Source organism: Nocardia jinanensis, from assembly GCF_014645735.1.
In the GTDB taxonomy this organism is placed as follows: Bacteria; Actinomycetota; Actinomycetes; order Mycobacteriales; family Mycobacteriaceae; genus Nocardia; species Nocardia jinanensis.
In genome coordinates this window covers 884,305-941,975 of record NZ_BMMH01000001.1, presented here as the reverse complement: position 1 = coordinate 941,975, position 57,671 = coordinate 884,305, and the positions used below count along the sequence as shown (strand labels likewise).

The 57,671-nt window shown below is 68.9% G+C and carries 49 protein-coding genes and 1 riboswitch (1 of these 50 running past the window's edge); of the genes, 42 read left to right on the top strand and 7 right to left on the bottom strand.

Annotation, left to right across the window (positions count from 1 at the left end; translation table 11 throughout):
- Positions 1-1,088 carry the 3' portion of a DAK2 domain-containing protein gene (fakA, locus tag IEY68_RS04365; RefSeq protein ID WP_062995639.1) on the top strand. It extends 628 nt beyond the left edge of the window, so the window shows 1,088 of its 1,716 coding nt (coding positions 629-1,716); its start codon lies beyond the left edge, outside the window; the stop codon is at positions 1,086-1,088.
- A gap of 48 nt (positions 1,089-1,136) precedes the next feature.
- Positions 1,137-3,404, top strand: coding sequence for an ATP-dependent DNA helicase RecG (recG, locus tag IEY68_RS04360; protein WP_062995546.1), 2,268 nt, complete (start codon positions 1,137-1,139; stop codon positions 3,402-3,404).
- A gap of 367 nt (positions 3,405-3,771) precedes the next feature.
- On the opposite strand, the gene metE is transcribed toward recG, so the two are convergent.
- Entirely contained in the window at positions 3,772-6,039 is a 2,268-nt protein-coding gene (gene metE / locus IEY68_RS04355; protein ID WP_062995637.1) for a 5-methyltetrahydropteroyltriglutamate--homocysteine S-methyltransferase, read from the bottom strand.
- Positions 6,040-6,213: 174 nt separating this feature from the next.
- Positions 6,214-6,352: riboswitch (cobalamin riboswitch) on the bottom strand.
- Between the two features lie 352 nt (positions 6,353-6,704).
- On the opposite strand from metE, the gene IEY68_RS04350 reads away from it, so the two are divergent.
- The 3 genes from IEY68_RS04350 to coaD are packed head-to-tail and all read left to right on the top strand — an operon-like array spanning position 6,705 to position 11,182.
- Complete coding sequence (locus tag IEY68_RS04350; RefSeq protein ID WP_062995544.1) at positions 6,705-10,103, top strand: pyruvate carboxylase; 3,399 nt, start codon at positions 6,705-6,707, stop codon at positions 10,101-10,103.
- Positions 10,100-10,693, top strand: coding sequence for a 16S rRNA (guanine(966)-N(2))-methyltransferase RsmD (rsmD, locus tag IEY68_RS04345; RefSeq protein WP_062995542.1), 594 nt, complete (start codon positions 10,100-10,102; stop codon positions 10,691-10,693). Before IEY68_RS04350 ends, rsmD begins: the two co-directional genes overlap by 4 nt.
- Positions 10,694-10,696: 3 nt before the next feature.
- The gene (coaD, locus tag IEY68_RS04340) at positions 10,697-11,182 is read left to right on the top strand and encodes a pantetheine-phosphate adenylyltransferase (RefSeq protein WP_062995540.1); all 486 of its coding nucleotides are present in this window, start codon (positions 10,697-10,699) and stop codon (positions 11,180-11,182) included.
- Here coaD and IEY68_RS04335 read toward each other — a convergent pair.
- On the bottom strand, positions 11,150-11,725 hold the full coding sequence (locus IEY68_RS04335; RefSeq protein WP_189094023.1) for a GtrA family protein: 576 nt from the start codon (positions 11,723-11,725) through the stop codon (positions 11,150-11,152). The two genes, coaD and IEY68_RS04335, sit on opposite strands and share 33 nt — an antisense overlap.
- Before the next feature lie 223 nt (positions 11,726-11,948).
- Between IEY68_RS04335 and IEY68_RS04330 the strand changes: the two genes are divergently transcribed.
- From IEY68_RS04330 to smc, 13 genes are all read left to right on the top strand, one after another.
- Positions 11,949-12,695: a DivIVA domain-containing protein gene (locus tag IEY68_RS04330; RefSeq protein WP_062995538.1), complete on the top strand. Its 747-nt coding sequence runs from the start codon at positions 11,949-11,951 to the stop codon at positions 12,693-12,695.
- Positions 12,696-13,296: 601 nt separating this feature from the next.
- Positions 13,297-13,956, top strand: a complete 660-nt coding sequence (locus IEY68_RS04325) for a YceD family protein (RefSeq protein WP_062995682.1) — start codon at positions 13,297-13,299, stop codon at positions 13,954-13,956.
- A gap of 2 nt (positions 13,957-13,958) precedes the next feature.
- Complete coding sequence (gene rpmF / locus IEY68_RS04320; protein WP_062995681.1) at positions 13,959-14,141, top strand: 50S ribosomal protein L32; 183 nt, start codon at positions 13,959-13,961, stop codon at positions 14,139-14,141.
- Between the two features lie 13 nt (positions 14,142-14,154).
- A complete protein-coding gene (gene rnc, locus IEY68_RS04315; RefSeq protein WP_062995679.1) occupies positions 14,155-14,877 on the top strand; it encodes a ribonuclease III in 723 nt (240 codons plus the stop codon).
- A 1-nt stretch (position 14,878) separates the two neighbouring features.
- A complete protein-coding gene (mutM, locus tag IEY68_RS04310) occupies positions 14,879-15,766 on the top strand; it encodes a bifunctional DNA-formamidopyrimidine glycosylase/DNA-(apurinic or apyrimidinic site) lyase (RefSeq protein ID WP_062995677.1) in 888 nt (295 codons plus the stop codon).
- A gap of 79 nt (positions 15,767-15,845) precedes the next feature.
- Entirely contained in the window at positions 15,846-16,427 is a 582-nt protein-coding gene (locus tag IEY68_RS04305; RefSeq protein ID WP_062995675.1) for a dihydrofolate reductase family protein, read from the top strand.
- A gap of 3 nt (positions 16,428-16,430) precedes the next feature.
- On the top strand, positions 16,431-17,501 hold the full coding sequence (locus IEY68_RS04300) for a PHP domain-containing protein (protein ID WP_062995673.1): 1,071 nt from the start codon (positions 16,431-16,433) through the stop codon (positions 17,499-17,501).
- A 43-nt stretch (positions 17,502-17,544) separates the two neighbouring features.
- Positions 17,545-18,630 carry a winged helix DNA-binding domain-containing protein gene (locus IEY68_RS04295; protein WP_062995693.1) on the top strand — a complete coding sequence of 362 codons (1,086 nt, stop codon included), beginning with the start codon at positions 17,545-17,547 and terminating at the stop codon, positions 18,628-18,630.
- Between the two features lie 134 nt (positions 18,631-18,764).
- Positions 18,765-20,285 (top strand): substrate-binding domain-containing protein, encoded by a 1,521-nt coding sequence (locus IEY68_RS04290; protein WP_062995671.1) that lies wholly within the window; start codon positions 18,765-18,767, stop codon positions 20,283-20,285.
- Between the two features lie 221 nt (positions 20,286-20,506).
- Positions 20,507-20,989, top strand: a complete 483-nt coding sequence (locus IEY68_RS04285; protein ID WP_062995691.1) for an OsmC family protein — start codon at positions 20,507-20,509, stop codon at positions 20,987-20,989.
- A 2-nt stretch (positions 20,990-20,991) separates the two neighbouring features.
- Entirely contained in the window at positions 20,992-21,288 is a 297-nt protein-coding gene (locus IEY68_RS04280) for an acylphosphatase (protein ID WP_062995669.1), read from the top strand.
- Between the two features lie 114 nt (positions 21,289-21,402).
- Positions 21,403-21,822, top strand: a complete 420-nt coding sequence (locus IEY68_RS04275) for a DUF1707 SHOCT-like domain-containing protein (protein ID WP_062995667.1) — start codon at positions 21,403-21,405, stop codon at positions 21,820-21,822.
- Positions 21,823-22,002: 180 nt separating this feature from the next.
- A complete protein-coding gene (gene smc, locus IEY68_RS04270) occupies positions 22,003-25,623 on the top strand; it encodes a chromosome segregation protein SMC (protein ID WP_062995665.1) in 3,621 nt (1,206 codons plus the stop codon).
- 366 nt (positions 25,624-25,989) lie between these two features.
- Here smc and IEY68_RS04265 read toward each other — a convergent pair whose 3' ends face one another.
- Positions 25,990-26,379 carry a DUF2237 family protein gene (locus IEY68_RS04265; protein WP_030521801.1) on the bottom strand — a complete coding sequence of 130 codons (390 nt, stop codon included), beginning with the start codon at positions 26,377-26,379 and terminating at the stop codon, positions 25,990-25,992.
- Positions 26,380-26,546: 167 nt separating this feature from the next.
- Here IEY68_RS04265 and ftsY point away from each other — a divergent pair, with 167 nt between their 5' ends.
- The 6 genes from ftsY to ffh all read left to right on the top strand — a co-directional run bounded on the left by ftsY (position 26,547) and on the right by ffh (position 35,094).
- A complete protein-coding gene (gene ftsY, locus IEY68_RS04260) occupies positions 26,547-28,133 on the top strand; it encodes a signal recognition particle-docking protein FtsY (RefSeq protein WP_229718587.1) in 1,587 nt (528 codons plus the stop codon).
- Positions 28,134-28,370: 237 nt separating this feature from the next.
- On the top strand, positions 28,371-29,660 hold the full coding sequence (locus tag IEY68_RS04255; protein ID WP_308434946.1) for an ammonium transporter: 1,290 nt from the start codon (positions 28,371-28,373) through the stop codon (positions 29,658-29,660).
- A gap of 5 nt (positions 29,661-29,665) precedes the next feature.
- On the top strand, positions 29,666-30,004 hold the full coding sequence (locus tag IEY68_RS04250; protein ID WP_030521796.1) for a P-II family nitrogen regulator: 339 nt from the start codon (positions 29,666-29,668) through the stop codon (positions 30,002-30,004).
- A 98-nt stretch (positions 30,005-30,102) separates the two neighbouring features.
- Positions 30,103-32,574 (top strand): [protein-PII] uridylyltransferase, encoded by a 2,472-nt coding sequence (locus tag IEY68_RS04245; RefSeq protein ID WP_444543813.1) that lies wholly within the window; start codon positions 30,103-30,105, stop codon positions 32,572-32,574.
- A 126-nt stretch (positions 32,575-32,700) separates the two neighbouring features.
- Positions 32,701-33,039, top strand: a complete 339-nt coding sequence (locus tag IEY68_RS04240; RefSeq protein WP_063916168.1) for a hypothetical protein — start codon at positions 32,701-32,703, stop codon at positions 33,037-33,039.
- Between the two features lie 489 nt (positions 33,040-33,528).
- The gene (gene ffh / locus IEY68_RS04235) at positions 33,529-35,094 is read left to right on the top strand and encodes a signal recognition particle protein (protein ID WP_062996283.1); all 1,566 of its coding nucleotides are present in this window, start codon (positions 33,529-33,531) and stop codon (positions 35,092-35,094) included.
- Positions 35,095-35,279: 185 nt separating this feature from the next.
- Here the strand turns inward: ffh and IEY68_RS04230 are convergent, their stop codons facing one another.
- Positions 35,280-37,160 (bottom strand): vWA domain-containing protein, encoded by a 1,881-nt coding sequence (locus tag IEY68_RS04230; RefSeq protein ID WP_229718586.1) that lies wholly within the window; start codon positions 37,158-37,160, stop codon positions 35,280-35,282.
- A 564-nt stretch (positions 37,161-37,724) separates the two neighbouring features.
- Between IEY68_RS04230 and rpsP the strand changes: the two genes are divergently transcribed.
- The 4 genes from rpsP to trmD are packed head-to-tail and all read left to right on the top strand — an operon-like array spanning position 37,725 to position 39,635.
- Positions 37,725-38,168 carry a 30S ribosomal protein S16 gene (gene rpsP, locus IEY68_RS04225; protein ID WP_062996281.1) on the top strand — a complete coding sequence of 148 codons (444 nt, stop codon included), beginning with the start codon at positions 37,725-37,727 and terminating at the stop codon, positions 38,166-38,168.
- Entirely contained in the window at positions 38,168-38,410 is a 243-nt protein-coding gene (locus tag IEY68_RS04220; protein WP_030521790.1) for an RNA-binding protein, read from the top strand. The genes rpsP and IEY68_RS04220 overlap by 1 nt, the downstream gene beginning before the upstream one ends.
- Positions 38,411-38,935, top strand: coding sequence for a ribosome maturation factor RimM (gene rimM / locus IEY68_RS04215; RefSeq protein WP_062996279.1), 525 nt, complete (start codon positions 38,411-38,413; stop codon positions 38,933-38,935). It begins immediately after the preceding gene.
- Between the two features lie 13 nt (positions 38,936-38,948).
- Positions 38,949-39,635 carry a tRNA (guanosine(37)-N1)-methyltransferase TrmD gene (gene trmD, locus IEY68_RS04210; RefSeq protein WP_062996309.1) on the top strand — a complete coding sequence of 229 codons (687 nt, stop codon included), beginning with the start codon at positions 38,949-38,951 and terminating at the stop codon, positions 39,633-39,635.
- A 122-nt stretch (positions 39,636-39,757) separates the two neighbouring features.
- On the opposite strand, the gene IEY68_RS04205 is transcribed toward trmD, so the two are convergent.
- Positions 39,758-40,612, bottom strand: a complete 855-nt coding sequence (locus IEY68_RS04205) for a helix-turn-helix transcriptional regulator (RefSeq protein WP_062996276.1) — start codon at positions 40,610-40,612, stop codon at positions 39,758-39,760.
- An 89-nt stretch (positions 40,613-40,701) separates the two neighbouring features.
- Here IEY68_RS04205 and IEY68_RS04200 point away from each other — a divergent pair, with 89 nt between their 5' ends.
- From IEY68_RS04200 to IEY68_RS04140, 13 genes are all read left to right on the top strand, one after another.
- Entirely contained in the window at positions 40,702-42,327 is a 1,626-nt protein-coding gene (locus IEY68_RS04200; protein ID WP_062996275.1) for an AMP-binding protein, read from the top strand.
- Between the two features lie 86 nt (positions 42,328-42,413).
- Positions 42,414-44,975 carry a Tex family protein gene (locus IEY68_RS04195; protein ID WP_373292938.1) on the top strand — a complete coding sequence of 854 codons (2,562 nt, stop codon included), beginning with the start codon at positions 42,414-42,416 and terminating at the stop codon, positions 44,973-44,975.
- A 24-nt stretch (positions 44,976-44,999) separates the two neighbouring features.
- Entirely contained in the window at positions 45,000-45,932 is a 933-nt protein-coding gene (locus tag IEY68_RS04190) for a TrkH family potassium uptake protein (protein ID WP_062996273.1), read from the top strand.
- Between the two features lie 122 nt (positions 45,933-46,054).
- Positions 46,055-46,396, top strand: a complete 342-nt coding sequence (gene rplS / locus IEY68_RS04185; RefSeq protein ID WP_062996305.1) for a 50S ribosomal protein L19 — start codon at positions 46,055-46,057, stop codon at positions 46,394-46,396.
- Positions 46,397-46,509: 113 nt separating this feature from the next.
- Positions 46,510-47,292 carry a signal peptidase I gene (lepB, locus tag IEY68_RS04180; RefSeq protein WP_062996271.1) on the top strand — a complete coding sequence of 261 codons (783 nt, stop codon included), beginning with the start codon at positions 46,510-46,512 and terminating at the stop codon, positions 47,290-47,292.
- A gap of 178 nt (positions 47,293-47,470) precedes the next feature.
- Complete coding sequence (locus IEY68_RS04175; RefSeq protein WP_062996269.1) at positions 47,471-48,220, top strand: ribonuclease HII; 750 nt, start codon at positions 47,471-47,473, stop codon at positions 48,218-48,220.
- A gap of 138 nt (positions 48,221-48,358) precedes the next feature.
- Positions 48,359-48,664: a DUF2469 domain-containing protein gene (locus IEY68_RS04170; RefSeq protein WP_011210678.1), complete on the top strand. Its 306-nt coding sequence runs from the start codon at positions 48,359-48,361 to the stop codon at positions 48,662-48,664.
- A gap of 126 nt (positions 48,665-48,790) precedes the next feature.
- Positions 48,791-49,147, top strand: a complete 357-nt coding sequence (locus IEY68_RS04165; protein ID WP_062996268.1) for a YraN family protein — start codon at positions 48,791-48,793, stop codon at positions 49,145-49,147.
- On the top strand, positions 49,147-50,658 hold the full coding sequence (locus IEY68_RS04160) for a YifB family Mg chelatase-like AAA ATPase (RefSeq protein ID WP_062996266.1): 1,512 nt from the start codon (positions 49,147-49,149) through the stop codon (positions 50,656-50,658). The genes IEY68_RS04165 and IEY68_RS04160 overlap by 1 nt, the downstream gene beginning before the upstream one ends.
- Positions 50,655-51,845 carry a DNA-processing protein DprA gene (gene dprA / locus IEY68_RS04155; RefSeq protein ID WP_229718585.1) on the top strand — a complete coding sequence of 397 codons (1,191 nt, stop codon included), beginning with the start codon at positions 50,655-50,657 and terminating at the stop codon, positions 51,843-51,845. Before IEY68_RS04160 ends, dprA begins: the two co-directional genes overlap by 4 nt.
- Positions 51,846-52,128: 283 nt before the next feature.
- Positions 52,129-53,052 (top strand): tyrosine recombinase XerC, encoded by a 924-nt coding sequence (locus IEY68_RS04150; RefSeq protein ID WP_062996264.1) that lies wholly within the window; start codon positions 52,129-52,131, stop codon positions 53,050-53,052.
- A gap of 360 nt (positions 53,053-53,412) precedes the next feature.
- Positions 53,413-53,784, top strand: a complete 372-nt coding sequence (locus IEY68_RS04145; protein WP_062996261.1) for a YidH family protein — start codon at positions 53,413-53,415, stop codon at positions 53,782-53,784.
- A gap of 10 nt (positions 53,785-53,794) precedes the next feature.
- A complete protein-coding gene (locus tag IEY68_RS04140; protein WP_062996259.1) occupies positions 53,795-54,118 on the top strand; it encodes a DUF202 domain-containing protein in 324 nt (107 codons plus the stop codon).
- A 267-nt stretch (positions 54,119-54,385) separates the two neighbouring features.
- On the opposite strand, the gene IEY68_RS04135 is transcribed toward IEY68_RS04140, so the two are convergent.
- Together IEY68_RS04135 and IEY68_RS04130 are read right to left on the bottom strand one after the other, a co-directional pair.
- Complete coding sequence (locus IEY68_RS04135; RefSeq protein ID WP_373292937.1) at positions 54,386-54,916, bottom strand: M23 family metallopeptidase; 531 nt, start codon at positions 54,914-54,916, stop codon at positions 54,386-54,388.
- A gap of 115 nt (positions 54,917-55,031) precedes the next feature.
- On the bottom strand, positions 55,032-55,598 hold the full coding sequence (locus IEY68_RS04130) for a hypothetical protein (RefSeq protein ID WP_189094022.1): 567 nt from the start codon (positions 55,596-55,598) through the stop codon (positions 55,032-55,034).
- A gap of 1,118 nt (positions 55,599-56,716) precedes the next feature.
- Between IEY68_RS04130 and rpsB the strand changes: the two genes are divergently transcribed.
- Positions 56,717-57,586, top strand: a complete 870-nt coding sequence (rpsB, locus tag IEY68_RS04125) for a 30S ribosomal protein S2 (RefSeq protein ID WP_062996255.1) — start codon at positions 56,717-56,719, stop codon at positions 57,584-57,586.
- Positions 57,587-57,671 lie beyond the last annotated feature (85 nt).

Here is a 57,671-nt window from a genome sequence, read left to right as displayed (position 1 = left end):
CGCCGGTCCGGGCGGAATATCGGGCCGCGGGCCCCCGGAAGCATTCGGGGCGGCGCGAAGCGGCGCAGCGTTACGAGGTGATGTACCGGATCGCCGGGGCGCGCGAGGATCTCGTCGCCGAATTACGTTCCCGGTTGGCCGGCCTGGGTGATTCGGTGGTGGTGGCCGGCGACGGTGCGGGCGGCTGGTCCGCCCATGTGCACTGCGCGGACGCGGGTGCGGCGGTGGAGGCCGGGCTGGCTGTGGGCGACCTCGACGGAATCCGTATCGAGCATCTCACCGAGGACACCGAACACGGAGACAGCATGCCGCCCGGCCGCAGCGGCCCGCGAACGGGTAGTGCCGTGATCACCGGAGTGTGCGAGGCGGCGGATACCCGGCAGGTGCACGACCGGGCCGCGCGGCAGATCAGCGGGCGGACCCGGGAGCCAGCCGACCGCGGGGTCCTGGCGGTCGCGTCCGGGGCCGGTGCGGCGGCACTCTTCGAGGCGGGCGGCGCGGTGGTGCTGAACGCGGAGCGCGCGCTGGAATCGGCGGTGCTGCTCGCCGCCATCCGCCAGCTGCCGTATCGCGAGGTGCTGGTGCTGCCCAACGGGGCTCTGCCGGCACACGAACTGGTGGCTGTCGGTGCGGCGGCACGAGACGCCCGCCGCGACGTGCTGTTGCTGCCGAGCGCCAGTATGGTCCAGGGGCTGGCGGCACTGGCCGTTCACGACCGGGCCCGGGTCGCCGTGGACGATGCCTTCACCATGTCCGAAGCGGCCGCGAGCACCCGTTGGGGCGCGCTGCGGCGCGCCGGGGGACGAGCGCTCACCATGGTCGGGACCTGCGCGCCCGGCGACGGTCTCGGCTTGGTGGGCCACGATGTGGTGGTGATCGACCGGAATCCCCACGCGGCGGCCCGGACCCTGCTGGACCGGATGCTCGGGCTGGGCGGTGAATTGGTGACTCTGCTGGTCGGTGCGGGCGCCCCGGACGGGCTCGCCGACGATCTCGCGGAGCATATCGGTGACGAATTCCCCGGTGTCGAGGCGACGGTGTATTCCGGAGGCCAGCAGGGCGACCTGATACAGATCGGTGTGGAATGAGTATCCGCGGGACCCGCTCCGGCGGGCAGTGGTGACAGGAGGAGCGCGATGGCGACACTGAGCGACCGGCTCGACCATCTGCTCGGCGCGAAAGCCGCCGCCTCGCTGGCGGACGCGTTCGATATGGACACTGTGGAAGATCTGCTGCGCCACTATCCGCTGCGTTACGCCACCCAGGGCCAGCCGCTCACCGAGGATGCGCCGGAGGACGGTGCGCACATCACCGTGATCGGACGGGTCACCAAGGCCGATCTGCGGCCGATGCGGCAGCGGCGGGGGTCGCTGCTGAAGGTGGTTCTCGATACCGGCGGCGGGCGCGGCGTGGATGTCACGTTCTTCAACGGTGACAAGGTGAAATACGTTATCCGGCAGGGTGTCCGGGCCATGATGTCGGGCACGGTCAACTATTGGCGGCCCGGCCAGTGGAATCTGAGCCACCCGGGATATCTGATCCTGCCGGAGTCCGACGACGACGAGCCCACCCTCACCACGGTGCGTGGCGGGGGTGATCTGCGCGGTATCGCGCAGAGCGCGAAGGGCGCGGGCGGGGTGGATATGTCCTTCTTCGATCGCGAGTTCATCCCGGTGTATCCGGCGACGGCGAAGGTGCAGAGCTGGGAGATCCTGGCCTGTGTCCGGCAGATCCTCGATCAGCTCGATCCACTCGCGGATCCGCTGCCCGCGGACGTGCGCGAGGAGCGGGAGCTGATGCCGGTGGGTGATGCGCTACGGCTGATCCACCTGCCCGAGCACACCTCCGATATCGAGCGGGCCCGGCAGCGATTGCGTTTCGACGAGGCGCTGGCGCTGCAACTGGTGCTGGCCGAACGCCGGCACGAGGTATCGGGCCGGACGGCCCGGGCCTGTCCGCGCCGCGGCGATGGGATCGTCGCCGCCTTCGGCGAACGACTGCCGTTCGAACTCACCGAGGGCCAGCGCCGGGTCATCGGTGAGATCTCCGATGATCTGTCCCGGGAGCAGCCCATGCACCGGCTGCTGCAGGGCGAGGTGGGGTCGGGTAAGACCATCGTCGCGCTGGACGCGATGCTCCAGGTGATCGACGCGGGTCAGCAGTGCGCGCTGCTCGCGCCCACCGAAGTACTCGCCGCCCAGCACTATCGGTCGCTGTGCGCGATGCTCGGCGATCTCGGGCAGGCCGGGGAACTCGGCGCGGCCGATACCGCGACACAGGTGACATTGGTGACAGGTTCCATGCCGACGGCCACCAAGCGCGCGGCATTGCTGGCCGCGGTCACCGGGGAAGCCGGGATCGTGATCGGCACCCACGCGTTGATCCAGGACGCGGTCGAATTCTTCGATCTGGGCCTGGTGATCGTGGACGAACAGCATCGGTTCGGGGTGGAGCAGCGCGATGCCCTGCGCGCCAAGGCCAAGACGGGTTTCTCACCCCATCTGCTGGTGATGACCGCGACCCCGATTCCGCGCACCATCGCGATGACCACCCTCGGCGACCTGGAGACTTCGACGCTCACCGAACTACCCCGGGGACGTTCACCGATCCAGTCGAAGGTGGTGCCGCGCCGGGTGCATCCCAACTGGGTGGACCGGGCCTGGGAGCGGATCACCGAGGAGGTCGGTGCGGGCCGGCAGGCCTACGTCGTGTGCTCGCGGATCGGCGACGACGAGGACGGTCCCGCCCGGGGGCGGGGTGGCAAGGCCGCCGATACGGGCAAGGAGCCCCCGTCCACCCAGGCCGTGGTCGACGTCTTCGAACGATTGCGCACCGGACCGCTGGCACAATTGCGGATCGGACTGCTGCACGGGCGGCTGCCGTCGGATGAAAAAGACCAGGTGATGCGCGACTTCAATGCCGGCGATATCGATGTACTGGTCTGCACGACGGTGGTCGAGGTCGGTGTGGACGTACCGAACGCCACCGTGATGGTGATCGTGGACGCCGACCGGTTCGGAGTGAGTCAGCTGCATCAGCTGCGGGGCCGGATCGGCCGTGGTGCGCATGCCGGGTTGTGCCTGCTCGTCACCGACGCCGCGCCCGGTGGTCCGGCGATGACCAGGCTGGAGGCTGTCGCCGCCACCACCGACGGTTTCGAGCTCTCGGTGCTCGATCTGCGCCAGCGGCGGGAGGGTGATGTGCTCGGCGCGGCGCAGTCGGGAACCACCCGGTCCCTGCGACTGCTCTCGTTGCTCGATGATCTCGAGGTCATCACCGCGGCCCAGGAATTGGCACGGGCGCTGGTGGAAGCGGATCCCGGGCTGTCCCGGCACCCGGGCCTGGCGGCGATGATGCACGCCGCCGTCGATTCCGAACGTCTGGAATACCTGGCCAAATCCTGATCGACCGGTCCTACCGTACGAGTTCGAGGCCGGCGGCGCCGCAGGCTGCGGATCGAGCGGCCGTTATCCGCCGCGGCGCGGTCTGCAGAGTCGTGATCTCGCGGGAACCGTACCGGGATGCTCGGCGTCAAACCTGGCAACGGTATCGCCGAGGGGAAAGGGGTCGGGTGTCATGGAGGAAGGGCCGAGATGCCGGGCGGTGCGGCGGTCGCTGTCCGCGCCGGCACGATTGCGGCCGGTGCTGCGGATGACGCAGACCTGCCCGCAGTGTGTGGCGCGGCGGCCGAAACGCCGTGAACCGGGGGCGGGAGATCCGGAGGGCTGAACGGTCCGGGTCGCGCCGCGCGGCGCGACCCGGACCGGGGATTCAGCGCACGCTACGGGCAGCGGCCACCATATTGCGCAGCGAGGCTTCCACCTCGGCGGGGCCGCGGGTTTTCAGGCCGCAGTCCGGGTTGACCCAGAGTCGTTCGGCCGGAACGGCTTTCAGTGCCGCACGCAGGGCAGCGGTGATCTCCTCGACACCGGGCACCCGGGGCGAGTGGATATCGTAGACACCGGGTCCCACCCCGGCGTCGAAGCCCGACGCGTTCAGATCGTCCAGGACCTCCATATGCGACCGGGCGGCCTCGATCGAGGTCACATCGGCGTCCAGCCCGGCGATCGCCTCGATCACCTCACCGAATTCCGAGTAGCACAGGTGAGTGTGGATCTGGACGGAATCGGCCACTCCCGCGGTCGCCAACCGGAACGCGTCCACCGACCAGTCCAGGTATGTCTGCTGATCGGCGGTGCGCAGCGGCAGCAGTTCACGCAGCGCCGGTTCGTCGACCTGGACGATCCGGATACCCGCGTTCTGCAGATCCACCGTCTCGTCCCGGATGGACAGGGCTACCTGCCGGGCCGAATCCGCCAGTGGCTGGTCGTCCCGGACGAATGACCAGGCCAGGATGGTGACCGGGCCGGTGAGCATGCCCTTGACCGGTTTATCGGTGAGCGATTGGGCGTAGGTGATCCAATCCACCGTCATCGCGGCGGGGCGGGAGACGTCGCCGAACAGGATCGGCGGGCGCACGCAGCGGGTGCCGTAGGACTGCACCCAGCCCAGTTCGGTGGCCGCGAATCCGTCGAGCTGTTCGGCGAAGTACTGCACCATATCGTTGCGTTCCGGTTCGCCGTGCACCAGCACATCGAGATCCAGCTGCTCCTGCAGGGTGATGACCTCGCTGATCTCCTCGCGCATCCGTCGTACGTACTCGGCCCGGTCGATCTCACCGGCCCGCAGCGCCGCGCGGGCCAGCCGGATCGCCGAGGTCTGCGGGTAGGAGCCGATGGTGGTGGTGGGCAACGCGGGCAGGCGCAGCCGATCCTGTTGCAGGGCCCGGCGCTGCTCGGCGGGTGCCCGCCGGACAGCCTCCGGACCCAGTGCGGCCAGCCGCGCTCGCACCTGGGCATTGCTGATCCGCGGATCGGCCCGGCGGCTCGCCGCGGCGGCGCGTGCGGCCCCGAGCTCCGCCGCGACGGACTCGGTTCCGGAATTCAGTCCGGTGGCCAGCACCCGCACCTCGGCGGTCTTCTCGGCACCGAAGGCGAGCCAGGAACGCAGCGCGTCGTCGAGCCGGGTCTCCACCGCCAGCGAATACGGGACGTGCAACAGCGAGCACGAAGTGGAGACGGCCAAGGATTCCGCACTCCCCAGCAGGGTGGCCAGCGTCGACAGCGCGTCGTCCAGGTCGGTGCGCCACACATTCCGGCCGTCGACCACGCCCGCGACGAGCAGTTTGTGTGCCAGTGCGGGTACCGCCGCGACCGCGGCGACATCGGTCCCCGCGACCAGATCGACCGCGATACCTTCGATATCGGTGCCGGCCAGGGCGTCCAGCGCCGGTCCCGGATGCCCGAAGTAGGTGGCGACCAGAACGGCCGGGCGGCTCGGCGACTCCGTCAGTTCGGTGTAGACGCGGCGAACGACTGCCAGTTCGGCGTCGGTGAGGTCGGTGACCAGTGCGGGCTCGTCGAGTTGAACCCATATCGCGCCCGCTTCGGCGAGCAGCCGCAGCAACTCCTGGTACAGCGGGATCAGTTCCCCGATCCGGTCCAGCGCCGCGCCGCCGGTGGTTTTGGCGAGCTTCAGGAAGGTGATCGGCCCGATGACGACGGGCCGGGCCGGGATTCCCAGTTCGATTGCTTCCGTCACCTGTGCGAGCAGATCACCGGGGTGCAGGGTGAAGGTGGTCTCCGGACCGAGTTCGGGGACCAGGTAGTGGTAGTTCGTATCGAACCATTTGGTCATCTCCAGCGGTTCCACCGACTCGTTCCCGCGGGCGGCAGCGAAATAGCGGTCCAGCGGGTCTTCGATATCGGCCACCCGGGCCGGTAGGGCACCCAGCAGCACGGCCGTATCGAGTATCTGGTCGTAGTAGGAGAAGGTGCCGACGGGGATCGAGTCCAGGCCCGCGGCGGCCAGGGCGGTGTACTGGTCGCGGCGCAGCGCGCGACCGGTCTCGTGCAGTTGTGCCGCGTCGATGCGCCCGGCCCAGTAGGACTCGGTCGCGCGTTTGAGTTCCCGGTGCGGTCCTACCCGTGGAAGTCCGAGAACCGTTGCGGTGAAAGGGCTTTGCGAAATAACAGTCACGGTGTTCTCCAGTGCTGAGTTTCGGCGGCCATCGCCGTTCACGGGCGCGCGGGCACCGATGAGACCCCGGACGACCCGGCCGTGCGGGCGGGTCGAAATGTCAGCACTGGTGGACCGCGGCGCCCAATCCACGAGGCGGTGGCCACCGGATACGGCGTATCCGGTGCAACCGGCAGGTCTTCGGACTCGCGGGCACCGGCCGATTCGGCCGACCTACTGGCCGTCGCTTCCCAGGCTGTGCGCCCAGTGCTGATGACGGCGGTCGTTCCTGCTCACCGCTGCGGGACAGTTCCGGATTTCCACCGGATTCCCTCTCACCCGCGTGGTGCGGGCTTCGGCGCCGGGGGCGGACGTTCGGGGCTCCTTGTCGTCCGGCCGGCGGACCAGCTGCGTGAACCACAATAACGTGGACGCGCCGAGCGGCACAGGGCGGGACGGCGGTGCCCGGTCGCGTTCGGCTTCGCATACCTTCGCAAGATCGGCCGAGTCACCCGGGCTGCCGGGAAGTTGCAGCACAGGAGTATACGCACAGGCCCGGGTTGTGGGCGGTGAAATATGACGGTGCGATGAACAAGACTTCGCAGCGTTGCCATACGTACTTGTGAAGATCCTGCCAAGTGGACTTCGCTGTCGATCCTGGATGTGGCGCCGGGTACGTTGGTTCAATGTTCTCGAAAGTCTTGGTTGCCAACCGCGGCGAAATCGCCATCCGAGCCTTCCGCGCGGCGTACGAGCTCGGTGTCGGGACGGTTGCCGTCTTCCCACACGAAGACCGGAATTCGGTCCACCGCCTGAAGGCCGACGAGGCATACGAGATCGGTGAGGAAGGACATCCGGTCCGCGCGTACCTATCGGTCGCGGCGATCATCGAGGCCGCCAAGACCGCGGGCGCCGACGCGATCTACCCGGGGTACGGATTCCTGTCCGAGAATCCGGATCTGGCCGCCGCGTGCGCCCAGGAGGGCATCACCTTCATCGGTCCCTCCGCCGAGGTGCTCGAACTGGCCGGTAACAAGGCGCGTGCGATCGCCGCGGCGAAGGCCGCCGGGCTGCCGGTGCTGAATTCGAGTGCGCCCTCGGCCGATGTGGCGGAGTTGGTGACGGCGTCGGAATCCATGGAGTTCCCGATATTCGTGAAGGCTGTCGCCGGTGGCGGCGGACGCGGGATGCGACGGGTCGCCGAGCGGTCGGGGCTGCGGGAGGCGATCGAGGCGGCCTCGCGTGAGGCGGAGTCGGCGTTCGGTGATCCGACGGTGTTCCTGGAGCAGGCTGTGGTGAATCCGCGGCATATAGAGGTGCAGATCCTGGCCGATACCCAGGGCGAGGTGATGCATCTGTTCGAGCGGGACTGTTCGTTGCAGCGGCGGCATCAGAAGGTGATCGAGCTGGCGCCGGCGCCGAATCTGGATCCGGAGTTGCGGGACCGGATCTGTGCCGATGCGGTGGCCTTCGCCCGCCAGATCGGTTACAGCTGTGCGGGGACGGTGGAGTTCCTGCTCGACGAGCGCGGTAAGCATGTGTTCATCGAGATGAATCCGCGGATCCAGGTGGAGCATACGGTGACCGAGGAGATCACCGATGTGGATCTGGTGCAGTCGCAGTTGCGGATCGCGGCCGGGGAGAGTCTGGCGGATCTGGGACTGAGCCAGGACGCGGTGACCATCCGGGGTGCGGCGTTGCAGTGCCGGATCACCACCGAGGACCCAGCGAACGGATTCCGTCCCGACACCGGCCGCATCACCGCCTACCGCACCCCGGGCGGCGCCGGTATCCGCCTCGACGGCGGTGCGAACCTGGGCGCCGAGATCGGGGCCTACTTCGATTCCATGCTGGTCAAACTCACCTGCCGGGGCCGAGATTTCCCGACCGCGGTGGCGCGGGCGCGGCGCGCGCTCATGGAGTTCCGGATCCGCGGTGTCACTACCAATATCCCGTTCCTGCTCGCGGTGCTCGCCGACGAGGATTTCACCGCGGGCCGTATCACCACGTCGTTCATCGACGAGCGCCCGGAACTACTGGCCACGCGTGAACCCGCCGACCGCGGTACCAAGATCCTGAACTATCTGGCCGATGTCACGGTGAACAAACCGCACGGCGCCCGGCCGACAGCGGTGTACCCGCACGACAAACTGCCCTCGATCGACCTGTCGGTGCCGCCGCCGGACGGTTCGCGGCAGAAGCTGCTGACGCTGGGTCCCGAAGGTTTCGCCCGGGCACTGCGGGAACAGAAGGCGGTCGGGGTCACCGACACCACCTTCCGCGACGCGCACCAATCACTGCTGGCGACCCGGGTGCGCACCAACGGCCTGCTCGATGTGGCCGGGCATGTGGCGCGACTGACCCCGGAACTGCTGTCCATCGAGGCGTGGGGTGGGGCGACCTACGATGTGGCACTGCGCTTCCTCTACGAGGATCCGTGGGAGCGTCTGGCCGCGCTGCGCGAGGCGGTTCCCAATATCTGCCTGCAGATGCTGCTGCGCGGCCGCAACACCGTCGGCTACACCCCCTACCCGGAGCGGGTCACCCGGGCGTTCGTGGCCGAGGCCACCGAGACCGGTATCGATATCTTCCGGATCTTCGACGCCCTGAACAATGTGGACCAGATGCGCCCGGCCATCGACGCGGTCCGCGAAACCGGCACCGCGATCGCCGAAGTCGCGTTGAGCTACACCGGTGATCTCGCCGACCCGGACGAGAAGCTCTACACCCTCGACTACTACCTGAAGTTGGCCGAGCAGATCGTGGACGCGGGCGCGCATGTGCTGGCGATCAAGGATATGGCCGGCCTGCTGCGCGCCCCCGCCGCGGCGAAACTGGTCACCGCGCTGCGCAGCAATTTCGATCTGCCGGTCCATGTGCACACCCATGACACCCCCGGCGGGCAGCTCGCCACCTACCTCGCCGCCTGGCAGGCCGGTGCGGACGCGGTCGACGGTGCGTCGGCCGCGATGGCGGGTACCACCAGCCAGCCCGCGCTCTCGGCGATCGTGGCCGCGGCCGCGCACAGCGAATACGACACCGGGTTGAACCTGCGCAATGTCTGCGACCTGGAACCGTACTGGGAGGCGCTGCGCAAGGTGTACGCGCCGTTCGAGTCCGGGCTGCCCGCGCCGACCGGTCGGGTGTACACCCACGAGATTCCCGGCGGTCAGCTGTCGAATCTGCGCCAGCAGGCCATCGCGTTGGGGCTGGGCGACCGGTTCGAGGAGGTCGAGGCGAAATACGCGGCCGCGGATCGCCTGCTGGGCCGGCTCATCAAGGTCACCCCGTCCTCCAAGGTCGTCGGTGACCTCGCGCTGTCGCTGGTGGGCTCCGGGATCGGTATCGAGGATTTCGCCGCCGATCCGGGCCGGTTCGATATCCCCGATTCGGTGATCGGTTTCCTCCGTGGCGAACTCGGCACCCCGGCGGGCGGCTGGCCCGAACCGTTCCGGGAGAAGGCGCTCGCCGGGCGCGGTGCTGCCAAACCCGTGACAGAGTTGTCCGCCGCGGAGGAGGCGGGTCTGGCCGGTACCTCCGATGAGCGGCGCGCGACCCTCAATCAGCTGCTGTTCCCCGGCCCGACCGCGGAATTCCTGGCGCACCGGGAGAAGTACGGCGATACCACCGGTCTGTCGGCCAACCAGTTCTTCTACGGTCTGCGCCACGGCGAGGAACACCGCGTACAGCTCGAGAAGGGCGTCATTCTGCTCATCGGTCTGGAGGCGATCGCCGAACCCGACGAGCGCGGTATGCGCACGGTCATGTGCATCCTCAACGGGCAACTGCGCCCGGTATCCGTCCGCGACCGTTCCATCGCCAGTGAGGTCCCGGCCGCGGAGAAGGCCGACAAGAACAATCCGCATCACATCGCGGCACCCTTCGCCGGTGTGGTGACGCTGACCGTGGCCGAAGGCGAAAAGGTCACCTCGGGCGACACCATCGGCACCATCGAGGCCATGAAGATGGAGGCCGCCATCACCGCGCCGCGTGGCGGTGTGGTGGGACGGGTGGCCATCGCGCAGGTACAGCAGGTCGAAGGCGGTGATCTGCTGGTCGAGCTGGGCGAGCGCGAATCCGAATGACCCGGATCGTCGCCGGAACCGCCGGGGGGCGGCGCCTGAAGGTGCCCCCCGCCGGGACCAGGCCCACCTCGGATCGGGTACGGGAAGCTCTGTTCTCCTCGATCGAGGCTCGGATGGACCTCGACGGTGCGCGGGTGCTCGATCTCTACGCCGGCTCGGGCGCCCTCGGGCTGGAGGCGCTGTCCCGTGGTGCCGCCGCGGCGCTACTGGTCGAATCCGACCGGCGGGCCGCCGGGGTACTGCGCGCCAATATCGCCGAACTCGGGTTCAGCGGTGCGCAGGTGCGAGTCGGGACGGTGGCGCAGGTGCTCGGGCACGGTGGTGCGGGCGCCTACGACCTCGTTTTCGCCGATCCACCCTACGAACTGCCCACCGATGCCGTGCGCGCCGATCTCACGGCGCTGGCCGTGCACGGATGGCTGTCCGACGACGCATTACTGCTCGTGGAACGGTCCGCCCGTTCGGCCGAGATCGACTGGCCCGCAGGGTTCGAGGGCCGCCCCGCCCGGCGCTACGGAGAGACCCGGATCGAGTCCGCGGTGTACTCCGGCGCGGACCCGCCCGCGCCGGGGGAACCTGCTAGCGTCTGACGCATGGCAGGAGCTTTGTGCCCGGGGTCGTTCGATCCGGTGACCAACGGCCACCTCGATGTGTTCCGGCGGGTCGCCGAGCAGTTCGACGAGGTCGTCATCACGGTGATGATCAACAAGAAGAAGCAGGGCATGTTCGGTATCGACGAGCGCATCGAGATGCTGCGCGATGCCACCGCGGACCTGCCGAACGTCCGGGTCGCCGCCTGGGACGGCCTGACGGTCGACTTCGCCCGCGAACAGGGCATCAGCGCCATCGTCAAGGGTTTGCGCGATGCCGGAGATTTCGGCTACGAACTCCAGATGGCGCAGATGAACAAGAAGCTCTCCGGGGTCGACACCTTCTTCATCGCGACCAACCCCACCTTCAGCTATCTGTCCAGCTCCCTTGTCAAGGAAGTGGCGGCCTTCGGTGGCGATGTCAGCGATATGCTGCCGCCGCTGGTGCACAAGCGGCTACTCGACCGGCTGGCCGAGCGCGCGAGCTGAACCGGACCGCTGGGCGGTCACTTCCCGGGCCCGCCGCAGCGGTCCGAACACCAGGCCACGCAGCGCCAGGAACCGCAGGCCGCCGACCGCGGCGCTGATCGCGAGTACGGCGCCGGCCTGCGCCGGTTCGTTCAGGGTGGGTGCCAGGACTTCCAGCGAAGCCAGGGCCGCGGTGCTGATTCCCAGGCCCAGCAGCGCCAATCCGCCGCCTTCCCACTGCGCGGTGAACCAGCCGACCCGCTCGGCCGCGTGGAAGGTGAGCCTGCGGTGCAGTTCGTTGGCCAGCACGGTGCTGACGACCGACCCGGCCACGTTTGCCAGCAGCGTCCCCGCACCGGTGAGGGTCAGGAACAGCAGCACGTAGGAAACATTGCTCAATCCGCCGACGAGCGCGAAACGAATCAACTGCGGGAACGCACGGTCGCCGCGCAGATACCGCAGGAGACGTCGCTGCCAGGCGGCGACAGCGATCGGTTCCGGCCAATCGATATCCAGATCCCCGGAGGTCAGTGCCGTGGAAGAAGGCAGCTGCAGGACGGTCATGGGCGGTTCCGATCGGGCAAGGGACAGGCGGCCCGTCCGCGCCGCGGTCGGGCTACCTAAGAATTTAACACCAAGCGGAGGGTGGGTCTCCAGTTGATTGTGTGAGTCTGCAGATATCGGGCCGAACGGGCGACACACCGAAAGTAGGTTCGGCGCATCCACCGGCCCGGGGCACACTGGGAACGGCGTGATGTTTCGCCGATCGTCAGCAGGAGGACTGAGCATGTACCGGGTATTCGAGGCGCTCGACGAACTGGTCGCCATAGTCGAAGAGGCACGCGGTATCCCCGCGACGCGCAACTGCATCGTTCCGCGGCCCGACACACTCGACCTGCTCGACGATGTCCGTGACGCGCTGCCCACCGAGATCGACGACGCACAGGATGTGCTCGACCACCGGGACAAGATCGTCGACGACGCCCGGGGCCTCGCGGAGGACACCATCCGATCCGCCGACGAACAGGCGGCCGGCACCGTGGCCGACGCCCGCGCCGAAGCAGACCGGATCCTGGCCGAGGCCAAGGCCCACGCCGACCGGATGGTCGCCGAGGCCACCGCCCATGCCGACCGAATGGTCGATACGGCCACCGCCGAGGCCGAACGCCTGGTCTCCGACGCCAAAGCGGAATACGAGACGGTCACCGGCCGAGCCCGCGCCGAGGCCGAGCGCACAATCGAGGCCGGACAGGCGTCCTACGACCGCTCGGTCGCCGACGGGCAGGCCGAGCAGCGGCGACTGGTGGAGGACACCGAGGTGGTACGCGCCGCACACGCCGAATCGGCCCGCGTCATCGACACCGCCCACGCCGACGCCGACCGGATGCGCGCGGACTGCGACCATTACGTCGACACCAAGCTCGCCGAATTCGAGGAGACGCTCGGTGGTGCGCTGCGGACCGTCGGCCGGGGTCGCCAGCAGTTGCGCAACGGAGCCGGCGTCCCCGATTACGCCGCGGAGTTCCGCCGCTGAGCTGTGTTTATTTGCCCCGCCTTCGGCGGGGCGGGGCGGGGCGGGGCCCTATTAACCCCGGTTCTTCACTCCTTCGCTCAGTCGCTGCGCTCCTTCGCTTCGTCGCTCCAGAACCGGGGCGGGCCCCGCCTACGGAGGTGGACCATCCGGTGTTGACGGAAGGTGTGTGTGTGGGGCGGGTCTCGAGCAGCGCGGGTGGGCTCACGACTCTGTGAGTCCTCGATGGGCGCGGATCTCTGGATGGCCGATTTCACGCGATCGCTCGTTGCGCTCCTTTTGCTACGTGGCTCCAGAACCGGGGTGGGCTGATCACCCGGGGGAGCAGCCGGGAGGTGTGCGGCGTGCGCCTCGGGTGACCTGGGTGGGCACATGACTCTGTACGTGCCCGGGGTCGCCGATCTCGTGACGGCCGGGCGCACGTGATCGGTCGCTGTCCTCCTTCGCTGTGTCGCTCCGGAACCGGGGTGGGCCCTGACCAGCGGCGGGTGGGCTTGGTTCATCGGGTTTTGCGGGGGTAACCGGGTCGCGTACTGTGGTGTGGTTGCTCGCCGATTCCGGCGCAAAACCAACATGCCCCGACCCACCCAGTGGAGTGTTTTCGATGCCTGCCGATACCACCGCGCGCTCGCGTTCCAGTGCACCACGTGCACACGGCGCGGGATTCGTGCTGGATGTCCGCAGCCTCGGTCGCGCCCCGGGCTCGATGCGCGAACTGCGGCGGACGGTCATCACCACCGAACGACTCGGCCTCGACCTCGTCGGCGTCCCCGTCGGTGCCGAGGTCGAGCTGGATCTGCGGATGCAATCGGTGTCCGAGGGAGTGCTCGTCACCGGGACGTTCGACGCGCCGGTGACCGGTGAATGCTCTCGTTGCCTCGAGCAGTTCACCGATACGGTCCAGTTGTCGCTGACCGAACTGTTCGCCTACCCGGACAGTGCCACCGACCAGACCGCGGACGACGACGAGGTCTATCGGATGAGGGACGACCTCATCGACCTGGAACCCCTGGTGGTGGACCAGCTCGGGCTGGAGCTGCCACTGCAGCCGCTGTGCTCGCCGGACTGTCAGGGGCTGTGCCCCGAGTGCGGTGTTCGGATGGCGATTGCGGGCTCCGATCACGGGCATGAGATACTTGATCCCCGCTGGGCCGGGCTGGCGAAATTCGCCCCCGGATCGCCCGGCAGCGGCAGCCCCGACAAGGGTGCGGCCACCGGGAATCATCCCACCGATACAGCACGTAACAGCACAGAGGAGAACTAGTCGTGGCCGTTCCCAAGCGCCGGATGTCCCGTTCCAACACCCGGTCGCGGCGCAGCCAGTGGAAGGCCGCCGCTCCCACCCTGATCACCTGCCCGAACCGGGCCTGTGGTCAGAAGACCCTGCCGCATATCGCGTGCCCCTCCTGCGGTACCTACAAGGGCCGCCAGGTCACCTCGGCCGTCTGATCCCGGTCTACCGTTGACCGCGGGTAAAGACGAACCCGGCGAGCAGAGCGACCGCGCGAATCTGCTCGCCGCGCTGGGCGTCCAGGTGCAGCCCGAGTTGCTGCGCCTGGCGCTGACACATCGCTCGTACGCGTACGAGAACGGCGGCCTGCCGACCAACGAACGGCTCGAGTTCCTCGGCGATTCGGTGCTCGGTCTGAGCATCACCGAACGGCTCTATCACGAGCATCCGGAGAAATCCGAGGGCGAGCTGGCGAAACTGCGCGCGAGCGTGGTGAACATGCACGCGCTGGCCGAGGTGGCGCGGAAACTGGGCGACGACGGACTGGGCGTACATCTGCTGCTCGGCAAGGGTGAGGAACTCACCGGGGGCCGGGACAAACCCAGCATCCTCGCCGACGGTATGGAATCGCTGCTCGGCGCGGTCCACCTGGAACACGGGATCGATGTGGCCCGGGAGGTCGTGCTGCGGCTGTTCGCCGACCTGCTCGAACGCGGACCTCGGATGGGCGCCGGGCTGGACTTCAAGACCAGCCTGCAGGAGTTGACCGCCGAACGCGGTCTCGGCGTGCCCAGCTACGAGATCAGCTCCACCGGGCCCGACCATGACAAGGAATTCACCGCGACCACCGTGATCGCCGGGAATGCCTACGGTCAGGGGGTCGGCCGGTCGAAGAAGGAAGCCGAGCAGAAGGCGGCGGGCGCGGCCTACCGCGCGTTGACCGGCGAACGCTGAGGTGCCGGAACTCCCCGAGGTCGAGGTCGTCCGTCGCGGCCTGACCGAACATCTCTGCGGGCGGACCGTCGAATCGGTGACCGTCACCCACCCCCGGTCGGTACGCCGGCACGAGGCGGGCGCCGCCGATATGGCGGCTCGGATCACCGGGCTGTCGGTCGCCGCGGCGATGCGTCGCGGGAAGTATCTGTGGCTCACCTTCGACGAGCCCGGCGTCGGATCCGCCGATACCGCACTGGTCGTCCATCTGGGGATGAGCGGGCAGATGCTGGTGCAGCCCGCCGGTGTCCCGGTGGAGAAGCACGCGCATATCCGGGCGACCCTGGACGACGGCCGGGAACTGCGGTTCGTCGATCAGCGCACGTTCGGTGGCTGGGTGCTGGCGCCGCTGGTCGAGGTGGACGGCGATCTGCTACCCGATCTGCTCGCCCATATCGCCCGGGATCCACTGGACCCCCGCTTCGACGCCGACCGGGTGGTCGGCGTGCTGCGGACCAAGAACACCGAGATCAAACGGGTGCTGCTGGATCAGGCCGTGATCTCCGGTATCGGCAATATCTACGCCGACGAGGCGTTGTGGCGGGCGAAGGTGCACGGCGGGCGGATCGCCTCGGCACTCACCCGGCCGGTGCTGCGCACCCTGCTCGCCGAGGCCCAAGCGGTGATGACCGACGCGCTCGCTGCCGGCGGTACCTCGTTCGATGCCCTGTACGTGAATGTGAACGGCGAATCCGGCTATTTCGAACGCGCGCTGGCGGTGTACGGGCGCGGTGACCGGCCCTGCACGCGCTGCGGGGCGGTGATCGTCCGGGAGAAGTTCATGAACCGCTCGTCGTATTCGTGCCCGCGCTGCCAGCCCCCGTCACGCGGGCGCCGCGCCTCCTCCTGATACCCCTCGCGCAAGGGCCGATGGCGGGTTACGGTGGCCTCGGCAAGATCACCGACCCGGTCCGTCTGGGAGGCAGGCCATGCGCAAGCTCACCTACTACGTCGCGGCCACCATCGACGGGTTCATCGCCACCGAGGACGGCTCGGTGGATTTCTTCCCGGTGGGCGGCGACCACGGGCCCGCCATCACGGCGCAGTATCCGGAGACGCTGCCGTCGCGGGTCCGGGAATCGCTGGGCATCACCAAGCGAAACGCCAATTTCGATACCGTCGTCATGGGTCGGCGGACCCACGATTTCGGTGTCCGCACCGGCACCGCGAGTCCGTACGCGCATCTGCGCCAGTACGTGGTGTCCACCACGCTCACCGGCCGGCCGGATCCATCGGTCGATCTGATCGGAGCGGACCCGCTCGCCGCGGTCACCGAACTCAAACGGGAGCAGGGGCTCGGTATCTGGTTGTGCGGCGGCGGTGAACTGGCCCGGGCGTTGCTGCCGGAGATCGATCAGATCTTCTTGAAGTTGTATCCGATCGTGCTCGGCCGGGGACGGCCGCTGTTCGGTACCGGTCCGCAACTGCCGGATCCGGCGAATTTCCGGGTGATCACCAGCCAGGTCTTCGAGGACGGTGTCGCCTTCGTGAAGTACGGCAGGACAGGTTAGCCGGTGACGGCGGCGGGCGAGTCGCGCGGGCCCGGGCGGGCCGAGCAATCCGCCCCGGGGCCGATCGCGGCGTTGCGTGAGATCGGGTTCTGGCTCGAACGTGATCGCGCGCAGACGCATCGCGTGCAGGCCTACCGGCGGGCCGCCGATATCCTCGCCGAACTCGACGACACCGCGGCCGACCGGCACCGCCGAGATCGCAGCTGGCAGGAACTGGCGGGAATCGGCCCCAAGACCGCGGCGGTGATCGAGGAGTCGTACTCCGGGGCGGTGCCCCGCCACCTCGCCGAACTCCGCGCCGCGGCGAAACCGATCGGCCCGGACGGTGCGCCCCTGCGGGAATTGTTGCGCGGCGATCTGCATACCCATTCGAACTGGTCCGATGGCGGCAGCCCCATCGCCGAGATGATGGCCTGCGCGGCCGCGATCGGGCACGAGTACTGCGCCCTGACCGACCATTCGCCGCGGCTCACGGTGGCAGGCGGGCTCTCCGCCGAACGGTTGCGACGCCAGCTGGATGTGGTGGCCGCGCTCGACGCGGAGCTCACACCACTGCGGATCCTGACCGGGATCGAGGTCGATATCCTCGACGACGGCTCCCTCGACCAGGACGCGGACCTGCTCGCCGAACTCGATATCGTCGTCGCCAGCGTGCATTCCCGATTGCGCGACGACCGCGACACCATGACCCGGCGGATGGTGTACGCGGTGGCGAACCCGAACGTCGACGTGCTCGGCCACTGCACCGGCCGGTTGGTGGAAGGCGGGCGCGGTACCCGGCCGGAATCGGAGTTCGACGCCCGGATCGTCTTCGAGGCCTGCCGTCGCTACGGTACGGCGGTCGAGATAAACAGCCGGCCCGAACGCCGGGATCCGCCCGCACGGTTGATCCGGCTCGCGCTCGAGATGGGCTGTGAGTTCTCGATCGATACCGACGCGCACGCACCCGGTCAGCTGGACTGGCAGGGCTACGGGTGTGCCCGGGCCGTGGCCGCCGAGGTCCCGCCGGACCGGATCATCAACACCCGCCCGGTGGACGAGCTGCTGGAGTGGACACGTACCCCCGCCGGGTGACCGGCGCCGCGGACTGTCGGTGCGGCCGTCGATAATGCGCGGTATGCGGGAACTGTCACTGCGCGAACTGAACCGGACGCTACTGGTGCGCCAGCATCTGGCGGCACGGACCGGGCTGACGCCCTACGAGATCATCCGGCAGCTGGTCGCGGTACAGGGGCAGGAACCGAACTGGCCCTACATCGGCCTGTGGTCGCGGCTGACCCGGTTCGAACACGGTGAACTGGCCGCACTGTTGCACGGCCGGCAGCTGGTCCGCTCCACGACCCTGCGGCGCACTGTGCACCTGAGCGCCGCGGAGGATTACCGCTGGCTGCGGCCGACACTGCAGTCGTATGTGGAGGGTCTGCTCAACGCCGCCTACTACCGCGACGAGATCACCGGCGTAGATCTGCCGGCCCTGGCCGCCGTCGGCCGGGAACTGTCGGCGGGCCGGTGGATGTCGCGCCGCGAACTGGGTCTGCTACTGGCCGAACGGTTCCCGCAACGGCATACCCGGCGGCTCGCGGAAACGGTGGAGGTGCTGGTGCCGATGGCGCACGGCGCCGAATCGGGGGAGTGGGGCCGCTGGCGCAACCGGTACGTCACGGTCGGCCCGGCCGAGGAGTGGATCGGGTCACCGCTGGGCGAGGCGGACCCGGTGACCCTGATCCTGCGGTATCTCGCCGTATTCGGTCCGGCGACGGTCGCCGATGTCCAGGCGTGGTCGGGGCTGACCCGGCTGGCCGAGGTGATCGCGGAGCTGCGTCCGCGCTTGCGGGTGCTGCGCGGCCCCGACGGCGTCGAACTCTTCGACGTCCCCGACGCTCCGGTGGCCGATCCCGATCTTCCGGTGCCCGTGCGGTTCCTGCCTGCCTTCGACAACGCGCTGCTCGGTTACAAGGATCGGCGCCGCGTCATCGCCGAGGACGATCGCCGGCGTATCGCCGCCGAAGGCTCGGCCGGGGTTCCGGTGTATCTGGTCGGCGGCTTCGCGCACGGCAGATGGTCGCTGGACGGGCCGGACCTCCGCATCGTGCCGTGGTATCCGCTGCAACCGGCCGAACACGCGGAATTGGCGGTCGAGGGGCGCCGGTTGCTGGATTTCGTCTCACCCGGTGCGGGCGGTGATCTCGTCGTCGCCGAATGAGGTGATCACCCCGGTACGCTGCGGGTGGATGCGCGGTGAACGCTCGCCGAACAGTTCCCGGGCCCGGCCGGTTCGGCCCGCGGGTGCCCAAAGATGATGGGAACTGGATCGATACGGGGGGATGGTAACCACTGGTGAGCGAGCTGATGCTCAATCTTGTTCTCCCGCTGATGGGTATCGCGATACCGGTGGCCGCGTTCCTGTGGGAATTCGTGTTCGTCGGCCGGAAACGGCTCGGCTGGCGGGTCCAGATGGATACACCGGTCACCGGGGAGGCGGAGTCCGGGCACGCGGGTGCGCTGCGGCAGCTCCGGCAGACTTCCGACGGAACCGAGCGTCAGCTGCAGGATCTGTCCGTGGTGCTGGTGCGGATCGAGAACAACGGCGCCACCACCATCGACGCCGCCGATTACGTGACCGCGCAGAACAACCAGGCCGGTCTGCACCTCCAATTCCCGAACCGCAAGGTGATCGGAATGGCGGTCACCGAGCTGAGTAATCCGGGCCTGGCCGTATGCTTCGAAGCGGATGCGGGCTTCGGGCACCGGCAACTCGATCAGGGCACCGGTGTGATCGATCTGCCGAAGGTTCCGCTGAACCGCAACGATCACTACAAGATCCTGGCCACCCTGGAGCGGACTTCGGGGAGCGGCTCCTACCCCGACCCGGTCATGCAGGGCGTGGTGACCGGTGGTGGTATCACCAGAACCAAAGGCCGGACCGGGGTTTCACTGCTGATGGTGGCGCTCACCGGATTTCTCGTCCTGGTCATCGCGGCGATGACCGTCATCGATATCGCCGAGCCCGAGCCCGCGCCACTGGGTTGCGCGACCGGTGAGCTGACCGTCGTGGGTTCCACCGCTTTCGAACCCGTGATCCGCGAGGCCGCCCGCCTCTACGAGCAGACCTGTCCCGGATCGGGTTTCGCCTTCGGCTTCGAGGGCAGCGAACGCGGGATGGCCCGGCTCGAGCACGAAGCCGGTGGCCACGGCGCGCTGCTCGCGATCGGCGACGCGCCCAAGGGTGCGGACTATCCGGCCCTGGTGCAGCGGCCGCTGGCGGTATCGCTGTTCTCGGTGGTCGTCCATCCGAGCGCCGGGGTGCGGGATCTGACGGCCGGGCAGATCCGCGACCTGTTCCAGGGACGGGTGTCGAACTGGCGGGAGGTGGGCGGCGCCGATCGGCCGGTACGTGTCGTCAACCGCTATGCCGGTTCGGGCTCCCGCTGGACCCTCGAATCGCGCCTGCTCGAATCCGCGCAACCGCCGGAGCCCGGGGTGACCTGCCGCGAACTGCGGCGTGGCGATACCCCTGGGCGCTGCCAGACGCTCTATACCGACGATATGCTCGCCGAGGTCGCCGCTACGCCCGGTGCGATCGGGTACAGCGAATCCGCCGACGCCGCCGATACCCAGGGAGTGCTCGGGGTGACGATCGACGGCCGGCGCGCCGCCCGGGACGAGGTCGCCGCGGGCGGTTATCCGTTCTGGGGAGTGGAGTACGCGTTCGCTCACGGCGACTTCGCGCCGGGCTCACTGGGCGCCGGTTTCCTGCGGTTCCTCGTCGATTCGGCCGGTCAGGATGTGATCCGCCAGTTCGGCAACCTGCCGTGTGCCGAACTGGCGGACCCGGCGCTGTGCCGCCCTTCCACCTGATTGCGCCCGCGCCGGTGGGGGCGGTACCGGGCCGTGTGATGCCCGAGTGTGCGTTGATCGCCGGATTCGGATTCGGCCTTGTTCCGCTGCGGGCCTCGGCGGTGCTCCTCGACCCGCGCGAGGAGTCCGGTACCGGTACGTAGTCGACAGCGCCCGTACCGACACTGACCGGCCCAGGACGGGTGCTCGGCCGCGCGACGGTGGATGGCAGGATCGCGAGCATGGTTGATGACAGCACTGCCGCACCCGCCACGGCAGCGGGCGATACGGCCCCGGCGGAGACCGGGCCGTCCACCCTGTGGGTGGAGCGTACGGGTACGCGCCGCTACACCGGTCACAGTTCGCGCGGCGCCGAGGTGCTGATCGGTTCCGAGGGTGTACCCGGTGTGTTCACTCCCGGTGAGCTCCTGAAGATCGCGTTGGCGGCCTGCTCGGGGATGAGTTCGGATTTCCCGCTGTCGCGGCGGCTCGGCGACGATTACGACGCCACTATCCGGGTCTCCGGTGCCGCGGACCGGGAGAACGAGGTGTACCCGCAGCTGGACGAGGTCTTCGAGCTGGACTTGAGCGAGCTCGATCCGGTAGCCCGGGATCGCCTGCTGGTGACGGTACAGCGGGCCATCGACAAGGTGTGCACGGTCGGCCGGACGCTGAAGGCCGGCAGCAAGGTGACCCTGTCGTTCGATATCGATACGGTCGACTGACCGTGGCGGCGGACGCGGACAGCGCCGGGCCGGTGCGGCTGAGTGCCTGGGTGCACGGATATGTGCAGGGTGTGGGCTTCCGCTGGTGGACGCGGGCGCGGGCGTTGGAACTCGGGCTCACCGGGCATGCCACGAACGCGGCCGACGGCCGCGTGCACGTGGTGGCGGAGGGATCTCGGGCAGCGGCCGAGCGGTTGCTGGCGCTGTTGCGTTCGGGGGATACGCCCGGCCGAGTGGATCTGGTGGTGGAGTCCTGGGAGGCCGCGCGGGGTGGGTTACGGGGTTTCGCCGAACGGTAGCGCGGTCCTGATCGCCCGGAGGGTCGCCACGAACTCTTGACATTACACAATGGAAGGTTCACTCTGGGGTGTATTCCATTGTGGAGTGTGGTCCGATCTGTAAGGGGAGCGGTAATGGAGATCACGACGGGCACCCGGGCCTCGGACGCCGAACGCGACCGGATCGTGGCCGACCTGAGCCGGCATCTCGGCGACGGCCGGATCGATCTGACCGAATACGACCAGCGAGTTGCGCAGGTGTATCGCACCACGACCCGCGAGGAACTCACCGGGGTACTCGCGGATCTACCCGCCCCGGCGCCGGCCCGGTCGGCGAAACCGCGCTCACGCTTCCCGATCTGGCAGCGGATCGAGGCGAGCGCGTGGCTCACCGTCAGCGTGCTCGTACTGGTGATCTGGGCGGCGATATCGCTGGGGGTCGGCGAGTTCACCTATTTCTGGCCCGTATGGGTCATCGGCCCGTGGGGCGCGGTGCTGGCAGTGCGGGCGGCAACCGGTATCGAAGGCGGCCACCGCCATCGCCGGAAGATATAACGCCCGGTAGCCTCGGTGACGTCCGGCCGGCGAGCACGCCCGGCCGCGGTGGTCGGCGTACCCGGCAATCGATCGGCCACGACCGGTGCGCCGGATGGGACTCGGCGCCACGGGCCTATACCATGGCTGATCGGCCTGGGTGAGGCGGACTAGTCACGGAGGCGGAAAGGGTCGTCGGCGTTGCACCTGAAGAGCTTGACGTTGAAGGGGTTCAAATCCTTCGCCTCCGCGACGACCCTGCGGTTCGAACCCGGGATCACCTGCGTGGTGGGTCCGAACGGATCCGGAAAATCCAATGTCGTCGACGCGCTCACCTGGGTGATGGGCGAACAGGGCGCCAAAGCTCTGCGCGGCGGCAAGATGCAGGACGTCATCTTCGCCGGCACCACCGGCCGAGCGCCGCTGGGCCGTGCCGAGGTCACGCTGACCATCGACAACTCCGACGGCGCGCTGCCCATCGACTACGCCGAGGTCTCCATCACCCGCCGGATGTTCCGCGACGGCGCCGGGGAATACGAGATCAACGGCAGCACCTGCCGGCTGATGGATGTGCAGGAACTGCTCAGCGACTCCGGTATCGGCCGGGAGATGCACGTCATCGTCGGGCAGGGCCAGCTCTCGGCCATCCTCGAATCGCGCCCCGAGGACCGGCGCTCCTTCATCGAGGAAGCCGCCGGGGTGCTCAAGCACCGCAAACGCAAGGAAAAGGCCGTTCGCAAACTGGATGCGATGCAGGCCAACCTGGCCCGGCTCACCGACCTCACCACCGAACTCCGCCGCCAGCTCAAACCGCTGGGTCGGCAGGCGGAGGTGGCGCGCCGGGCGCAGACGGTGCAGGCGGATCTGCGCGATGCCCGGTTGCGGCTGGCCGCCGACGATCTGGTCACCCGGCGCACCGAGCTGGAGAGTCAGCAGAGCAAAGAGGCCTACGCGCGGGAACAGCAGATCACCGTGCAGAGCGAACTCGACGCCGCCAATGCGGCGCTCGCTCAGCAGGAGTACCAGCTCTCGCAGCTCACACCGGGTGCCGAGGCCGCGGGACAGCTGTGGTTCCAGCTGTCCGCGTTATCCGAACGGGTCAACGCCACCATCCGGATCGCCGGGGATCGCGCCCGCCACCTGGATACCTCCGCACCCGCGAACACCGGCCGCGACCCCGATCAGCTCGAGGCCGAAGCCGATCGGGTGGAGGCCGAGGAAGCCGAACTGCGCGAGGCCGTCGAGATGGCCACCGAAACGCTGGAGGCCGCGCGCGACAGCCTCGCCGAACGCGAGCACGCGGCCAAAGCCGCCGAACAGGCGCATCTGGCCGCGGTGCGGGCCATCGCCGACCGGCGCGAAGGGCTGGTCCGGCTGTCCGGGCAGGTCGAGAATCTGCGCACGCGCGCCCAATCGATCGATGCCGAGATCGTGCGGTTGTCCTCCGCGATCGCGGAGGCCCGGGCCCGGGGTACCGCGGCACGCACCGAATTCGACACCGTCCAGGACGAACTGGCCGAGCTGGACGCCGGGGAAGCCGGGCTGGACGCCCAGCACGAACACGCCGTGGAAGCTCTCGATCTGGCCGACCGCCGGGTCACCGAACTGCGCGCCGAGGACCGGGAGGCCGGTCGTCTGGTCGCCTCGCTGACCGCGCGGATCGAAGCGCTCGGCATGAATCTGGCCAGTCGTGACGGCGCGGCCTGGCTCACCGAGAACCATCCGGCCGGACTGCTGGGTCCGCTGTCGGAACAACTGCGTGTGCACAACGGATTCGAGTCCGCAGTCGCGGCGGTGCTCGGCCCGGTGGCCGAAGCCGTGGTGGCCGATACCGGTGAGACGGCGCTCAGTGCCCTGCGGGCGCTCGGGAAGGCGGACGGCGGGCGGGCCGCGCTCGTGTACGAGGGATCCGGGGAATCGCAGGCGGATACGGATCGGGCCCTGCCCGGATCCGCTCGGTGGTTGCTCGATGTCGTGGATTGCCCCGGGCCGGTCCGGGCTGCCGTGGTGGCGCTGACCCACCGGGTCGCGGTGGTCGACGATCTGGACGCCGCGGCCGCGCTGCTGGGTGAACGTCCGGAACTGCGGGTGGTCACCCGCGAGGGCGATCTGGCCGGGACCGGCTGGCTGATCGGCGGTTCGGACCGGTCACCGAGCCGGTTGGAGATCCAGGCGCGTATCGATGCCGCCGAGGCCGATCTGGTCGCCGCCCGCCGCCGGGCCGAGGAATTGGAAGCGAGCCTGGCCGGGGCGCTCGAGGAGCAGACCGACCGCAAAGAAGCCGTCGACCACACATTGCTCGCCCTGCACGAATCCGATCAGGCCCTCAACGGGGTCTACGAGCGGCTCGGCCGGCTGGGCTCGGCGGTCCGTTCGGCCGATGCCGAATCGGAACGGCTGACCGGCCAGCGCGCCGAAGCCGAGACGGCGCACGAGAAAGCGGTCACCGGGCTGGCCGAACTCGAGGACCGGCTGCGGCACGCCGAGCGGGAACAGGCCGAGACCGACAGTGATACCGCGGGAGCGGCCGGCACCGAGGCCGCCGCGCTGGCCCGGGAGGAAGCCGCCGCCGCGCTCGCCGAGGCCCGGTCCATGGAGGTCGAGGCGCGGCTGACGGTGCGCACGGCCGAGGAACGGGCCGAATCGGTTCGCGGTAAAGCGGATTCGCTGCGCCGCGCCGCCCGGGCCGAACGTGAGGCACGGGCCCGGGCCGAACGCGCGCAGGCCGCTCGCCGGCAGGCGGCCCGGGTCGCCGCCGCGGTCGCCGAATCCGGTGCGGACCTGGCGGCCGAACTCGGGAAGGTGGTGGCGGCCGCCGCCGGCCGCCGCGACGAACTGGTCCGGCGGCGCACCGAATGCGCCGGCCAGGTGGACCGGATCAAAGAGCGGGTGCGGGCCCTGGGTGCGCAGCTCGGGCAGCTCACCGACGCGGTGCACCGTGACGAAGTCGCCAAAGCACAGGCGGCGCTGCGGATCGAACAGCTGGAAACGACCATCGCCGAACAGTTCGGTATCGCACTCGACGATCTGATCGCCGAATACGGCCCCGGGGTCGCACTACCGCCCAGCGAGCTGGAGTTACGGGAGTACGAGCAGGCCAAGGAGCGCGGCGAACAGGTGACAGCGCCCGCGCCGATGCCCTTCGATCGCGCGTCGCAGGAGCGGCGTGCCAAACGTGCCGAGAAGGATCTGGCCACCCTCGGCAAGGTCAACCCGCTGGCGCTGGAAGAGTTCGCGGCGCTCGAGGAGCGCTACAACTTCCTGGCCACCCAGCTCGAGGACGTCAAGAAGGCCCGCCAGGACCTGCTGGAAGTGGTGGCCGAGGTGGACGCGCGGATCCTGCAGGTCTTCACCGAGGCCTACGCCGATGTGGAACGGGAGTTCGTCCAGGTCTTCGCGGCCCTGTTCCCCGGCGGCGAGGGCCGGCTGCTGCTCACCGATCCCACCGATATGCTCACCACCGGTATCGAAGTGGAGGCTCGGCCGCCCGGTAAGAAGGTCAAACGGCTGTCGCTGCTCTCCGGTGGGGAGAAATCACTGACCGCCGTGGCCTTGCTGGTCGCCATCTTCCGGGCCCGGCCCTCGCCCTTCTACGTCATGGACGAGGTGGAGGCGGCACTCGACGACACCAACCTGCGCCGGCTCATCGGACTGTTCGAGCAGTTGCGGGAGAAGAGCCAGCTGATCGTCATCACCCACCAGAAACCGACCATGGAGATCGCCGACGCGCTCTACGGCGTGAGTATGCGCGGCGACGGGATCACCCAGGTCATCTCGCAGCGGTTGCGCGGGGCGGATCAGGTCACCGACACCCCGACGTGATGCAGGTGCCGGACGGCCTTCTTGCTTTCGTGAACCCGTTATCGCACGTCGGTGGCGGTTCACTCCGCGCGGGGCCGGACGACGGCCCAGGGGCGGGACGCCTCCACCGGTGGGCAGTATCGCCGCCGAAACCTTCCGCCCGGCTCCCGGTCTCACTTCACCCAGAGGAACCAAGGTTCGGGCGCGTTCATGACCTTCCGGCAATTGAAGTAACTGAGGCCGGAGGACATGTCCAAGAGGTTGTTGCCCTGGTCGATGCAGGCCCTTCACGCAGCCGTCACGGGAGCGAGGGGTGCGGTGCGGCACGATGGCCGCACCGGCCGCCGGGGCACGGCCGATTCCGGAACGTCGGCCGGCCGGTGCGGTTCAGAGAAGGTCGCTGACGTCGTCGGGTACATCGACCGCGTATTTGCGCAGGATCTCCATCGCTATCACTTCCAGGGCATTCTCATGGGTCGCCGCCAGCACCACCGGTGCGGCGACACCGTCCTCGTGCGCGTGTAGCCAGCGCACCGCCACGACACACCATCTGTCCCCCGGTTGGAGTCCGGGGAAATTGTTCTCCGGACGAGGCGTGCTCAGATCATTACCGATCGACGCCTGATGTTCGAGGAACTCGGCTGTGACGACCGTGCACACGGTGTGGCTGCCCAGATCCTCCGGGCCGGTGCTGCAGCAGCCGTCCCGGTAGAAGCCGGTCAGAGGATCGGTGCCGCACTCTTGTAGCGGACCCCCAAGCACGTTTCGATCGGTCACATCGCCGATCCTATTGGCCTGTAGCGAGAAGTTCCGCAGGACAAGAAATCTCACCGGCCGTGTTCGCGGGGCTGAGCTGGGGATGTGCCGGATGGCCGGCGATTGTCGGAGCCGGTCGCCGCGCGGGCCGGGCCGGGTGACCTGCCGCTCGAGGGCGCTCTGCAAGGATGGGCGGCGTGAGTGCGCAAGCCTGGATTCTGATCGCAGTGATCGCCGCCGTACTGCTGGTCGCGCTCGTGGCCGGTTTCGTCCGGTACAAGCGCGGCCGGGTATCGCTGACGGCGTCGGCGGAGAAAGACGAGCTGACCGACCGCTCGGGTGGGTATCAGGCGGCGGGTGGATTCTCCTTCAGCCAGGGCGGGCAGGGCGCCACCGCCGCCCCCGCACCGCCGGGACCGACTCCCACGGAGCCGTCGGCTCCGAGTCCCACTGAGCGGACCGATGTGGAGGGGCAGCCGCATATCGGCGACGACGCGGCCATCCCACGAGACGCGCCGCGTCGCGGGATCACAGACGTACCGCTGCCGGATATCGATACCGTCGATTCCGATCCGGCCGCGGCCGGAACAGAGTCCGCCACCACCGCCGACACCGGCACCGTCTCGCCGGAAACGGCGCAGACGCCGCCGGCCGGGACGACGCCCACGAACGAGGCCCCGGCGACCGGGACGGCCGCGGAGTCGGCCGAGGTCGATGCGGACGCCGCTCCCGCCGCCCCTGAAACTGTGCAGCCCGAGCAGGCGGGCGCGCCCGCCGAGGCCGGTACCGAGGCCGCGGTGGTCGCCCCCGATACCGCCGCCGGGGCCCATCTGGTTCCCGAGGTGGAGGAGATCGAACCGACCTCCGGTCGGCTGACCCGGCTGCGTGGCCGGCTGTCCCGGTCCCAGAACGCGGTCGGGAAGAGTCTGCTGGGGCTGCTCGGCGGCGGCGACCTGGACGAGGCTTCCTGGGAAGAGGTCGAGGACACGCTGGTCCTGGCCGATATCGGTACCGCGGTCACCACCGTCATCGTGGAACGGCTGCGCGCGGAGATGGCCGCACGCAGTGTGCGCACCACCGACGACGCGCGGGCGGTACTGCGTGAGGTGCTGATCGAATCGCTGCGGCCGGAGCTGGACCGTTCGGTGCGTGCGCTGCCGCATGCCGACCATCCGTCGATCCTGCTGGTGGTCGGCGTGAACGGCACCGGCAAGACGACCACCACAGGCAAGCTCGCCCGGGTACTGGTGGCCGACGGCCGCCGGGTGCTGCTCGGCGCCGCGGATACTTTCCGGGCCGCCGCGGCCGACCAGTTGCAGACCTGGGGCGAGCGGGTCGGCGCGGAAACCGTCCGCGGTCGCGAGGGCGCCGACCCGGCCGCTGTCGCGTTCGACGCCGTATCCAGCGGAATCGACGCGGGAGTCGACGTCGTACTGATCGATACCGCGGGCCGATTACACACCAAGACCGGGCTCATGGACGAACTGGGCAAGGTCAAACGAGTGGTCGAGAAGAAGGCCTCGGTGGACGAGGTGCTGCTGGTCCTCGATGCCACCGTGGGCCAGAACGGTCTCGCGCAGGCCCGTATCTTCGCCGAGGTCGTCGATATCAGCGGTGTGGTGCTGACGAAGCTCGACGGTACCGCCAAGGGCGGAATCGTCTTCCAGATCCAGCACGAACTCGGGGTGCCGGTCAAACTGGTGGGTCTGGGGGAAGGCGCCGACGATCTGGCCCCGTTCGAACCGTCGGCCTTCGTGGACGCACTCCTGGGCTAGACCCTCGCGGGTGCGCTCCTCGGCTGGATCCGCGCAGCTCCGGCGTGTCGCACAGCGGTCCGGAAACCTCCGCACAGCCTGCGCAACATGCCTGAAACATTGCGGCGCGATCCATTCACCTAGGTGAAACACCCGGGCGTCACGGATGAAACACCGAATGAGGACCCTTCAGTAGCGGGCCCGATGTCGCGCGAGCGGCGGGCCAGAAGATGAGGGAGGAAACTGGTGGAAACCGTGATCGGCACGCCCAATGCCGGCGACACCGCATGGATACTGACGAGCGCGGCGCTCGTCCTGTTGATGACACCCGGGCTGGCGTTCTTCTACGGCGGTATGGTCCGTGGGAAGAACGTGCTCAATATGATCATGATGAGCATCAGCGCGATGGCCGTGGTCACCGTGCTCTGGGTGCTGTACGGCTTCTCGGTCGCGTTCGGCACCGATAAAGGCGGACTGGTCGGCGACCCCGGGCAGTTCTTCGGCCTGAAGACCCTGATCGCCGGATTCGGCGACGAATCGGCGGGCGTACCGCTCATCGGGACGCTGCCGGCGACCGTTTTCGTCGCGTTCCAGGCGATGTTCGCGATCATCACCGTCGCGCTGATCTCCGGTGCGGTGGCCGACCGCCTGAAGTTCAGCGCCTGGCTGGTGTTCAGCGCCATCTGGGCCACCGTGGTGTACTTCCCGGTCGCGCACTGGGTCTGGGGTGGCGGCTGGATCATGGAGAAGGTCGAGGCCATCGACTTCGCCGGTGGTACCGCCGTCCACATCAACTCCGGTGCCGCGGCGCTCGCGCTGGCCATCGTGGTCGGTAAGCGCGCGGGTTGGCCGAAAACCCCCTTCCGCCCGCACAACCTGCCCTTCGTCATGCTGGGCGCCGCACTGCTGTGGTTCGGCTGGTTCGGTTTCAACGCCGGTTCGGCGGCCGCGGCCGACGGAGTCGCTGGTGCGACCTTCATCACGACCCTGGTCGCGACCGCCGCCGCGATGATCACCTGGCTGGTGGTCGAGAAGATCCGCGACGGCAAGCCCACCTCGCTGGGTGCGGCCTCGGGTATCGTCGCCGGTCTGGTCGCCATCACACCGTCCTGTTCGTCGGTGAACGTGCTGGGTGCCCTGGCCATCGGCGCCATCGCCGGAGCTGTCTGCGCGCTGGCGGTCAGCCTGAAGTTCAAACTCGGCTACGACGATTCGCTCGACGTCGTGGGAATCCACCTGGTCGGCGGTATCCTCGGCACGGTGCTGATCGGCTTGTTCGCCGCGCCCGAGGCGCCCGCCGGTGCCGAAGGTCTCTTCTACGGCGGTGACCTCGAGCTGCTGGGCCGTCAGGCCCTCGGCGCGGTCGCTGTTCTCGTGTACTCCTTCGTGATCGCCCTGGTGATCGCGTACGCGATCAAGTTCACGATCGGCCTGCGGGCCGACGCCGAAGCGGAGTCCAACGGTATGGACGATTCCGAACACGCGGAGACGGCATACGATTTCGCTGCACTGGGTGGAACCGCTCGTTCGGCCGTCAAGGAGGCATGAACCCCATGAAACTGATCACCGCAATCGTCAAACCGTTCACGCTCGAAGACGTCAAGACCGGCCTGGAACAGGCGGGCGTATTCGGTATGACCGTGAGTGAGGTCCAGGGATACGGACGGCAGAAGGGCCACACCGAGGTCTACCGCGGTGCGGAGTACTCGGTCGATTTCGTACCGAAGGTCCGGGTCGAGGTCGTGGTCGACGACGCCACGGTCGACCGGGTCGTGGATCTGATCGTCGAGGCGTCGCGGACCGGCAAGATCGGCGACGGCAAGGTCTGGGTGACCCCGGTCGAGACGATCGTCCGGGTCCGGACCGGGGAACGCGGCACCGACGCGCTATAGGGCCCCTGCGCGTTCGGCGCGACAGCGGGTGCAAACGATGACGCGGCCCCGCTCCCACCGGTTACCGGTCGGGGCGGGGTCGCCTGCGTGAACGGGTGGTGGTTTCGTTGGGAGACAACCGGCAGGAACGGGAGCCAGGGCGGGCCGGCGGTGGACGGCCCGCGGCAGCGGCCGCCCTGTCGCACGGCGCCGCCGATCTGGTGCGGGCCCGGGATCAACTGCTGGGAGGTGGCGCGCCCCGGCATCCGCGGCTGGATGCCGAATCGCTGCGCGCGGCACTGGTCGATCTGTACGAGCTCTGGCTCACCAGCAAGGGCGCCGAAGTGGGGATCACAGCGGACAGCGGGCTGGCGATCATGGCCGTCGGCGGCCTCGGCCGCCGCGAAATGCTGCCGTACTCCGATCTGGATCTGGTGCTGTTGCACGAGGATATGGATCCGAAACGGGTCGCCGAGATCGCCGATCGGCTCTGGTATCCGCTATGGGACGCGCATATCAAACTCGACCACAGTGTGCGGACGGTTCCGCATGCGCTGAAGGTGGCGTCCGACGATCTGGTGGCCGCGCTCGGCATGCTCGACGCCCGGCACATCGTCGGCAACTCCGAGCTCAGCGACCGAGTGAGCGCGGGGATCCGCAAGGACTGGCGCAGCGGGATCCGGGGACGGTTCGACGAACTGGTCGGCGGTGTCCGCGTCCGGTGGGAACGCAGCGGCCAGGTCGCCCACCGCAGTGAACCGGATCTGAAGAACGGCCGTGGGGGACTGCGCGATATCCAGCTACTGGACGCGCTCGCCATCGCCCAGCTCACCGATGCCATGCCCGGGCTCGGTCCGGACGCGCCCGGCGGCGGTCTGGAACAAGCTCATCGTCGGCTACTGGATGTGCGCACCGAACTGCACCGGGTCGCGGGCCGGGCCCGCGACCAGTTGCGCGCCCAGGACGCCGACGAGATCGGAGCCGCGCTGCGGATCGGCGACCGATTCGATCTGGCTCGAACGCTCAGCGACGCGGCGCGCACCGTCGGCTATTCGGTCGATGTGGGGCTGCGCACCGCGGGTAACGCGCTGCCGCGCCGCGGTCTGGCCCGGCTGCGCCGGATGCCGGTACGGCGCCCGCTCGACGAGGGCGTGGTCGAGCACGCCGGAGAAGTGGTGCTGGCCAGGGATGCCCGGCCCCAGCGCGATCCCGGGCTGGTGCTGCGGGTCGCCGCGGCCTCCGCCCAGACCGGGCTGCCGATGTCGGCGACGACCCTGAACCGCCTGTCCGAGGACGCTCCGGAACTGCGCGAACCGTGGCCCAAGGACGCGTCGAACGATCTGCTGGTGCTGCTCGGCGCGGGTCGCGGCGTGATCGACGCGGTGGAGGCGTTGGACCGGACCGGTCTGTGGGGCAGGCTGCTTCCGGAATGGGGGGCGATCCGGGATCTGCCGCCGCGCGACGCTGTGCACGTCTGGACGGTGGACCGGCATTCGGTGGAAACGGTTGCCTATGCCAGCGCTCTGAGTACCCGAGTCGCCCGGCCGGACCTGCTGGCACTCGGTGCGCTGCTGCACGATATCGGCAAGGGCCGCGTCGAGGACCACTGCGCGGTGGGCGCCGAACTCGCCACCCAGATCGGACGCCGGATGGGGCTGTGGCCCTCGGATGTGGACACCCTGAGCGCCATGGTGCGCCACCACCTGTTGTTGCCCGATGTGGCCACGCACCGCGATATCGACGACCCCGGCACCGTGCAGTACGTCGTCGACGCGCTCGACAACGATCCGCAGCGGCTCGAACTGCTGCACGCGCTGGCCGAGGCGGATTCGCTGGCCACCGGGCCCGGCGTATGGGGTGACTGGAAGTCCACGCTGATCGGCGAACTGGTCCGGCGGTGCCGCACGGTGATGGCGGGGGAGGAACTTCCCGAACCCGAACCCATCCCGGAGGAACTGCTGGCCCGCGCGGCCGCCGGTGGTGTGCATGTCGACATGGTGCCGGGGGAAGGGAAATACACCCATATCGCCACCGTGATCGCCCCGGATACCCCGGGGCTGCTGTCGAACACCGCGGGCGTACTGGCACTGCATTCGTTGCGGGTGCTGTCGGCGTCGGTCGGCGGGGCGGGGCAGTCGGCGGTCAACACCTTCGTGGTGACACCGACTTTCGGTGGCCCGCCGGACGCGGGCCTGCTGCGCCAGGAGATCAAACGGGCCGTCGCCGGGGATCTGGATGTGCGGGCGACGCTGGACGCGCGGGAACGGGATTCGCTCGGCGCCGCGCGATATGCCCAGGCCGAGCCTCGTTTGCTGTGGGCCGAGACCGCGATTCCGGGTCGGCTCATCCTGCAGCTACGGGCCGAGGACCGGATCGGCCTACTCTGCCGGCTGGCCGCGGTACTGGCGACCGCGGGCGCCGATGTGTGCTGGGCGAAGGTTGTGACGATGGGGTCGTTCGTGGTGGACGTCTTCTGTGTGGACCTGGGTGCGCGAACCGGTCCGGACCGGCGAGCCGAGATCGAATCGGCGATCCTCGCGGTGGTGCCGCGACCGGCTCCGCGCACACCCCCGGAGCCGGAGCAGAACTAGCGTTCGAGACGAAGGTCACCGTTGCGCGTCGATTGCTCACCGTTTGCCAACATGTCGGCGGCGGTGCCGGACCGGGCCCCTAACATTCGGGTGGTCAGCTGTCGCGCTCATGAGGGGAGCAGGTCGGTGGCAATCCAAGTGGTGACCTCGTCGATCATGACCAGCGATATGACACCGCACATCGCCCGATGTGTAGGTGACGCCTACTGGGTGGTGTCCTGGCTGCCGGGGCGCACACTCACCGAACCCCAAGCGATGGCCGCGATGACCGTGGCCGCCGCTGTAGCGACCAACGGGCTACCGCCCGACGACGACTGGTCGCGGTTGGACGCGCTGGCCCGCGAACTCGGCCTCACCGGCCGCGAGGCCGCCTATCTCGTCGCTGTGGAACAGCACGACTACCGCCGCGGGTTCTCCAGTGTCGATGGCGCCGCCTCCGGCGTCGCGGGGTCGGAGCCCTATTGATGGCGGCGCCTTCGGCGCCGCTGGGCGGGGCCCTATTAACCCCGGTTCTTCACTCCTTCGCTCAGTCGCTGCGCTCCTTCGCTACGTCGCTCCAGAACCGGGGCGGGCCCCGCCACTGAGGTAAACCATCCGGAGTAGGCGGAAGGTTGTGCGGAGGAGTGGCTCGGTCGGCGTGGGTAGGTCGCCGACTCTGTGAGTGCCGTGGCGACCTCAGCGTCGCCGAGCTCCGCTTCGCGGTCGGCTGCTCAACAGTCGCCGACCGCCGGCCGGTCGACCGCATACGGGCGCGATCGGTCGCTGCGCTGCTTCGCTCTGTTGCTCCATATCCGAGGTGGGCCCCGATTGCGGGCCGACTGCTCCGGCGACGATCTACGGTGATGTGTGCGAGCAGTCCGGTGCGGGCCCACGCCCCCGCCGGGCCGCCAGCTACTCTGGGACGCCCATTACCCTGGGACTCAGTGACGTCACTCGAGATCAGGAGCGCACCAGGTGTTCGAATCCCTATCCGACCGGTTGACCGGTGCCCTGAAGGATCTTCGCGGTAAGGGACGCCTGTCGCCGGCCGATATCGACGCCACCTGCCGGGAGATCCGCCTGGCGCTGCTGGAGGCCGACGTCGCGCTGCCCGTGGTCCGCGGTTTCATCGGCCGGATCAAGGAACGGGCCAAGGGCGCGGAGGTCTCCGCCGCACTCAACCCGGCTCAGCAGGTCGTCAAGATCGTCAACGAGGAACTCGTCGGGATCCTCGGCGGCGAGACCCGGCGGCTGACGCTGGCCAAGACCCCGCCGACGGTGATCATGCTCGCCGGTCTGCAGGGTGCCGGTAAGACCACACTGGCGGGCAAGCTCGCCAAATGGCTGCGTGATCAGGGGCATCAGCCGCTGCTGGTGGCCTGCGATCTACAGCGCCCCGGCGCGGTGACCCAGTTGCAGGTGGTCGGTGAACGCGCCGGCGTACCGGTGTTCGCGCCGCATCCGGGCACCTCGATCGGCGGCGGCGAGAACGCCCTCGGTGTCACCGCGGCCGATCCGGTCGTGGTGGCCGAATCCGGTATCGCCGAGGCGCGCGCCAAACAGTACGACGTCGTGATCGTCGATACCGCCGGTCGGCTCGGTATCGACGCCGAACTCATGGCGCAGGCGGCCGGTATCCGCGACGCGGTGAACCCGGACGAGACCCTGTTCGTCCTCGACGCCATGATCGGCCAGGACGCGGTCTCCACCGCCGAGGCGTTCCGCGACGGTGTCGGCTTCACCGGCGTGGTGCTCACCAAACTCGACGGCGACGCCCGCGGTGGCGCGGCGCTGAGCGTGCGCAATGTCACCGGTGCCCCGATCATGTTCGCCTCCACGGGTGAGAAGCTCGAGGATTTCGACGTCTTCCATCCCGACCGGATGGCCAGCCGCATTCTCGGTATGGGCGATGTACTCACCCTCATCGAGCAGGCCGAACAGGTCTACGACGCGCAGCAGGCCGAGGAGGCGGCGCGCAAGATCGGCAGCGGCGAGCTGACCCTCGAGGATTTCCTCGACCAGATGCTGGCCATCCGCAAGATGGGCCCCATCGGGAACCTGCTGGGGATGCTGCCGGGCGCCGGCCAGATGAAGGATGCGCTCGCCCAGGTCGACGATAAACAGCTCGATCGAGTGCAGGCGATCATCCGCGGTATGACCCCCTCCGAGCGGGAGAATCCGAAGATCATCAACGCCTCTCGCCGACTGCGCATCGCCAACGGGTCGGGGGTCCAGGTCTCCGATGTCAACCAGTTGGTCGACCGGTTCTTCGAGGCCCGCAAGATGATGGCCATGATGGGCCGGCAGATGGGGATGCCCGGTGCCAACCGCCGCAACAAGAAGCAGAAGGGCAAGAAGGGCAAGAAAGGTGGGCGCGGACCCACCCAGCCCAAGATGCGCGGTGGTTTCCCGGGAATGCCCGGTGTGCCCGGCGGCGGGGGCGGTATGCCGGATCTCTCGGGTATGCCTCCCGGTCTGGATCAGCTGCCTCCCGGTCTGGAGAACTTCGACCTCTCGAAGTTCAAGTTCCCCGAGAAGTAACCCGCCGGCGCTCGGAGCGACGGTATCGGCCGACCGAACCGAGCGCCCCGGACAGTGTGTGGCTCACAGATCCGGGCCGACCTGCTCAGACGATGTGAACGCTGCCCCGGGCTACCCGCCCATCGGGCGGGTAGCCCGGCTCCGCCCAGGGCGGGAGCCGGCGTTCGGACGCCGTCGGCGTGCGGTCAGCGTGAGCGGCGACGTGTGACGAATACGACCAGGGCCACAGCGACGATGAGGACGACGGCGACGATCCCCACGGCGATACCGACGACCGTCGAAATGCCCTCGGCGGTGCCGTCGGGCTGGTCACTCGAATTCCCGGAGGCCAGGGGCCCGGAATCCCCGCCGAAGGTCCCGTCGCTCGCGGTGGTGCCCGCGTAACTCGGCCCGGGCTCCGGTTCGCCGGTGATATCGACTTCCAGCTCGATGGGTACCGGCGCGACCTTTTCCGTCGGGCTCAGTTTGACGGCGATGTAGTACCAGCCCGCCATGGCTTGGCCGGCGACTTGGGGATCGGAGGCTTCCCGATTGAGGTACCGGGTCGGCGCGGTCGCGATCGCTTGGTCGTGGGACGGCAGCAGCTGTTCGCTGCCGGTATAGGCCATGGTGTCGGAGTCGAGTTCCGCCCGGTACGGGTTGTAGAGCGTGGTGGCGATATTCGAGGTGTATTCACTGCCCCGTTCCGGGGTCTCGCCGAAACGCACCCGGTAGGCCAGTCCCTGACCCCAATCCAGCTTCACCCGATAGAAGACGAATTCGCCGCGCTGCACGGTATCGGTGTAACGGCCGGTCCCGGGCAGCCCCGCGGCGACATTGAACGAGCCGCCGCCGACGACCGGCGTGGTGGGGCCGTCGGGTGCGGTGAACTCCACCGCGGCGGGCGCGGCCCCGGGGCCGGGATCGGTGACCGCCGGCTCCACCCCCACGGAAAGCTCTACCGGTAGTTGCGCCGGCGCACTGTCGGAGGCCGCACCCCACTCCAACGCGAAGTAGTAGCGGCCACCGCCCTGGCAGGCATCGGCGTCCGGGCCGCCGGCGCCGGGCTCCGCCGCGCCCTTCCAGATGCTGCCGACCGTCAACGCGACCCCGTCGCCGGACCGGGTGGCCAGTTCTTTCTCCTCGGTACGGCAATCCTGGCCGTCGGCACCGTAGACCCGGAGATCGAGCCTGTCGACAGAACTGAGGGAGTCCTTCGTCCGTGGGAACGAGACCGTGCCGGTGAAGTACGCGGTGGCGCCCTCGGGCACGTCCACCGCGTAGTACCGCGGCTTCTTTCGTTCCAGTACATCCAGATACTGCCCGGGTGTGACCACCGGCGCGTCCCGGTACCCCGGTGTACCCGTGATCGGGGTGCCGACCGCGGCATAGGTGCGTAGGGCGGCGGCGCTGACCCTGGGTAGTACCTGCTCGAGAGTTTTACCGTCTACGGCATCGGTGTAGGTACCGCCGGTGCTCTGTGCGATACAGGTCAGCTGCGCCCGGGAGGGATCGTCGACGCCGAAGCCGATCGCGTGCACGACGATCTCGTTGCCCTGCGCACTGAGTTCACGTGCGACATCGCACGGGTCCGGCGGTGCGCAGGTGTCCTGCCCGTCGGAGACCAGCACGATCGAGCGCGGCCCTTCCTGTGGCAGCGCCGCGGCCGCGGCCCGCAACGAGGTGCCGATCGGGGTGTAGCCGCGCGGCACGATCCGGTCCGCCGCCGCCGTCAATGCCGGCTTGTCGATTGTTCCGGCAGGCTGTAGCACCGCGACGTCCTGGCAGCCTGCGGCCTGTTCCGCATCCGAGGACCCGGTGGACGTCCCGTACACCGTGAGCCCGACCTCCGCCGCGCTCGGTGCCGCGGCGACGAAACTGCGGACCGCGTTCTTGGCCGCGTCCATCTTGGTGCCGCCGCTGGGGTCGGGCGCCAGCATCGAGCCCGACGCGTCCAGTACCAGCATCGTCGGGGCGTACTCGATGCCCTGTTGCGGAGATTGCTGCGCGAGCGCGGGGGCGGCGGCCGGTACGAGCCCGATCACCGCCACCGTTGCGGCTACCAGGGCCCGGCTCGAAATTGACACGCGGTGGTCCTCCCATTCACTGCTGTCCCACTCGAATGGGCACGATCGAGCGGACCCTACGCCGGAGGTCGAGTGGGCGCCATCCGATCCCCGGCCGCCCGGCGCCGGAACACCGGAGCGGTCGACGATGCCACCCCGCCCGGGTTTGCCGACGCCGGGTCCATTCGCCCGGCCCCGCCCGGCCCCGCCCGGCCCCGCCCGGCCCCGCCCGGCCCCGTCGGACACGTCCGGACGTAGCCGACCACCCGCTGCCAGGACACGGTCGGCGCACTCCGTCCGGACGCGGCCCCGGACGCCACTCGGACGGACCGGTTGCGGACTGTGCGAATATCCGCTGACGGGACGACACGCCCGGCAGCGGCGATCCGCGAACTCGGTGAGCCGAGGCGATTACAGGTCCGGTCGAGGTGTCTGGCAGAATGATCGACCGTCCGTATGGACAGTGTCAGCCCGTCTCCGGTCACGTACCGCGCGGCGGTCACACACTTCTTCGCAAAACCGGGCTCGCGATACCGCGTGAGTCGCTGAATTGCGCCGTGACCACTATGAAAGGCAGATCAGCAGATGGCTGTTCGCATCAAACTCACCCGTATGGGCAAGATCCGCAACCCGCAGTACCGCGTCGTCGTCGCGGACGCCCGCACCCGTCGTGACGGCCGGGCCATCGAGTCCATCGGCAAGTACCACCCCAAGGAAGAGCCCTCGCTGATCGAGATCAACTCGGAGCGGGCGCTGTACTGGCTGGGTGTCGGCGCGCAGCCGACCGAACCGGTGCAGCGGCTCCTGGAGATCACCGGCGACTGGCAGAAGTTCAAGGGCCTGCCGGGCACCGAGGGCACCCTGCGGGTCGCCGAGCCCAAGCCGTCCAAGCTGGACCTGTTCAACGCCGCGCTGGCCGCCGCCGACAACGAGCCGACCGCCGAGGCCGTGACCCCCAAGAAGAAGGCCAAGAAGGACAAGGAAGAGGACGCCGCCGAGGCGACCGAATCCACTGAGGCCGCCGAGTAATGAGCGTCGTCGTCGCCGATGCCGTGGAACATCTGGTTCGCGGTATCGTCGCCAATCCCGATGACGTCCGTGTCGAGCTGATCACCGGTCGGCGCGGGCGCACCGTCGAGGTGCATGTCCATCCCGACGATCTGGGCAAGGTCATCGGCCGGGGCGGGCGCACCGCGACCGCCCTGCGTACCCTCGTCGCCGGAATCGGTGGCCGGGGTATCCGGGTCGACGTGGTCGATACCGACCAGTAGATGGAACTCGTCGTGGGCCGGGTCGCCCGCTCGCACGGTGTGCGGGGCGAACTGGTCGTCGATGTACGCACGGACGAACCGGAGGCGCGTTTCGCGCCCGGGTCGGTCTTGCGCGGGCGTGCTGCCCGTTCGACCGAGGTCCGCGATTACACCGTGGAGTCGGCCCGGGAGCATTCGGGCCGGCTCCTCGTGCAACTGGCGGGGGTGACCGACCGGAGTGCCGCCGACGCGCTGCGCGGCACGCTGTTCCTGGTGGACAGCGAGCACCTCGGGCCGTCGGAGGATCCGGACGAGTTCTACGACCACGAACTCGAGGGGCTGCGGGTGCAGCTCACCGACGGGACCGCGGTCGGCACCGTCACCGATGTGTTGCATTCGGCGGCCGGTGAACTGCTCTCGGTCCGTGCCGCCACGGACGGCCGGGAAATCCTCATCCCCTTCGTCACTGCCATGGTGCCCACGGTTTCGATCGCCGACCGTCTGGTCGTGATCGACCCGCCCGAAGGTTTGCTGGATCCGGAATGAGGTGGCCGGCGTCATGAGGATCGACGTGGTCACCATCTTCCCGGAGTACCTGGACCCGCTGCGCACCGCGTTGCTGGGCAAAGCCATCGACAAGGGCGTTATCTCGGTGGACGTCCACGATCTGCGGCGCTGGACCCACGATGTACACAAATCCGTCGACGATTCGCCCTACGGGGGCGGACCCGGGATGGTGATGAAACCCGTGGTCTGGGGCGACGCGCTCGACGAAGTGTGCCCGGACGACGCCCTGCTCGTGGTTCCCACTCCGGCCGGTGTGCCGTTCACCCAGGAGACCGCGCAGCGGTGGGCCGGGGAAGAGCATCTGGTGTTCGCCTGCGGCCGCTACGAGGGTATCGATCAGCGCGTATTCGACGACGCGTCGCGCCGGGCGCGCGTCGAAGAGGTCAGCATCGGTGACTACGTACTGATAGGCGGCGAGGCCGCCGTGCTCGTGATGACCGAGGCCGTCGTCCGATTGATCCCCGGTGTCCTCGGCAACCAGCAGTCACACGAACAGGATTCGTTCTCCGACGGGTTGCTCGAAGGGCCCAGCTACACCCGCCCGGTGAACTGGCGTGGGCTCGAGGTCCCCCCGACCCTGCTCTCCGGCGATCACGCCCGGATCGCAGCCTGGCGGCGGGAACAATCCCTGATCCGCACCCGCGAACGGCGGCCGGATCTGCTGCCCGATACCGACTGACGCGCGCTACTCCGGGGCGTCACGGTGGTGATACGGAACGGGCGACCCGCCGGGTCCAGCAGCAGCGCCCGCCGGGCCGCTCCGGCACCACGGTCACCGACCGCCGGGATCCGGTACCGGAGTCAGGGGATCGCGCCGAGGCGGCGGGCGGCGGCCACGGCTTCGTGCCGCGAGTGCGCGTCGAGTTTGTGCATCGCGCTGCGCAGATAGCTCTTGACCGTCTCGGGTCCCAGCGAAAGCCGCTGTGCGGTCTCCTGATTGGAACAGCCCAACGCGACCTGCAGCAGTACGTCGATTTCGCGCCGCGCGAGCCGGGGCGTTCCGGGAACGGGATCGCCGGCCAGTGCGCGATTCAGCCGTTCGCCCACCTCGCGCAATCTGTCCCGCATCCGCTCGTCACCGGCCGCGTCCGCGATGGCGCGCAGTTCGGCCTGGACGGCACACAACTCCTCGGCCACCAAACCACCGGGGGCAGGGGAGGGCGCGGCGACTTCCAGTAGGCGCAGCCGCCGGTCCACCTCGTCGCGGACGCCGATCTCCGCGGCGAGCCGGCGCCCGCCTTGTACCAAGGCGTCGGCAGTGCGGTCGCCGATGGGGCCGGCGCCCCGAGTCGCGGCGTACAGCACGGCGCGCGAACGACCGGACACCACCACGGGGACCGCGACGACCGACCGGATCCCCTCGCCGAGCACCGGCCCGTCGTAGTGATGCGTGATCGAGAGTGCGCTGCGGTAGTCGGAAACCGATGCCGGCTGTCGTGAATCCACGACCTGGCCACCCAGCCCGGAGGCCCGGGTCACCGACAGCCCGCGCAGTCCGTTGGTCCGCACGCCGGAGAACTCGGTCAGCCGCAGCGTATCGGCATCGACTTCGCCGCCGAACAGCACCGGGACACCGGCGACACTCGCCAGCCGGCGGATCTCGGCGCGTAACGCGTCACTGTCGCGGGGGCGTAAAAGCGACGGGGGAGTGGGCATCGAATGTCACCCCTTTTCGGGGGTAGTGCCGGACCGGGTGTGACCTACATCCTATGGCAACACCGGCCGGACGACCGAGGAGATGCGAGATGGGTGCCGACCCGACCACGCGGGTGCGTGAACTGCTGGACTCCTACGACAGGCTCGACGCCTGCGCCGCGGAGTTGCTGTGCGACCGGCATCCGGCCGATTCCGTGGCATTCACCGTGATCGACAGCGATCTGTCGGCCGTCGATCTCACCTACGGCGAACTGCGTCTGCGGTCCGAACGTTTCGCCGCCGCCCTGGCCGGGCTCGGTGTGGGCCCCGGCGACCAGGTCGCGACACTGATGGCGAAATCGGTGGATCTGGTGGTCGTCCTGCTCGGAATCTGGCGACGCGGTGCCGTGCACGTACCGCTGTTCACTGCGTTCGCCGCCCCCGCCATCGCTTTCCGGCTACAGGCGTCCGGGGCGTCGATCGTGGTCGCCGATCCGGACCAGGCCGGCAAACTGACCCCGGGCGAGGATATGCCCGCGGACCCGCCCTGGCGCACCATCGTCACCGGCGAAACCGGTGCTCCGGGCGCCCTGCGGATGGACGAGCTCACGGTGGCCGGCGGCGGTGTCGAACCGCCGGCCGTGGTGGGCGGCGACGGTTTGCTCGTGCAGTTGTTCACCAGCGGTACCACCGGTACCCCGAAAGGGGTCCCGATCCCGTTGCGCGCCCTGGCCTCGTTCCACGCCTATCAGGAGTTCGCGCTCGACGTCCGCCCCGGCGACGTCTTCTGGAACGCCGCCGATCCGGGCTGGGCCTACGGTCTCTACTACGCGATCCTGGGCCCTTTGGCCTCCGGCACCCGCAGCCTGCTGCTGCACGCCGGATTCTCCCCGGCGCTGACCTGGCAGGTCCTGGAACGTTTCGGCGTCACCAATTTCGCGGCCGCCCCCACTGTCTACCGGGCACTACGAGCGGCCGAGCCGGGGAACCCGGTACGGCTGCGCCGCGCCTCCTCGGCGGGTGAGCCGCTGACCCCGGAGGTGGTGGCCTGGTCCGCGGAGCATCTCGGAGTCGCGGTACGGGATCACTACGGGCAGACCGAACACGGCATGGTCATCTGCAACGCCTGGCACGACGACCTGGATATCGCCGCGCCCGCGGGTTCCATGGGCCGGGCGCTGCCCGGATGGGAATGCGCCGTCCTGTCCGACGACGCGGATACCGAAGCACCGGCCGGGGAGCTGGGCCGTATCGCTGTCGACGCCGAACGCAGTGCCCTGCTGTGGTTCCTCGGCTACCTGGACGCACCGGAACAGACCACCCAGCGCTATACGGCCGACGGCCGCTGGTACCTCACCGGTGATGCCGGTTCGCGCGACGCCGACGGGTATTTCCGCTTCTCCGCCCGCGACGACGATGTGATCATCATGGCCGGGTACCGGATCGGCCCGTTCGATGTCGAGAGCGTGCTGGTGCTGCACGACAATGTCGCCGAAGCCGCGGTCGTCGGACTCCCGGACCCGTTGCGCGGCGAGGTGCTGGAGGCGTTCGTGGTGCTGCGTGGTGAGGTGGCCGGGACCGGCGAGCTGGAAACGGAACTACAGACCCTGGTGAAGGAGAAGTTCGCCGCCCACGCCTACCCGCGTCGTGTGCATTTCGTCCCCGCGCTGCCCAAGACCCCCAGTGGCAAGGTGCAGCGGTTCCTGCTGCGACAGCAGGGGCGCGACGCCGGATAGCCCGGCTTCCACGCGGACCCCGTACGGATGTGGAGCCGGGGCCGGGTGTGGTCCGGCTGTCGCCGGGCGACTGTAGTGTGCGGGTGGTGACGACAGTGCCAGAGACCTCGGACCCCGAGACCATCCCCGCCGACTCGCCTCGAGACCCCGGTACCGGCCCGGCAGTGTCCGGCTCCGTCAGCCGGCGCATCGCCGACGAGCTCTCGGTGCGGGAGAACCAGGTCCGGGCTGCCGTCGAACTACTGGACGCCGGTTCGACCGTGCCGTTCATCGCGCGGTACCGCAAAGAGGCCACCGATGGTCTGGACGACGCGCAGTTGCGCACGCTCGAGGAGCGTCTGCACTATCTGCGCGAACTCGACGAACGCCGTGCCACCATCGTCGAATCCATTCGTGGACAGGGCAAACTCGACGAGGCGCTGCACCGGCAGCTGCTACTGGCCGAAACGAAGGCCCGGCTCGAGGATATCTACCTGCCCTATAAGCCCAAGCGCCGCACCAAGGCTCAGATCGCGCGCGAGGCCGGGCACGAACCCGTAGCGGATGCCCTGCTGAGCGAGCCGGATACCGATCCGGCCGGGTACACCGCCGAACAGCTCGAGGGCGCCCGCGCCATCTTGGTCGAGCGTTTCGCCGAAGACGCCGATCTGGTGGGCGAACTGCGTGAACTCATGTGGAATCGGGGACGTCTCACCGCCACCGTGCGACCCGGTAAGGAAGAGGCCGGAGCGAAGTTCTCCGACTACTTCGAATTCGGCGAAGAATTCGCGAGCTTGCCCTCCCATCGCATTCTGGCGCTGCTGCGCGGTGAGAAAGAAGAGGTGCTCAGCCTGCACCTCGACCCCGAACCCGCCGATTCCGAACTCGCGCCCGGCGAACGCAGCCTCTACGAAGCCCGGGTCGCACAGCGTTTCTCGATCGCCGAGGCCGGGCGCGCCGCCGACAGCTGGCTGCTCGATACGGTGCGCTGGGCCTGGCGGACCAAACTTCAGGTGAGCCTGGGCATCGACACCCGGATGCGCCTGCGGCAGGCCGCCGAACGCGACGCGGTCGACGTATTCGCCGCCAACCTGCGCGATCTGCTGCTGGCCGCGCCCGCCGGAACCCGCACCACCATGGGCCTGGATCCGGGCTACCGCACCGGTGTCAAGGTCGCGGTGGTGGACGCCACCGGCAAGGCGGTGGCCACCGAGGTGGTGTATCCGCACAAACCGCAGAACCAGACCGAGAAATCGCTGGCGGTGCTCGGCGCTCTGGTGGCGAGGTTCGGGGTCGAACTCATCGCCATCGGCAACGGGACGGCATCCCGGGAAACCGATGCGCTCGCCGCGCAACTCATCGAGCGGATCCCGGAGCACAAACCGACCAAGATCGTGGTCTCCGAAGCGGGGGCCTCGGTGTACTCGGCATCGGCGTACGCCTCACAGGAACTGCCCGATATGGACGTCTCGTTGCGTGGTGCGGTCTCGATCGCGCGCCGGTTGCAGGATCCGCTGGCCGAACTGGTCAAAATCGAGCCGAAATCGATCGGCGTCGGGCAGTACCAGCACGATATTTCGGAAACGCTGCTGGCCCGCTCGCTGGGCGCGGTGGTGGAGGATGCCGTGAACGCGGTCGGTGTCGATGTGAACACCGCTTCCGTTCCGCTGCTGTCGCGGGTCTCCGGTGTCACCGGTTCGGTGGCCGAGAGCATTGTCGCCCACCGTGATCAGAACGGGCCCTTCCGCAGCCGGACCGCGCTGCTGGCTGTGCCGCGGCTGGGCCCCAAGGCATTCGAACAGTGCGCGGGCTTCCTGCGGATCCGCGGTGGCGACGATCCGCTCGACACCTCGGCCGTGCACCCGGAGGCCTACCCTGTGGTGCGCCGGATCCTGGATTCCACCGGCACCGGTATCGCCGAGGTCATCGGTAACGGCACGGTCCTGCGCACCCTGCGCCCGGCCGAGTTCACCGACGAGAAATTCGGTGTCCCCACCGTCACCGACATCATCAGCGAACTGGAGAAGCCCGGCCGCGACCCGCGTCCGGAGTTCAAAACCGCGGAATTCGCGGCGGGGATCGAGAAGGTCGCCGATCTGGAACCCGGGATGGTGCTGGAGGGGGTCGTCACCAACGTTGCCGCGTTCGGTGCCTTCGTCGACGTCGGTGTCCACCAGGACGGTCTGGTGCATGTCTCCGCGATGTCGCGCAATTTCGTGCGCGACCCCCGAGAAGTGGTCAAATCCGGCGATGTGGTCAAGGTCAAGGTGCTCGAGGTCGATATCGCGCGCCAGCGGATCGGGTTGTCGCTGCGGCTCGACGACGAACCGGGGGCGCCCAAACCGGAACGAGGCCAGGGCCCCGGAGAACGCGGCCGTGGCCGCGGCGGCCGCGACGGTGGTGCCCGCACCGGCGGTGGCGATCGGGGCGGTCGGGCACAAGGGCGCACCGACAAGAACCCCGGCGGGCAGGCCGGTGGCCAGAGCAACAGTGGCCAGAGCAACGGTGGCAATCGCGGCGGCGGGAGCGGTCAGAGCAACGGTGGCAATCGCGGCGGCGGCAGCGGTCAGGGGCGCAATCGAGGTCAGGGCCGGGACGGCCGGCGCGATAATGCTCCTGTGAACGGTGCCATGGCCGAGGCGTTGCGCCGGGCGGGTTTCGGGAAGTGACCACGAGCTGATTCGGGGGCCGGTATGCGGCAGTGGCTGTCCGAGGACGTGATCGCCGCGGGCCGGCTTCCGCTGCTGTGTTTCCTGTTCGGCTTCATCGTCGGATTCCTGGTGATCCGGGTCAGCGTGCGGCTGATCCGGGCCCAGGTGCGCTGGTGGCCCGGGAACCTGAAATCCGGCGGTGTCCATATCCACCACATGGTGTTCGGCGTGGTGCTGGTACTGATCTCCGGTATAGGAATGATCGCCGGGGGCGAGGACAGCGGCACCGCCACGGCCGCCGCGCTGGCCGCCGCGTTCGGAGTCGGGGCGGCGCTCGTCCTCGACGAGTTCGCGCTTCTGTACTACTTGCGCGATGTGTACTGGGAGGAGCAGGGCCGGACCTCGGTCGACGCGGTATTCGTAGCGCTCGCCGTCACCGGCCTGCTGCTGCTGGGATTCCACCCGCTGTGGCTGCTGGAGATCAACGGTGTGCGGCACCAGCCGGGGATCGAGACGCGGTTGTTGGTCGCCGGGTTCGCGGTGGTGAATCTGGGGCTGGCCGCGGTGGTCATCGCCAAGGGCAAGATCTGGACCGGGTTGTTCGGCATGTTCTTCCTGCCGCTGCTGGTGGTCGGTGCGCTGCGGCTCAGCCGCCCCGGAGCGCCCTGGGCGCGCTGGCGCTACGGCGGCCGTCGGCGCCTCATGTACCGCGCCATCGTGCGGGAACGCCGATACCGCCGCCCGGTGATCCGGGCCAAGATCTTCGTCCAGGACCTGATCGCCGGGAGTCCGGACGTCGACCACGCGCGGTCGGCGGCCGAAGTGGAACTCGCGCGTAAGGTGAAACCGGCCCCGCCTCCGCCGGCGCGTCATCATCCGCTGTTGCAGGAATTGCACCTGTGGCCGCCCGATCGGCCCGACCGGACCGAGGAGGCGGCGAGCCCACCGGGGCCGGTTTCCGAAAGCGACCCCTGATCTGGCACAATGCACAGGTTGCCCTGGGCATGTCCCGGGCGCACCCCACATTCGGAGCACGAACCGGTCGAGCCTCCGCGCCGCCAGGTTCCTCTGTTCGCGCGACCATCAGAAGGATGATCATGAACACCCTTGATTTCGTCGACGAGAGCTCGCTGCGCAGCGACGTCCCCGACTTCCGGCCGGGCGATACCCTCAATGTGCACGTGAAGGTCATCGAGGGCTCCAAGGAACGTATCCAGGTCTTCAAGGGCGCCGTCATCCGGCGCCAGGGTGGCGGTATCCGCGAGACCTTCACCGTGCGCAAGGTGTCGTTCGGTGTCGGTGTGGAGCGCACCTTCCCGGTGCACAGCCCCACCATCGATCACATCGATGTGGTGACCCGCGGTGACGTCCGCCGCGCCAAGCTGTACTACCTGCGGGAGCTGCGCGGTAAGGCCGCCAAGATCAAGGAAAAGCGCTGACCCGTCGCTGACCGCCGACACCCGTGCGCCCCGGCACACGCCGGTGACCTCGGTAAACAGCATATGTAGCCCGGTGCCACGATTCCGTTGTGGCACCGGGCTACGCTGTTCGCGTGGCAGATGAGAGTTGGTCGGTTTCCGGATCCGGATCCAGGGACGAACCGCCGAGAAGACGCCGTGCGCGCAAGCAGGTCAAAGCGAAGCGGCAGCGCCCGTTCTGGCAGGAACTTCCCATCCTGCTTGTCATCGCGGCGATCATCGCCGCCCTCATGGTCACCTTCGTCGGCCGCCCCTATGTCATTCCCTCGCAGTCCATGGAACCCACCCTGCACGGATGCGCCGGCTGTACCGGCGACCGGATCTATGTGCAGAAGGTGAGCTATTACTGGAGCGATCCGAAACCCGGCGATGTGGTCGTGTTCGTGGGCCCGCAGTCCTGGAACGATCACTACGTCTCCATCCGCTCCGACAACCCCGCGGTCCGCGGCATCCAGAATTTCTTCGCATTCTTCGGCCTCGTACCACCGGACGAGAACGACCTGGTGAAACGCGTGATCGCGGTCGGCGGTCAGACCGTGGAGTGCTGCGACGAACAAGGCCGGGTCATGGTGGACGGCAAACCGCTGGACGAGCCCTACGTCGCCGACGACTATCCGTGGGTGCCGGGTCAGCCGAACGCCGCCTACCCGGTCGGCCGGGTCTTCGGGCCGGTACTGGTTCCGCCGGGTCATCTGTGGGTGATGGGTGACAACCGCAACGAATCCCGCGATTCCCGCGCCCATGTCGGCGATGAGCTGCAGGGCACGGTGCCCATCGAAAACGTTCGCGGCAAAGCCGTCTTCAAGATCTGGCCGCCCGGCCGGATCGGTCCAGTGACCTCGCAGGATCCGCAATAGGCGAGAGGGCGTTCGGTCGTCGCCCCGGCTCGCTTCCGGGGAATTTCGCTCCGTTGCCGTTTCTCGTGCGGCCGATCGCATTGCCGGACAAGCCGTTCGACCGGACCTACCGGTGCTGCGTTCGACCCGGTGCGGGATAATCGGGCTGTGGTTCCGATCATCTGTCGCGAGGTGGCCAGTGACACGAAATAACCGTGCCGGCGCCGGTGCGGGGCGAGACACCAGTTGGCCGCCGCGTGTGGTGGTACGCAAGGCCGCTGGTCTGCGGACGCTCGATTCGGCGCTGAACCGTGTCGGCCTGGGGCCGGTCGCGGGGGTGGACGAGGCGGGCCGCGGGCCGAGTGCCGGGCCGCTGGTGGTGGCCGCGTGTGTCCTCGCGCCGAAAGCATCCGTTGCGCTGGCCGGGCTCAACGACTCCAAGAAGTTGACCGAGACGGCCCGCGAGTCGCTGTTCCCGGTGATCAAGCGGCTGGCCCTGGCCTGGAAGGTGGTGGTGATCCCGGCCGCGGAGATAGACGCGATCGGGATCCATGTCGCCAATATCGAGGGCATGCGTCGCGCGGTCGCGGGCCTGGACCGCTCGCCGGGCTATGTGCTCACCGACGGGTTCCGGGTGCCGGGGCTGGCGGTGCCGTCGCTACCGGTGATCGGTGGCGATGCCAGTGCCGCCTGTATCGCGGCGGCCAGTGTGCTGGCCAAGGTCACCCGGGACCGGATGATGGTCGAACTCGATCAGCGCCGCCCGGGCTATGGATTCGCCGAGCACAAGGGCTACAACACCACCCAGCACCTCGAGGCGCTGCGCCGGCTCGGGCCGTGCCCGGAACATCGCCGGTCGTGGCGTACGGTGCGCGAATGCGGCGCGCCGGCACCCGCGGCGGCCGAATCCCTGGTCCTCGCCACCGCCGATACCGGTGGCGCCGCCTGACCGGGGTGTGCCCGGCCCGGCGCGACCCGTCGCGCGGCGCGCCGACACCGTGCGGCACGGCCCACGGTGACATGCCCGGGCGCGATGAGCGATGATGTCAGCAGACGCAAGGCGGCGAGAAGGAGGACGTTCCACCCGATGAGTGCCGAGGACCTCGAGAAATACGAAACCGAGATGGAGCTCTCGCTCTACCGGGAGTACAAGGACATCGTCGGTCAGTTCTCGTACGTGGTGGAAACCGAACGCCGTTTCTATCTGGCCAACTCGGTGGAGCTACGACCGCAGAACGCCGACGGCGAGGTGTACTTCGAAGTACGGATGAGTGATGCGTGGGTGTGGGATATGTACCGGCCCGCGCGCTTCGTCAAACACGTCCGGGTGATCACCTTCAAGGATGTGAACATCGAAGAGCTGGAGAAGCCGGACCTGCGCCTGCCGGAATGAGTCGCCGTAACGGGTAGCGCCCGGCACGCCGGGTGATCTGTCCACAGGCCAGGAGTTGTCCACAGGTCTGCGTTTACCGCAGGTCACCGCCACAGCGAGCCCGGAGACACGGCGGATTCTGGGCCCGTGGGACACAATGCGGCGCTCGGCGCACACGGGGAGGAACTGGCGGCCAGATACCTGAAGGCCGCCGGTATGGAGATCGTCTGCCGTAACTGGCGGTGCCGATACGGCGAACTGGACCTGGTGGTCCGCGATGCGGGAGTGACCGCGTTCGTCGAGGTGAAGACCAGATCGGGGCTCGGCTACGGAACACCGGCCGAGGCCGTCACCTACGACAAACGGCAACGGATCCGTCGACTGGCGTTGCTCTGGCTCACCGAACAGGACGGGCCTTGGCAGCGGATCCGCTTCGACGTGGTCTCGATCCTGCTCTCACGCACCGATGACCCCGTGATCGATCACCTCCGGGCGGTGTTCTGATGCCCCTCGGCAGAGCCTGCTCGATCGCGGTGCGCGGCATCGACGGGCAGGTCGTGGAGATCGAGGCCGATATCGGGCAGGGACTGCCGTCGGTGCATCTGGTCGGTCTGCCGGACGCCTCGCTCCAGGAATCCCGGGACCGGGTCCGGGCGGCTGTCGCGAACACCGGGGAGAAATGGCCGGACGGCCGGGTGATCCTGGCGCTGTCACCGGCGACGTTACCCAAGGTCGGGTCCGTCTACGATCTCGCGCTGGCCGCCGCGGTACTCGATGCCGCCGATATCGTGCCCGCGGCGCGGCTCACCGGCACGGTGCTCCTGGGCGAACTCGCGCTCGACGGGCGGTTGCGCCGGGTCCGGGGAATCCTGCCCGCCGTACTGGCAGCCCGCCGGGCGGGCCGGAAGACGGTGGTGGTCCCGGAGGAAGCCCTGCCGGAAGCGGGCCTGGTCGCCGGGATCCGGGTGCTGGGTGCGCCGACGTTGCGCGCCGCCATCGACTGGCTGCGTGGCGAAGGGGGCCTCGAGGAATCCACGGGCGTCCTCACGACACAACAGGCGACTCCGGCCGGGGACCTCCGTGATGTCGCCGGGCAGCACGAGGCGCGCTGGGCGCTGGAGGTCGCCGCCGCCGGCGGACATCACCTTCTGCTCACCGGCGCGCCCGGTATCGGGAAGACCATGCTGGCGCAGCGCCTGCCGGGGGTGCTGCCGCCGCTGTCGGAGAACGAGGCGCTGGAGGTCACGGCCATTCATTCGGTAGCGGGGACGCTCTCCGACGAACAACCGCTGATCACCACGCCGCCGTTCGTCGCGCCGCACCATTCGACTTCGGTCAGTGCCATGGTGGGCGGCGGGTCGGGGTCGGCGCGGCCCGGCGCGGTGAGCCGCGCCCATCGGGGCGTGCTGTTCCTGGACGAATGCGCCGAGATCGGCGCCAAGGTGCTCGAAGCGATGCGTACCCCGCTGGAGGAGGGGGAGATCCGGATCGCCCGTCGCGACGGAGTGGCCCGGTACCCGGCGCGGTTCCAACTCGTATTGGCCGCCAATCCGTGTCCCTGCGCCCCCGCCCGCGATATGGATTGCATCTGCGCTCCACTCGCGCGCCGCCGCTACCTGGGAAAATTATCCGGTCCGCTGATGGATCGCATCGATATCTGGTTGCAGATGCATCCGCTGTCGGGCGCCGGGCTCACGGTGGCGGAATCGGAGGACAGCGCCACTGTCCGCGGTCGGGTGACCGCGGCCCGGGCGGCCGCCGTCGATCGGTGGCGCGACGACGGTTGGCGTACCAACGCCGAGGTTCCGGGGCATGCGCTGCGCCGCCGGTTCCCATTACCCGCCGAGACGACGGCGCCGGTGGAGGCGGCGCTGCGGCTCGGCCGGATCTCGGCGCGCGGCGCCGACCGGGCGCTGCGGGTCGCGTGGACCGTCTGCGATCTGCGTGGCGGCGACAGGCCCACCGCGCACGATGTGATGCAGGCTCTCGACTTCCGTCAGCGGAGTCCGAGGTGAACCCCGCCGGAATCGGCGCGGCGACAGTGCGGGGGGATCTCGGCGAGCACGAGGAGCGACAGTTGGCCTGGGCATACCTGTCCCGGGTGGTGCTCGGACCGTGCCCGGCACTGACAGCGCTGATCGACTCGGTCGGAGTGTGTGAGGCGGCGCGAGCGGTGCGCGAACGCGCGCTACCGCCCGTATTGCGCACGGTGACGGAGCGTCGACGGGAACTCGATACGGCCGCGCGGGATCTGGAAACGATACGCACCCGCGGCGGTCGTCTCGTGACCCCGGACGACGCGGAATGGCCGGCCTGGCGAATGCTCGGGCTGGCCCAGCTCACCCCGGGCCGCGACCCGGACGGCGCCCTACCGCTGGTGTTCTGGGTCCGAGGCCACCGGAATCTGAGCGAACTCACCGAGCATGCGCTGGCGGTGGTCGGCGCCCGCTGTAGCACCGGATACGGCGACCGGGTGGCCGGTGAGATCACCGGGGAGCTGGCGGCCCGCGGCTGGACCATTGTCTCCGGCGCTGCCTTCGGGATAGACGGCACTGCGCACCGGGCAGCCCTGACGGTCGGTGGAGCCACCATCGCTGTCATGGCCTGCGGTGCCGACCGGGCCTACCCCACTCAGCACGAACGCCTCATCGCCCGGATCGCGGAAACCGGCCTGGTTATCAGCGAATACCCGCCCGGTACGTTCGCGCGCAAGCACCATTTCCTGGCCAGGAACCGGCTGATCGCCGCGCTGGCCGACGGAGTGCTGGTGGTCGAGGCGGGAATGCGCAGCGGGGCCCGCAATACCGTGAAATGGGCGCGCCGAATCGGTCGCCCCGCGCTCGCGGTGCCGGGTTCGGTGGAATCAGCGGCCTCCGCGGGCTGCCACCGTATGATCCGCGACGGGGAGGCGGTGCTCGTCACCGGAACGGCGGAGGTACTGGCCGAAACAGCGCCCTCGCGTCTACCGCTGAGCACCGGCTCGAAGTCGTCCGAGGTCGATCGCCCCGGTGGCCCCGAGGCACGGATACTGGCGGCACTTCCCGCTACCGGTGGCAGGTGGCCGCACGATATCTCCGCCATGACCGGACTGGAGGCAGCCGAGGTACGGGCCGCACTGGTAGCGCTCGATATGTCGGGTGCGGCCGCTCGTGGCGAAGCGGGCTGGTTCCGGCTGGACCGAGCAGGGGAAGGAGGCGAATGACATCAGCCGTCGCGCGGAGGGGCGTTACCACCCACACGCCCTCCGACCAGACCCCGGTCCGGTGCAGTTCGTTCGGTGTTCTCGGGCGGTGCGTGGGGCACCTCCGAACATCTCCGGTTCGGCACAAACGCAGGAACTCGAATCAATAGCGAGAATGCCAGGTGCTGCGGCGGGTTCACCGGTCGGTGTGCGGGATGGGTGCGCGGGGGACGGAAAGTGAGAACCCCGGCGGATATCGGCGCGTGGGCTTGCGGTTCGGGGCTGCGGGGGTGACGGTGAGACAGTGCGTGAGCTGCCCGAGGATCTGGAAGCCCTACTGACCGAATATGGGCGGCATCTGCGGCTCGGCCGTAACCGGTCGGTACATACGGTGCGCGCCTACGCCGGTGATATCCGCTCGCTTCTGGGACATCTGGTCGACCATGCCGCCGACGCCTCGGTGCGCGAGCTGGACCTGCCGGCCATGCGTTCGTGGCTGGCAGCGCACGCGGATCGTGGTGCGGCGCGAACCAGCATGGCGCGGCGAGCCTCGGCGGCGCGAGCATTCACCGCGTGGCTCACCCGGACCGGGCGGCTGACCGTGGACCCCGGTCTCCGGCTCGCCGCGCCGAAAGCCCACCGCAGTCTGCCTGCTGTTCTCGGACAGGAGCAGGCAGGTCGCGTGATGAACGCCGCGGAATCGGGCGCCGAGCAGCACGATCCGCTGGCGTTGCGAGATCGGCTCATCGTGGAACTTCTGTACGCCACCGGGATCCGGGTCGGTGAGCTGTGCGGACTGGATATCGACGATATCGACCGGGAACGGCGGCTGGTGCGTGTCCTGGGCAAGGGCAACCGGGAGCGGTCCGCGCCTTTCGGTGGACCGGCCGACCACGCGGTCGGCGAATGGCTGCGCTACGGGCGGCCCACACTGGTCACACCCGAGTCCGGTCGCGCGCTGCTGCTGGGCCGTCGCGGCCGCCGGCTCGACCAGCGGCAGGCCCGGACGGTGGTGCACGCGGTGGTCTCCGCGGTCCCGGGCACCGCCGATCTGGGTCCGCACGGTCTCCGGCACACCGCGGCCACGCATCTGCTCGAAGGCGGCGCCGACCTGCGAGTCGTGCAGGAACTGCTCGGGCACGCCAGCCTCGCCACCACCCAGTTGTACACCCATGTGTCCATCGAACGATTGCGAAAAGCCCACGATCAAGCCCACCCCCGGGCCTGAGCCCTTTCCGAGCCGCGTCTCTCGTGAAGGGACGACCGGTCACCATCCCCCAGCGTGTTCTCGGTCGGTGATCCGGCAGATTCATCCGACAACCACCGGCGGCGCCGAAGCCCACTCAGTGGCAGAGCGACAGCGAGATCTCCCGCAGCGGGACGCGAGTGTCGTGCAGCCGCGCTCGACGGTCCGAGTGGTCGGGGCCGACCCGCGGCGATACGAACAGATCACTTGATCCGCGTGCCCGGCGGCGGTCGTTGGACGTCTCGTGGCACGGCGCTTACGCTGTCCGGCGGAGCCGTCCAACTGGGGCCGACCGGTACAGCGGGAGGTTAGCGTGCAGACCACGACCAGCGCGATCGCCGGATGAGTCCGGGACACGAGGAAACCGGGGGAGCGGCAGCCGGCGAGGCGGCACCGGTCGACTACAGGTTCACGCTCGCCAACGAACGCACGTTCCTGTCCTGGATTCGCACCGCGCTCGGTTTGCTGGCCGGTGGAGTCGCTGTGCACGCGGTTGTGCAGGAACAGTGGAATACGGATTTTCGTACCGCGCTGGCCGTGAGCTGTCTGGTGCTTTCACTGGTCGTGGCGGTCGGTGCGTACCTGCACTGGCGGCGGATCCGGCTCGCGATGGACCAGGGGCGTCCGCTGCCGGGCACCGTGCTGGTACCGGTGTTGTCCGCCGGGACGGCGTTCGTGGCGATCCTCGCCTGCGCGGCCATACTGCTGCGCTGAGGCCGGTGAGGTGACGAATTCGACCGAGATCCGGCTGGCCGCGGAGCGGACAGCGTTGTCCTGGCGGCGGACCTGTCTGGGGTGTGTGGCGGTCGCCCTCCTGCTCCTGCGCGCCGTGTTCGAGGCTGGATGGGATCCAGCCGCGCTCCTGCCGGGAACCGCCTGCCTGGTCCTGCTGATCGTCGCGGCCCTGGGGTACCGGCGCAACCGCCACCTCCACCTCGGGGCGGCTGGTTCGGCGGTGGCCACAATATGGTCGGTGGCCGCCGCGGTGACGGTCGCGGCGCTGGTCATCGCCGGGTATGTGGTGACGCATCCGGGACCTCCGGGGTGAGGGATCGGATTGCCGCGGCCGGGCCACGAGGCCACGGGCCGTTCCGATGGTGCCCACGTGCCGAAGCCGGCCACCCTCATATCATTCGTCCGCGGCTCGGAAAGGATGCTCAGCCGGGGTCTGCCGCTCGGTGGAAGTGGTGGACGGTGTCGGTGACCGCCCCACGGCTCGGACCGCCGACGCACTGTGGCGGGACGGCGGCGGTCCGAGGGTTGCCGTGCCGGATTATCTGTCGAGGGCACGCCGTGACCGGGAGAACGCTCCAGGTCACGCCGCTGCGGACGGTTGGTCCGGCGCCAGCGGTTTCAGCCGGATCGGAGTCCTTCGCAGGAGGCCGAGCGGGTCGAGGTATTCCCGTGATGCGTGTGCGGTGCGCTCTCGGCGCAGACCCCAGTGCAGGCATGCCGGTGCGGCACATCCGGCGTGGCCAGCGGCCAGTTCGCCGATCCGGGTATCGCGAGTGACCCGCCGGCCCACCGGTACCTCGCCCGCCACCGGCTCATAGGTGGTTCGCAAACCGCCCTCGTGGAGCACCGCCATCACAGGTTTACCGCCTACGGATCCGGCGAAGACCACAATCCCCGGACCGGCCGAGTAGACGGACTGGCCGGGGGCTCCGGCCAGGTCCACACCGCGGTGTCCCGGTAGCCAGTCCTGCTCGGGGGGATCGAACGGTCGGCCGACGACCGGTCGTGGGCGCAGCGGCCAGTCGAATCGGGTGTCCGGTGCGGCCGTCGCGGACCCGCAGGTGATCAGTGCCGCAGCTGCGAGAACCGCTGCTGTCGCGACGCGAGCCACCAGGTGGATCGGGCGGATCCCCGCTGTCCGCCCGGTCCGATAGCGGCGAAGACGACTCGACCCTCGTCGCCCCGGCCATCGGGCTGTACCGGCTGCTGGTCGTCGCGCGCCCGTGTCACGGTGCACGGTCCGGGCAAGGGCACGGCGGCGCCGGCCGCGGCGCGAACCTCACGAGTTCGCGTACCAGGTCCCGAATCAGCGGGATCGTCCGGCACACCGCGCTCGATCCGGCGGCCGAGCCCGAATTCGATCCGGTTCCGCAGCCACCGGCCCGGCTCGACCCGGTCGGTGCCCCGGCGGCATCCCCGGCGCGGGTCCGGGAGTCGGCGGGTGTGGCATCGCCGCCGGACTGCGAACCGGGTGGAGCTTGGACCAGGGACGGCGCCGGATCAGGCCGGGCTGTCTCCGGAATGCCCGCGTCCACGAGTTCACCGGTTACCGGTTTCGGCTCGGGCAGGTGGGAGCGGAGAGGCGATTCGCTTCCGGCCGCCTCGGTGGCGGCGATGTGGATATGGGCCGGGACATGAGCCGCCGGGGTCGCGGGGCCGATCTCGGGTGTGGTGCGGCCGATCTCCGAATCGGCGTGTGATACCGCCGCGGAATCCCCGGTGTAGGCCGCGGCCGTGGTCCCCGGACCGAGCGGGAAGGCGATGAACACCGTGGTCAGTGCGGTGCCGATCAACGTATCCAGTTTCCGCCTCGCCGCGGGTGACCCACGGTGGCCTGCCCGTCGCCGCTGCGGGACCGGAACGGACAGCCGGCGGTCGTCCACCCCGGGCCGCCGGATCGGAATCCTCCCGGGGGAACGTCGGAGGTGACGGTCGGGCGCGTGCCGCGCCGGTGTGGTCCCGGGAAGTGGTGACGAGCCGGGCTGCACGGCGGGAAACCGGGTCGGGCGTACCGGTGTGGTCCGCTGCGACCACGCGGTAGTCCCGTGGTCCGGCGAATCCGGCTGGGTGCGCTCGTCGCGACGACAGCCGGCCACCCGACGGGTCATCCTGCGCTCGTATCGCCTGGCCCGTCGTTCCAGATCGCTCGGCCGCGGCGGGGCGGTGTCGGAAACCGCGTGTTCTTCGGACCGGGTGCTGGATACCGCCTGGCGGCGGGCGGCTGTCGGGGCGCCGCTCGTGCGAGCGGGGTGCGCGGGTGATGCGAGCACCGATACCGCGCCCGCGCCGCGCCCACGGCCGGTGCATCGCCCGGCACCGCGGCCACGATAGATATCGCGCCGCCCGGGCGATCGCTCGGTGGTCCGCCGTGGCCAGACCGGTAATGGCAGGGTCGGGCACTCGCCCGTATTCGGCGGTCGGTCGCGGCGGGCGATATGGGGCCAGCTCCGCGGTGCCGGTGGGAGGTCCGGGTCCGCCGCGGCAGCCCCGGCGGGTGTGGTTTCGCAGGTCATATGCTCAGCCTGCCTGTGCCGTGAGCGGCCCGGAACCCGCAATTCCGGTACCTGTGGACAACTCGCCGCCTGTGAACAACCGATGTTTCATCCGGATGCCCGGATCATCCGTCCGCGGGTGGTCCGACCGGGCGATTTCCAGTTCGCGCAGCCCACGCCGTAAACTAGCGGGGCGGTCTGTGTTCGCACCGACCGACTTCGCGCACCACCGTGCTTGTTCACACGGCGCTGTCCCACCGAGTTCCCGCCGGAACCGGACGGGGCCGGCGCAATTCCGGAACAGGGGAACGTCTCGGCTGGTCCCGATTCGCTGATCGGGTCCGAGCGTTCTGTGGTGCCAGGGCAGTAGGCCGCCGGCCCGCTGCGTCAACCGGCAACGAAAGAGAGATACGGGAGCCATGGCTGTCGTAACAATGAAGCAGCTGCTCGACAGCGGCGCGCATTTCGGGCACCAGACCCGTCGCTGGAACCCGAAGATGAAGCGGTTCATCTTCACCGACCGCAACGGCATCTACATCATCGATCTGCAGCAGACGCTGACCTACATCGACAAGGCCTACGAATTCGTCAAGGAGACCGTCGCCCACGGCGGCACCGTCCTTTTCGTCGGCACCAAGAAGCAGGCGCAGGAGTCCATCGCGGCCGAGGCCACCCGGGTCGGTATGCCGTATGTGAACCAGCGCTGGCTGGGCGGCATGCTCACCAACTTCTCCACCGTGCACAAGCGCCTGCAGCGCCTCAAGGAACTCGAGGCGATGGAGCAGACCGGTGGTTTCGAGGGTCGCACCAAGAAGGAAATCCTCATGCTCACGCGTGAGATGAACAAGCTGGACCGCACCCTCGGTGGTATCCGGGACATGCAGAAGGTGCCGTCGGCCATCTGGGTCGTCGATACCAACAAGGAGCACATCGCCGTCGGCGAGGCGCGCAAGCTGAACATCCCGGTCATCGCGATCCTGGACACCAACTGCGATCCCGACCTGGTCGACTACCCGATCCCGGGTAACGACGACGCGATCCGTTCGGCCGCGCTGCTCACCAAGGTCGTCGCCTCCGCGGTGGCCGAGGGTGTACAGGCCCGGGCCGGCCGTTCCGGCGGCGACGACAAGCCCGAAGCGAGCGCCGCCGAGCCGCTGCCGGAGTGGGAGCAGGAGCTGCTGGCGCAGGCCACCCCGAGCGCCGAGGCACCGGCTGAGGCCGAAGCTCCGGCCGTGGCTCCGACCGAAGCTCCGGCCGAGGCGCCTGCGGAGACTCCGGCCGACGCCTGAGTCGTCACCTCGCGTTCGGCGGGCGCTCACCGGCTACTGGCAAGGTGAGCGCCGCCGAATCGAACTTCCCACGGTGGTGGGGGCG

Excerpts from the sequence above, each read along its gene's own strand:
- IEY68_RS04335 (WP_189094023.1), bottom strand. The coding sequence starts at position 11,725 with ATGACCGTCCTGCAGCTGCCTTCTTCCACGGCACTGACCTCCGGGGAT.
- IEY68_RS04275 (WP_062995667.1), top strand. The coding sequence starts at position 21,403 with ATGGAGATCACGACGGGCACCCGGGCCTCGGACGCCGAACGCGACCGG.
- coaD (WP_062995540.1), top strand. The coding sequence starts at position 10,697 with ATGGCAGGAGCTTTGTGCCCGGGGTCGTTCGATCCGGTGACCAACGGC.
- IEY68_RS04325 (WP_062995682.1), top strand. The coding sequence starts at position 13,297 with ATGCCTGCCGATACCACCGCGCGCTCGCGTTCCAGTGCACCACGTGCA.
- IEY68_RS04295 (WP_062995693.1), top strand. The coding sequence starts at position 17,545 with ATGCGGGAACTGTCACTGCGCGAACTGAACCGGACGCTACTGGTGCGC.
- IEY68_RS04285 (WP_062995691.1), top strand. The coding sequence starts at position 20,507 with ATGGTTGATGACAGCACTGCCGCACCCGCCACGGCAGCGGGCGATACG.
- IEY68_RS04200 (WP_062996275.1), top strand. The coding sequence starts at position 40,702 with ATGGGTGCCGACCCGACCACGCGGGTGCGTGAACTGCTGGACTCCTAC.
- IEY68_RS04330 (WP_062995538.1), top strand. The coding sequence starts at position 11,949 with ATGTACCGGGTATTCGAGGCGCTCGACGAACTGGTCGCCATAGTCGAA.
- IEY68_RS04205 (WP_062996276.1), bottom strand. The coding sequence starts at position 40,612 with ATGCCCACTCCCCCGTCGCTTTTACGCCCCCGCGACAGTGACGCGTTA.
- IEY68_RS04250 (WP_030521796.1), top strand. The coding sequence starts at position 29,666 with ATGAAACTGATCACCGCAATCGTCAAACCGTTCACGCTCGAAGACGTC.
- ftsY (WP_229718587.1), top strand. The coding sequence starts at position 26,547 with ATGGGCGGCGTGAGTGCGCAAGCCTGGATTCTGATCGCAGTGATCGCC.
- rpsP (WP_062996281.1), top strand. The coding sequence starts at position 37,725 with ATGGCTGTTCGCATCAAACTCACCCGTATGGGCAAGATCCGCAACCCG.
- IEY68_RS04305 (WP_062995675.1), top strand. The coding sequence starts at position 15,846 with ATGCGCAAGCTCACCTACTACGTCGCGGCCACCATCGACGGGTTCATC.
- IEY68_RS04350 (WP_062995544.1), top strand. The coding sequence starts at position 6,705 with ATGTTCTCGAAAGTCTTGGTTGCCAACCGCGGCGAAATCGCCATCCGA.
- IEY68_RS04170 (WP_011210678.1), top strand. The coding sequence starts at position 48,359 with ATGAGTGCCGAGGACCTCGAGAAATACGAAACCGAGATGGAGCTCTCG.
- rplS (WP_062996305.1), top strand. The coding sequence starts at position 46,055 with ATGAACACCCTTGATTTCGTCGACGAGAGCTCGCTGCGCAGCGACGTC.
- IEY68_RS04190 (WP_062996273.1), top strand. The coding sequence starts at position 45,000 with ATGCGGCAGTGGCTGTCCGAGGACGTGATCGCCGCGGGCCGGCTTCCG.
- rsmD (WP_062995542.1), top strand. The coding sequence starts at position 10,100 with ATGACCCGGATCGTCGCCGGAACCGCCGGGGGGCGGCGCCTGAAGGTG.
- IEY68_RS04145 (WP_062996261.1), top strand. The coding sequence starts at position 53,413 with ATGAGTCCGGGACACGAGGAAACCGGGGGAGCGGCAGCCGGCGAGGCG.
- IEY68_RS04160 (WP_062996266.1), top strand. The coding sequence starts at position 49,147 with ATGCCCCTCGGCAGAGCCTGCTCGATCGCGGTGCGCGGCATCGACGGG.
- rimM (WP_062996279.1), top strand. The coding sequence starts at position 38,411 with ATGGAACTCGTCGTGGGCCGGGTCGCCCGCTCGCACGGTGTGCGGGGC.
- IEY68_RS04220 (WP_030521790.1), top strand. The coding sequence starts at position 38,168 with ATGAGCGTCGTCGTCGCCGATGCCGTGGAACATCTGGTTCGCGGTATC.
- trmD (WP_062996309.1), top strand. The coding sequence starts at position 38,949 with ATGAGGATCGACGTGGTCACCATCTTCCCGGAGTACCTGGACCCGCTG.
- recG (WP_062995546.1), top strand. The coding sequence starts at position 1,137 with ATGGCGACACTGAGCGACCGGCTCGACCATCTGCTCGGCGCGAAAGCC.
- rpsB (WP_062996255.1), top strand. The coding sequence starts at position 56,717 with ATGGCTGTCGTAACAATGAAGCAGCTGCTCGACAGCGGCGCGCATTTC.